The 56,700-nt window shown below is 56.8% G+C and carries 53 protein-coding genes (2 of these 53 only partly in view); 28 read left to right on the top strand and 25 right to left on the bottom strand.

The window, feature by feature from the left end:
• On the bottom strand, positions 1-492 hold the start of the coding sequence (locus tag DNI29_RS18545) for a VWA domain-containing protein (RefSeq protein ID WP_238388142.1). It extends 1,584 nt beyond the left edge of the window; 492 of the gene's 2,076 nt are visible here — the first part of the coding sequence; its start codon is at positions 490-492; its stop codon lies off the left edge, out of view.
• Positions 493-659: 167 nt separating this feature from the next.
• On the opposite strand from DNI29_RS18545, the gene DNI29_RS18540 reads away from it, so the two are divergent.
• Entirely contained in the window at positions 660-1,205 is a 546-nt protein-coding gene (locus tag DNI29_RS18540; RefSeq protein WP_110979623.1) for a hypothetical protein, read from the top strand.
• An 11-nt stretch (positions 1,206-1,216) separates the two neighbouring features.
• Here DNI29_RS18540 and DNI29_RS18535 read toward each other — a convergent pair whose 3' ends face one another.
• From DNI29_RS18535 to DNI29_RS18520, 4 genes are all read right to left on the bottom strand, one after another.
• Positions 1,217-1,888, bottom strand: a complete 672-nt coding sequence (locus DNI29_RS18535; RefSeq protein WP_110979622.1) for a YiiX family permuted papain-like enzyme — start codon at positions 1,886-1,888, stop codon at positions 1,217-1,219.
• 174 nt (positions 1,889-2,062) lie between these two features.
• Positions 2,063-3,247 (bottom strand): MFS transporter, encoded by a 1,185-nt coding sequence (locus DNI29_RS18530; RefSeq protein ID WP_110979621.1) that lies wholly within the window; start codon positions 3,245-3,247, stop codon positions 2,063-2,065.
• Positions 3,248-3,360: 113 nt separating this feature from the next.
• A complete protein-coding gene (fabG, locus tag DNI29_RS18525) occupies positions 3,361-4,110 on the bottom strand; it encodes a 3-oxoacyl-[acyl-carrier-protein] reductase (RefSeq protein ID WP_110979620.1) in 750 nt (249 codons plus the stop codon).
• A 97-nt stretch (positions 4,111-4,207) separates the two neighbouring features.
• Complete coding sequence (locus DNI29_RS18520) at positions 4,208-4,609, bottom strand: hypothetical protein (RefSeq protein WP_110979619.1); 402 nt, start codon at positions 4,607-4,609, stop codon at positions 4,208-4,210.
• Between the two features lie 158 nt (positions 4,610-4,767).
• On the opposite strand from DNI29_RS18520, the gene DNI29_RS18515 reads away from it, so the two are divergent.
• Complete coding sequence (locus DNI29_RS18515; RefSeq protein ID WP_110979618.1) at positions 4,768-6,009, top strand: NAD(P)/FAD-dependent oxidoreductase; 1,242 nt, start codon at positions 4,768-4,770, stop codon at positions 6,007-6,009.
• Between the two features lie 180 nt (positions 6,010-6,189).
• Here DNI29_RS18515 and DNI29_RS18510 read toward each other — a convergent pair whose 3' ends face one another.
• Positions 6,190-6,933, bottom strand: a complete 744-nt coding sequence (locus DNI29_RS18510; RefSeq protein ID WP_110979617.1) for a tetratricopeptide repeat protein — start codon at positions 6,931-6,933, stop codon at positions 6,190-6,192.
• Between the two features lie 236 nt (positions 6,934-7,169).
• Here DNI29_RS18510 and lpdA point away from each other — a divergent pair, with 236 nt between their 5' ends.
• Complete coding sequence (gene lpdA, locus DNI29_RS18505) at positions 7,170-8,564, top strand: dihydrolipoyl dehydrogenase (RefSeq protein ID WP_110979616.1); 1,395 nt, start codon at positions 7,170-7,172, stop codon at positions 8,562-8,564.
• Between the two features lie 325 nt (positions 8,565-8,889).
• Positions 8,890-9,186: a hypothetical protein gene (locus DNI29_RS18500; RefSeq protein ID WP_110979615.1), complete on the top strand. Its 297-nt coding sequence runs from the start codon at positions 8,890-8,892 to the stop codon at positions 9,184-9,186.
• A gap of 116 nt (positions 9,187-9,302) precedes the next feature.
• On the opposite strand, the gene DNI29_RS18495 is transcribed toward DNI29_RS18500, so the two are convergent.
• The 4 genes from DNI29_RS18495 to argB all read right to left on the bottom strand — a co-directional run bounded on the left by DNI29_RS18495 (position 9,303) and on the right by argB (position 13,801).
• The gene (locus tag DNI29_RS18495) at positions 9,303-9,839 is read right to left on the bottom strand and encodes a TetR/AcrR family transcriptional regulator (protein WP_110979614.1); all 537 of its coding nucleotides are present in this window, start codon (positions 9,837-9,839) and stop codon (positions 9,303-9,305) included.
• Between the two features lie 643 nt (positions 9,840-10,482).
• Entirely contained in the window at positions 10,483-11,790 is a 1,308-nt protein-coding gene (gene argH / locus DNI29_RS18490; RefSeq protein ID WP_110979613.1) for an argininosuccinate lyase, read from the bottom strand.
• 170 nt (positions 11,791-11,960) lie between these two features.
• Positions 11,961-13,031: a M20 family metallo-hydrolase gene (locus DNI29_RS18485; protein WP_110979612.1), complete on the bottom strand. Its 1,071-nt coding sequence runs from the start codon at positions 13,029-13,031 to the stop codon at positions 11,961-11,963.
• A complete protein-coding gene (gene argB / locus DNI29_RS18480) occupies positions 13,019-13,801 on the bottom strand; it encodes an acetylglutamate kinase (RefSeq protein WP_110979764.1) in 783 nt (260 codons plus the stop codon). The genes DNI29_RS18485 and argB overlap by 13 nt, the downstream gene beginning before the upstream one ends.
• A 612-nt stretch (positions 13,802-14,413) precedes the next feature.
• On the opposite strand from argB, the gene DNI29_RS18475 reads away from it, so the two are divergent.
• The 12 genes from DNI29_RS18475 to DNI29_RS18425 all read left to right on the top strand — a co-directional run bounded on the left by DNI29_RS18475 (position 14,414) and on the right by DNI29_RS18425 (position 26,605).
• The gene (locus DNI29_RS18475) at positions 14,414-14,995 is read left to right on the top strand and encodes a GNAT family N-acetyltransferase (protein ID WP_110979611.1); all 582 of its coding nucleotides are present in this window, start codon (positions 14,414-14,416) and stop codon (positions 14,993-14,995) included.
• Positions 14,992-16,182 carry an argininosuccinate synthase gene (gene argG, locus DNI29_RS18470; protein ID WP_202910534.1) on the top strand — a complete coding sequence of 397 codons (1,191 nt, stop codon included), beginning with the start codon at positions 14,992-14,994 and terminating at the stop codon, positions 16,180-16,182. Before DNI29_RS18475 ends, argG begins: the two co-directional genes overlap by 4 nt.
• Positions 16,172-17,152 (top strand): N-acetyl-gamma-glutamyl-phosphate reductase, encoded by a 981-nt coding sequence (gene argC / locus DNI29_RS18465; protein WP_110979609.1) that lies wholly within the window; start codon positions 16,172-16,174, stop codon positions 17,150-17,152. The genes argG and argC overlap by 11 nt, the downstream gene beginning before the upstream one ends.
• 29 nt (positions 17,153-17,181) lie before the next feature.
• A complete protein-coding gene (locus DNI29_RS18460; RefSeq protein ID WP_110979608.1) occupies positions 17,182-17,586 on the top strand; it encodes a hypothetical protein in 405 nt (134 codons plus the stop codon).
• A 24-nt stretch (positions 17,587-17,610) separates the two neighbouring features.
• A complete protein-coding gene (locus DNI29_RS18455) occupies positions 17,611-18,750 on the top strand; it encodes an aspartate aminotransferase family protein (protein WP_110979607.1) in 1,140 nt (379 codons plus the stop codon).
• Between the two features lie 534 nt (positions 18,751-19,284).
• Positions 19,285-20,370 (top strand): glutamine-hydrolyzing carbamoyl-phosphate synthase small subunit, encoded by a 1,086-nt coding sequence (carA, locus tag DNI29_RS18450; protein WP_110979606.1) that lies wholly within the window; start codon positions 19,285-19,287, stop codon positions 20,368-20,370.
• 151 nt (positions 20,371-20,521) lie between these two features.
• Positions 20,522-20,890 (top strand): hypothetical protein, encoded by a 369-nt coding sequence (locus DNI29_RS18445; protein WP_110979605.1) that lies wholly within the window; start codon positions 20,522-20,524, stop codon positions 20,888-20,890.
• Between the two features lie 92 nt (positions 20,891-20,982).
• Entirely contained in the window at positions 20,983-21,273 is a 291-nt protein-coding gene (locus DNI29_RS18440) for a hypothetical protein (RefSeq protein ID WP_123823317.1), read from the top strand.
• Positions 21,274-21,370: 97 nt separating this feature from the next.
• Entirely contained in the window at positions 21,371-24,601 is a 3,231-nt protein-coding gene (gene carB / locus DNI29_RS18435; protein ID WP_110979603.1) for a carbamoyl-phosphate synthase (glutamine-hydrolyzing) large subunit, read from the top strand.
• A gap of 167 nt (positions 24,602-24,768) precedes the next feature.
• Positions 24,769-25,134 carry a hypothetical protein gene (locus DNI29_RS24235; RefSeq protein WP_123823316.1) on the top strand — a complete coding sequence of 122 codons (366 nt, stop codon included), beginning with the start codon at positions 24,769-24,771 and terminating at the stop codon, positions 25,132-25,134.
• A 53-nt stretch (positions 25,135-25,187) separates the two neighbouring features.
• Positions 25,188-26,132 carry an N-acetylornithine carbamoyltransferase gene (locus DNI29_RS18430; protein WP_110979602.1) on the top strand — a complete coding sequence of 315 codons (945 nt, stop codon included), beginning with the start codon at positions 25,188-25,190 and terminating at the stop codon, positions 26,130-26,132.
• Between the two features lie 149 nt (positions 26,133-26,281).
• Complete coding sequence (locus tag DNI29_RS18425; protein WP_110979601.1) at positions 26,282-26,605, top strand: hypothetical protein; 324 nt, start codon at positions 26,282-26,284, stop codon at positions 26,603-26,605.
• A gap of 57 nt (positions 26,606-26,662) precedes the next feature.
• On the opposite strand, the gene dinB is transcribed toward DNI29_RS18425, so the two are convergent.
• The 4 genes from dinB to DNI29_RS18405 form a co-directional block, all read right to left on the bottom strand.
• Complete coding sequence (gene dinB / locus DNI29_RS18420) at positions 26,663-27,742, bottom strand: DNA polymerase IV (RefSeq protein WP_110979600.1); 1,080 nt, start codon at positions 27,740-27,742, stop codon at positions 26,663-26,665.
• A gap of 185 nt (positions 27,743-27,927) precedes the next feature.
• A complete protein-coding gene (locus DNI29_RS18415; RefSeq protein ID WP_110979599.1) occupies positions 27,928-28,218 on the bottom strand; it encodes a hypothetical protein in 291 nt (96 codons plus the stop codon).
• A 120-nt stretch (positions 28,219-28,338) separates the two neighbouring features.
• Positions 28,339-29,988 (bottom strand): carboxylesterase/lipase family protein, encoded by a 1,650-nt coding sequence (locus DNI29_RS18410; RefSeq protein ID WP_202910523.1) that lies wholly within the window; start codon positions 29,986-29,988, stop codon positions 28,339-28,341.
• Between the two features lie 292 nt (positions 29,989-30,280).
• On the bottom strand, positions 30,281-31,210 hold the full coding sequence (locus DNI29_RS18405; protein ID WP_110979598.1) for a DMT family transporter: 930 nt from the start codon (positions 31,208-31,210) through the stop codon (positions 30,281-30,283).
• Between the two features lie 260 nt (positions 31,211-31,470).
• Here DNI29_RS18405 and DNI29_RS18400 point away from each other — a divergent pair, with 260 nt between their 5' ends.
• From DNI29_RS18400 to DNI29_RS18390, 3 genes are all read left to right on the top strand, one after another.
• Positions 31,471-32,718 carry a replication-associated recombination protein A gene (locus DNI29_RS18400; RefSeq protein WP_238388145.1) on the top strand — a complete coding sequence of 416 codons (1,248 nt, stop codon included), beginning with the start codon at positions 31,471-31,473 and terminating at the stop codon, positions 32,716-32,718.
• Positions 32,719-33,066: 348 nt separating this feature from the next.
• Positions 33,067-34,830 (top strand): signal peptide peptidase SppA, encoded by a 1,764-nt coding sequence (gene sppA, locus DNI29_RS18395; protein ID WP_110979596.1) that lies wholly within the window; start codon positions 33,067-33,069, stop codon positions 34,828-34,830.
• Between the two features lie 206 nt (positions 34,831-35,036).
• Positions 35,037-35,855 carry a purine-nucleoside phosphorylase gene (locus tag DNI29_RS18390; RefSeq protein ID WP_110979595.1) on the top strand — a complete coding sequence of 273 codons (819 nt, stop codon included), beginning with the start codon at positions 35,037-35,039 and terminating at the stop codon, positions 35,853-35,855.
• A gap of 77 nt (positions 35,856-35,932) precedes the next feature.
• Here DNI29_RS18390 and DNI29_RS24230 read toward each other — a convergent pair whose 3' ends face one another.
• The 5 genes from DNI29_RS24230 to DNI29_RS18365 all read right to left on the bottom strand — a co-directional run bounded on the left by DNI29_RS24230 (position 35,933) and on the right by DNI29_RS18365 (position 40,763).
• Positions 35,933-36,382: a hypothetical protein gene (locus DNI29_RS24230; protein ID WP_123823315.1), complete on the bottom strand. Its 450-nt coding sequence runs from the start codon at positions 36,380-36,382 to the stop codon at positions 35,933-35,935.
• Positions 36,383-36,492: 110 nt separating this feature from the next.
• Complete coding sequence (locus tag DNI29_RS18380; protein ID WP_110979593.1) at positions 36,493-37,365, bottom strand: DUF4249 domain-containing protein; 873 nt, start codon at positions 37,363-37,365, stop codon at positions 36,493-36,495.
• Positions 37,366-37,371: 6 nt separating this feature from the next.
• Positions 37,372-39,717 carry a TonB-dependent receptor gene (locus tag DNI29_RS18375; RefSeq protein ID WP_110979592.1) on the bottom strand — a complete coding sequence of 782 codons (2,346 nt, stop codon included), beginning with the start codon at positions 39,715-39,717 and terminating at the stop codon, positions 37,372-37,374.
• A gap of 93 nt (positions 39,718-39,810) precedes the next feature.
• Entirely contained in the window at positions 39,811-40,119 is a 309-nt protein-coding gene (gene trxA / locus DNI29_RS18370; RefSeq protein WP_110979591.1) for a thioredoxin, read from the bottom strand.
• Positions 40,120-40,283: 164 nt separating this feature from the next.
• Positions 40,284-40,763, bottom strand: coding sequence for a hypothetical protein (locus tag DNI29_RS18365; RefSeq protein ID WP_123823314.1), 480 nt, complete (start codon positions 40,761-40,763; stop codon positions 40,284-40,286).
• Between the two features lie 358 nt (positions 40,764-41,121).
• Between DNI29_RS18365 and DNI29_RS24975 the strand changes: the two genes are divergently transcribed.
• Positions 41,122-41,271: a hypothetical protein gene (locus DNI29_RS24975; protein WP_238388141.1), complete on the top strand. Its 150-nt coding sequence runs from the start codon at positions 41,122-41,124 to the stop codon at positions 41,269-41,271.
• A 47-nt stretch (positions 41,272-41,318) separates the two neighbouring features.
• Complete coding sequence (locus DNI29_RS18355; RefSeq protein WP_110979588.1) at positions 41,319-42,383, top strand: DUF6687 family protein; 1,065 nt, start codon at positions 41,319-41,321, stop codon at positions 42,381-42,383.
• A gap of 99 nt (positions 42,384-42,482) precedes the next feature.
• Here DNI29_RS18355 and DNI29_RS18350 read toward each other — a convergent pair whose 3' ends face one another.
• Entirely contained in the window at positions 42,483-45,914 is a 3,432-nt protein-coding gene (locus DNI29_RS18350) for an AAA family ATPase (protein ID WP_110979587.1), read from the bottom strand.
• Between the two features lie 361 nt (positions 45,915-46,275).
• Here DNI29_RS18350 and DNI29_RS18345 point away from each other — a divergent pair, with 361 nt between their 5' ends.
• Positions 46,276-46,578, top strand: a complete 303-nt coding sequence (locus DNI29_RS18345; RefSeq protein WP_110979586.1) for a hypothetical protein — start codon at positions 46,276-46,278, stop codon at positions 46,576-46,578.
• A 59-nt stretch (positions 46,579-46,637) separates the two neighbouring features.
• Here the strand turns inward: DNI29_RS18345 and DNI29_RS18340 are convergent, their stop codons facing one another.
• Both DNI29_RS18340 and DNI29_RS18335 read right to left on the bottom strand, forming a co-directional pair.
• On the bottom strand, positions 46,638-47,639 hold the full coding sequence (locus tag DNI29_RS18340; protein WP_110979585.1) for a glycoside hydrolase family 43 protein: 1,002 nt from the start codon (positions 47,637-47,639) through the stop codon (positions 46,638-46,640).
• A 216-nt stretch (positions 47,640-47,855) separates the two neighbouring features.
• A complete protein-coding gene (locus DNI29_RS18335) occupies positions 47,856-48,704 on the bottom strand; it encodes a phytanoyl-CoA dioxygenase family protein (RefSeq protein WP_202910522.1) in 849 nt (282 codons plus the stop codon).
• A 197-nt stretch (positions 48,705-48,901) separates the two neighbouring features.
• Between DNI29_RS18335 and DNI29_RS18330 the strand changes: the two genes are divergently transcribed.
• The 4 genes from DNI29_RS18330 to DNI29_RS18320 all read left to right on the top strand — a co-directional run bounded on the left by DNI29_RS18330 (position 48,902) and on the right by DNI29_RS18320 (position 53,147).
• A complete protein-coding gene (locus DNI29_RS18330; protein ID WP_110979583.1) occupies positions 48,902-49,453 on the top strand; it encodes a cupin domain-containing protein in 552 nt (183 codons plus the stop codon).
• Positions 49,454-49,534: 81 nt separating this feature from the next.
• A complete protein-coding gene (locus DNI29_RS18325) occupies positions 49,535-50,044 on the top strand; it encodes a nuclear transport factor 2 family protein (protein ID WP_110979582.1) in 510 nt (169 codons plus the stop codon).
• A gap of 108 nt (positions 50,045-50,152) precedes the next feature.
• Positions 50,153-50,455 (top strand): hypothetical protein, encoded by a 303-nt coding sequence (locus tag DNI29_RS24225; protein ID WP_238388140.1) that lies wholly within the window; start codon positions 50,153-50,155, stop codon positions 50,453-50,455.
• 388 nt (positions 50,456-50,843) lie between these two features.
• Entirely contained in the window at positions 50,844-53,147 is a 2,304-nt protein-coding gene (locus DNI29_RS18320; RefSeq protein WP_110979581.1) for a GH92 family glycosyl hydrolase, read from the top strand.
• 743 nt (positions 53,148-53,890) lie between these two features.
• On the opposite strand, the gene DNI29_RS18315 is transcribed toward DNI29_RS18320, so the two are convergent.
• Positions 53,891-54,124, bottom strand: a complete 234-nt coding sequence (locus DNI29_RS18315; protein ID WP_110979580.1) for a hypothetical protein — start codon at positions 54,122-54,124, stop codon at positions 53,891-53,893.
• 145 nt (positions 54,125-54,269) lie between these two features.
• On the opposite strand from DNI29_RS18315, the gene DNI29_RS18310 reads away from it, so the two are divergent.
• Positions 54,270-54,542, top strand: coding sequence for a hypothetical protein (locus tag DNI29_RS18310; protein WP_110979579.1), 273 nt, complete (start codon positions 54,270-54,272; stop codon positions 54,540-54,542).
• 102 nt (positions 54,543-54,644) lie between these two features.
• Here the strand turns inward: DNI29_RS18310 and DNI29_RS18305 are convergent, their stop codons facing one another.
• Positions 54,645-55,454 carry an alpha/beta fold hydrolase gene (locus DNI29_RS18305; protein ID WP_110979578.1) on the bottom strand — a complete coding sequence of 270 codons (810 nt, stop codon included), beginning with the start codon at positions 55,452-55,454 and terminating at the stop codon, positions 54,645-54,647.
• 440 nt (positions 55,455-55,894) lie between these two features.
• Between DNI29_RS18305 and DNI29_RS18300 the strand changes: the two genes are divergently transcribed.
• Positions 55,895-56,416: a DUF2306 domain-containing protein gene (locus DNI29_RS18300; RefSeq protein WP_110979577.1), complete on the top strand. Its 522-nt coding sequence runs from the start codon at positions 55,895-55,897 to the stop codon at positions 56,414-56,416.
• A 44-nt stretch (positions 56,417-56,460) separates the two neighbouring features.
• Here DNI29_RS18300 and DNI29_RS18295 read toward each other — a convergent pair whose 3' ends face one another.
• On the bottom strand, positions 56,461-56,700 hold the final stretch of the coding sequence (locus DNI29_RS18295; RefSeq protein ID WP_110979576.1) for a kojibiose hydrolase. Its footprint extends 1,797 nt past the window's final position; only the last 240 of its 2,037 coding nucleotides appear in the window; the start codon falls outside the window, past its right edge — the gene reads right to left on this strand; it ends in the stop codon at positions 56,461-56,463.

Raw genomic sequence — 56,700 nt, 5'->3', positions numbered from 1 at the left:
TACTACCCCATCCGACACCAGCACCACGCCCGCCAGATTCCGTTCCTGGTACCCCTCGCCGATGCCCGTGAGCAGCCCGTCGAGGTCCGTAGCTGGGGCCTGAAACCGCAGCGAATCGGGTCGGGCCGGACCGCTGCCCGCGGAAAGCGTGCGGGTTTCCACCTGAAAGCCCCGGCCGCGTAGGGTTTCGGCCAATTGCGCCAGCCCTTGGGTGGCCTGGGTCAGCACCGCGGGCGGCGTGAACAGTCCTACCGACTGCGAATTATCTACGGCCAGCACCACGGTAGGCGCTTCGGTGGTGGTAGTGGTGGTTTTGATGAAGGGGGAGAGAAGCAGAAAGCACAGAAAGCTCACTACCGCAAAGCGCACGAAGGCCAGCGCGTAGTTGAGGGTCCGGCTCCAGGGGGCCTTGGCGGAGTAGAGCAGGGCCGCGTAGCCCGCGCCTACCAGCAGGCACAGCAGTATAAACCAGGGAGAAGCAGATAGTAGCAAAGGCAGAACGATATAGCAACCGCACTAAAGAACCCCGGTTAGCCCCGCATAGTTGCGCAGGGTAGGGTTGGGGCAGGTAGCGAAGGTAGGGAGTTGCCGGAGAGAAACTGGCGGGATTAAGCGGATTGTAAAGCGTAGTATATTCCGACCAGAACTAACCACTTCTTATGCAGAAAATTATTCCGCTTCTATTCGGACTTCTATGCGCTGCCTTTGTTTTGCTCCCGCGTGTCTTTTCGGTTGAAGAAAATTCGTCTGTTTCTTCCCCACATTATCTTCCAAATCTGGGCATTGATACTCTAAAGCTTAAAGCGAACTATTCTGAATGTGGCGAATGGGGTGGACACCGTGAAATGATTAAAATTTATATGAGTAATAAAGCGAAAGGAACCGAGCGCGATTTTATGAAATGGTCGGGGCCATTTGCCGCAGAGTTCTGGCTCGACACAATTGGCTGCTCGTACCGGCCAGACAGGAGATATTTTTTAGTTGAACAAACGGAGCTAAGCATCGAGCAGGAAGCGCTTATTATGCATTATATGCAAGTATTAATACACCCGAGTTTAAAGTATCACTCCCCTATGCATGGTGGTAACCTCTACTCTGTCTCCTCATCTGATCCAGGGAAGTTAGATATTCGCTACTTCACATCAGAGAACGAATACAACAGATTCGAAATTCTGCGCCAGCAATTATTCAATTCTGATAAATAGTTGCTTACCACCTACCGCACTGTGACCAACTCCTTGCTTTCCAGCATCCGGACCGACGAAATAACCTTTTCGTCCAGTGGAATGCGCTTGCCGTAGCGCTCCTGCAGCTTGGCCTGCACAGCGGGGTGACTCAGGTCGAACTCGCGGAGGGTCTGAAGCTTCCCAATTTCGCGGCCAGTGGCTTGGCGGTACATTTTCCAGAGCAGCTCCGAGCAGTAAATCCGCTCATCGGACCAGCCGAAGTAGAGGTCGTAGTTGCGGCCGCGGTACTGCTCACCAGCCGCTTGCAGACGCCGTAATGCATCCGGAGTCAGAACGGTTTCCGCATCGCGCAGGCGCTTGACCACGAACTGCCCGTTTTTGCCGCGTGCCACCCAAGCTGCCAACGACGTTTCGCTGACCGGCTGCACGGCCTCGAACACGCGCCATTCCCCATTCCGTTGAAACAGAATACCACAGTGGCTGTACGGCGAGTGGGTTGCCAGCTGAATAGCCCGGCTTTGCGCCGACTGGGAAGTATTAAAAATCAGGTCGCCATTACGCAGGCGGGTAGAAATCTGCTCAGTAGCCTTGGCAGCAGTTTGCCGCTGCTGGTAGCGCACGTATCGGTGGCGCAAACGTGGATAAGCCACCAGCGAAACGGCAAGCAGCAACAGCAGCGGCAACAGAACCTTGAGCTTCATTCGGAACGGAAAACGGTGCGGCTAAGGTAAGTGTGTGGCGGGGCAGTAAGTGCTAGCAGATAAATGGTGTGGATAACAACGACTTCTAACACAACTAACACAATAAGAACAGTCATGTGTCGAGCTTGTCGAGACATGACTGTTCTTTATTTCTTACCGCCTACCCCAGCATTCTTACCCAACCACTACTATCGGCTCCGGTGTGGTGGCTTGGCTTCGGCGGCGGAATACCAGTGCCACGCAGAACAAGATGCCACCCGTCACCAGTGCAGCCCCTACCCAGTCGGGGGAGGTGTAGCCCAGGCCGGCGGCAATGGGCAGGCCACCCAGGTAGGCACCCAGCGCGTTGCCCGTGTTAAAGCCCGATTGGCTGAGCGACGAGGCCAGCATTTCTGAGCCCTTGGCCGAGCGGATCATCAGCATCTGGATGGGCGCGGCCGTGGAAAAAGCCAGGGCCCCCGTGAGCATGGTCATCAGCACCGTGGGGAGTTGGTAGGGCGCGGCTACGGGTACCAGCAGCAGGGAAGCCGTCATGGCTGCCAGCAGGAAGGTTGTGGCCCGTAGCGGCGACATCCGGTCGGTGAGCCAGCCGCCTAGCAAGTTGCCAAGGGCCATACCTACGCCGGCCAGTACCATCAGGAAGGCCACCGTGTTGGGGCCAAACCCACTTACTTCCGTGAACAACGGCACGATGTAGCTAAACCACGCGAAAAAGCCTCCGTTGCCCAGCACGGTTATCCCGATAATCAGCCAGGGCTCCAGCTTCGTGAAGGCGTGAAACTCCTGGCGCAGGTTGGTTTCCTTGGCCGCTAAATTGGGCATAAGGCGCAGCACGCTTACCACCGTGAGCAGGGCTACCACTACAATCAGCACAAACGGTATGCGCCAGCTGAAATGGTGGCCTAGGTAGGTGCCAATAGGTACCCCAATGATGTTGGCAAACGTAAGGCCCGCAAACATGATGGAAATGGCCTGGGCTTCTTTGCCCGGCGTAGCCAGGCGGCCCGCCACCACGGCGCCTACCCCAAAAAACGCCCCGTGCGGCAACCCGGAAACAAACCGCGTCAGCAGCATCAGGTGGTACGACGAGGCCAGCAATGACAGGCCGTTGCCCACGGCAAACAAGGCCATGAGTAAAGCCAGAATCTTACGCGGTGGCAGCTTACCGGTGAGGGCCACCAGCAGGGGAGCCCCTACCACTACCCCCAGTGCGTAGGCCGAGATAAAGTGGCCGGCATCGGGAATGCTGATGCGCATGGCGCGGGCAATGTCCGGCAGAATGCCCATCATGACGAACTCCGTCATGCCAATACCGAACCCGCCCAGCATGAGGGGTAGCAATACAATTTTCGATTTCATAGCAGGGGTAGGGTGTGTTGCGGCAGGCGCAACAAAAAACGTGTCGGGCTGGCAGGCCCGCTTTGCAAGCCCGTACAACCCGACACGTACTAATCTTGTTCAAAAAAGCTGCCCTAGGTCAGCATGCCGCCATCAACTTGCAGCACCTGGCCCGTGATGTAGGCCGATTCTTCGGAGGCCAGGAAGGCGGTGGCTTTGGCCACGTCCTCGGGCGAGCCGCCGCGCCGCAGCGGAATGGCTTTGCGCCATTCATCTACTTGCTTCTGGTCGAGGGCGTCGGTCATTTCCGTTTCGATGAAGCCGGGGGCAATGGCGTTGCAACGGATATTGCGCGAGCCTAGCTCCAGGGCCACCGACTTGGTGAAGCCGATAATGCCAGCTTTGGAAGCGGCGTAGTTGGCCTGGCCGGCGTTGCCCTTAATGCCCACTACCGAGGTCATGTTGATGATGCTGCCGGTTTTGGCGCGCATCATGGGCTTGGTAGCGGCTTTGGTGAGGTTGAATACCGATTTCAGGTTTACGGCCAGCACTTGGTCCCACTGCTGCTCGCTCATGCGCATGAGCAGGCCATCCTGGGTGATGCCGGCGTTGTTAACCAGAATATCCAGCTTGCCAAACTCGGCTACTACCTCATCCACCAGCTTTTCTGCTTCGGCGTAGATAGAAGCGTCGGACCGGAAGCCCTTTACCTTGGTGCCGAAAGCGGAAAGCTCCTGCTCCAGCTGCTGGCCTTTCTCCACGCTGGAGAGGTAAGTGAAGGCCACCTGCGCGCCCTGCTGGGCGAAATATACCGCAATAGCGCGGCCAATTCCTTTGGAAGCACCCGTGATGAGGGCCACTTTTCCGTCAAGCTGTTTCGTCATGTCAGCGAAGGTAGCAACGAAAGGCTAACCTGCTACCCCTTGGTTGGCGCCAAACCCTGAAGCCCGGGCCCTGGTGACCACGCCTTGGGGGTGGCTGCTACATCAGCTGCAGCCAGTTAGTGGCCAATTCCTGGCTGTCGAAGGCTAGCACAATGGGCCGGGTAGTAGGCTGTTGCTGCATAGAAAGGTCGGCGGAGAGGCGGCTGTACACGTTAGGCGAATACACCCAGGCAAAGTACTCCAGCCCCGCCTCGGCCAGCATCGGAAACCAGGTGGCCCCAACCCACTCCGAGGCGTCGCTCCACATGCTGGTCACCTCTGTATTATCATTGAGGACCTTGGTGCACCGCTCAAAGCGTAGGTGCTCAAGCAGGTGCAGGCAGCCCGTCTGCACCGATTCCAGGCTTTGATCCCCGGTCCAGTTGGCATACAGCCAGTCGTACTGGAAATCGTAAGAAATGGTGATAGTAGAATCTTGGTGTAAAAGTCGAAGAGCCATAGGCGAGGGAAAAAAAAGATTGCAAAGCTACATAAACCTAATGGTGCAATTGACTGTGGAGCTGCATATGGCACCAGTGCGAGTTTAGGCTCTGGAGATGGGGTTGCCATAGCGTGAGTAGCGCCCCAAAAGTTGCGGCTCGTATCTTCGCTACCCCTATGCCCGACACCGATATCTGCATTCTGGGTGCTGGCCCAGGCGGAGCCACGGCCGCCCTGCACCTAGCCAAGGCCGGCCACTGCTGCCTGTTGCTTGACCGCGCCACCTTCCCCCGCGACAAAGTGTGCGGCGATGCCCTCAGCGGCAAAGTGCTTAGCGAGCTGCGCCGGATAGGGGAGGAGTTGCCCGCCCGCCTCGCCGCCGAGCCCATCCAGCTGCCCAGCTGGGGCATTGATTTTTACGCGCCCAATGGCCGCCGCTTGGCCGTGCCGTTCAAGCCAAAATATAACCCCGTCACCGACCGCAGCGCCGGCCACATTAGCAAGCGCCTCCACTTCGATAACTTTCTGATTGAGGAAGTGCGGCAGCACCCGGAAATTGACTTTCGGGAAAACACCGAGGTAGCCCGCCACGAGCAGCTGCCCGATGGCCGTTGGCGCCTACTCGCGCCCGATGGCTCTGAAATAACTACTGCCCGTTTGCTGCTGGTAGCCAACGGGGCCCAGTCGGGCTTTGCGCGGCAGGTAGGGGGGCATGCGCTGGAGCCGGCCCACCATTGTGCTGGGCTGCGCGCCTACTACCGGGGCGTTACGGGGCTGCACCCCGATAACTTCATTGAGCTGCACTTCATTCAGGATTTTCTGCCCGGCTACCTGTGGGTGTTTCCGCTGCCCAACGGGGAAGCCAATGTGGGGGTGGGCATGCTTACGGAAGCCGTTTCCAAGAAGAAGGTGAAGCTGCGGGAGCGGCTGGACGAAATTCTGCAAACTCACCCGGCCCTGAAAGAGCGGTTTGCCACCGCCGAGCGACTGGGGCCGGTGCGCGGCTTCGGGCTGCCCCTGGGCTCCAAGCGCCGGCCGCTTTCGGGTCCGGGCTACCTGCTCCTCGGCGACGCAGGCTCCCTCATCGACCCGTTCTCGGGTGAGGGCATCAGCCACGCCATGGTATCGGGCCGCCACGCCGCCGACTGGGCTGGCCGGGCCATGGCCGCGCAAAACTTCTCGGCTAGCTTTTTAAATGGCTACGACCAGGCCGTGTACAAGCGCTTGTGGCAAGAGCTACGCCTAAGCCGGGCCATGCAGCGCCTGCTGAGCTACCCCTGGCTGTTCAATTTTGTAGCAAACCGTGCCGCCAACAACCCTACCCTGGCTGAAACCATCAGCAACATGTTCCTCGACCTGGACCTGCGGGAGCGGCTGCGCCAGCCTGGTTTCTACCTGAAACTGCTGCTGGGCAAGTAGTGATGCAAGCCCTACCCCAATAAAACGCCCAAAGCCCCAGCAGCGCGACACCAATCATTCAAGGAATTGTGTCGCCTCGCTGAGGCTTTGAAGCAAGAGAAGGGGGTAGGTGGCTACTGATATATTTTCTCGCCAAGGCTACCCTTCAGGGGCGTGTTGAACGTCAAACTCTCTGTTTCACTACTTGCCCGTGTAGCGACGCAGGCTTTTTTCGGCTGCTGGGTTCAGCATAGTAGCTTTTTCCAAGTCAGCTTTAGCCTCGTTGGGCTTATTAATGGAAGCATAGCTGATGCCCCGATACTCGTACGCGTCGGCGTAGTTGGGGTCCAGGCTGATGGCTTTGGCAAAGTCCGGAATGGCGCCCTTGAAGTTAAAGAGCTGCATTTTTGCCGCTCCTCGCCCGAAATAGGCTTCTTTATCCTGAGGATCGTACTTCAGTGCTTTCCCGAAATCAATGATGGCGGCGTTGTACTCCTTAAGCTTGAGACGGTTGAGGCCGCGGTTGTAATAAGCTTCAGCGTTGGTCGGCTTCAGGCGCAGAGCCGCATTATAATCCGTCACTGCCTCGCGGTAGTCTCGCAGATGGCTTTTGGCTTTGGCCCGCGCTAGCAGCGCGTCAAAGTCGCGGGGTTTGGCTTTGAGAGTCGCGTCAGCCGTCCGGATTTCGGCGCGGTAATCGGCGTTGGTTTTGCGGGTAGTGGCTTCCGCGGGCAAAGCAGGGGTAGGGTCTAGGGAGGCGGTAGCCGTAGCATCGGGGGTAGAGCCGGCGCGGCTAGCCGTATCAGCGGCCCGGGCCACATAAGTTTCTTGGGCGGCGTTGCGAGAAGCCGAGGTGGGCCGCTCTACTTCGGTGGTGCTGCGGGCGCAGTCGGTCAGAAAAAGCAGGGTAGCGCCGGCCAGCAGAGAAAGTATAGGTGCTTTCATGGAGAGTGCAGAGAGGAAATTAAAGGGCTGAATCAACCCAAAATCAGGCAATGGCACTTGTACGCGCTACCTTTCGGAAAGGCTGTAACCCGAAACAAAATTTTGTCGGTGAAAGGCCAGGGCCAGCTAGAGCGCGCAACGTGGCAGAGTAGCGCGGCGTCCCTATCTTTGCCGGGCCACCTGCCCGCCCGAAGCGGCGGATGGTCCTTCCTTCTAAACCTTCAACCGAACACAACATGGCATTGCAATACGACCTGGTCGTTATCGGCAGCGGCCCCGGCGGCTACGTCGCGGCTATCCGGGCTTCGCAGCTGGGCTTGAAAGTAGGCGTGGTGGAGCGCGAGTCGCTCGGCGGCATCTGCCTCAACTGGGGCTGCATTCCCACCAAGGCCCTGCTCAAAAGCGCCCAGGTATTTGAGTACCTCAACCACGCCGGCGACTACGGTCTGAAGGCGGATGGGGTAGGCTACGACTTTAATGCCGTAATCCAGCGCAGCCGCGGTGTGGCCGACGGCATGAGCAAGGGCATCAACTTCCTGTTCAAGAAAAATAAGATTGACGTAGTATCGGGCACCGGCAAGTTGCTGGCTCCCGGTAAGGTAGAAGTGACGAAAGCCGACGGCGGTAAAGAAGCCGTGGAGGCTAAGCACATCATCCTGGCTACCGGCGCCCGCTCGCGCGAGCTGCCCGCCCTACCCATCGATGGCAAGAAAATCATCGGCTACCGCCAGGCCATGGTGCTGCCCGAACTGCCCAAGCGTCTCGTAGTAGTAGGCTCCGGCGCCATCGGCGTCGAGTTTGCTTACTTCTACCGTACTATGGGCTCCGAGGTAACGGTAGTGGAATACCTGCCCCGCATCGTGCCCGTGGAGGACGAAGAAGTGTCACGCCAGATGGAGAAATCCTTCAAGAAAATTGGCGTAAACGTGCTGACCAGCGCCGAGGTAACCAAGGTAGATACCAGCGGTGAAGGCTGCAACGTGACGATTAAAACGGCTAAAGGTGACCAGCAGATTGCCTGCGACGTGGTACTGAGCGCCGCCGGGGTAGTAACCAACCTCGAAAACCTGGGTCTCGAAGAGCTGGGCATCAAAGTAGAGAAAGGCCGCGTTATCGTGGACGACTACTACCAGACCAACGTGCCCGGTATCTACGCCATCGGCGACATTGTGCCCGGTCCCGCGCTGGCGCACGTAGCGTCAGCTGAAGGCATTATCTGCGTGGAGAAAATTGCCGGCCACCATCCCGAGCCGCTCAACTACCAGAACATTCCTGGCTGCACTTACGCCTCGCCGGAAATTGCCTCCGTGGGCCTCACCGAAGCCGAAGCTAAAAAGCAGGGCTACGATGTGCTGGTGGGTAAATTCCCCTTCTCGGCCTCGGGCAAAGCCTCGGCTGGCGGCGTAAAGGAGGGCTTCGTGAAAGTTATCTTCGACAAGAAGTACGGCGAGTGGCTGGGCGCCCACATGATTGGCTCCAACGTAACCGAAATGATTGCTGAAGTGGTAGTGGCTCGCAAGCTCGAAACCACCGGCCACGAAATCATTAAGGCCGTGCACCCGCACCCCACCATGAGCGAAGCCGTGATGGAAGCCGCCGCTGCTGCCTACGGCGAGGTGATTCACTTGTAGGCTCAGTAACATTAGAACTGCTAAAAGAAAGCCCCGGCCAAGCTATTGACCGGGGCTTTCTTTCTTATTTGTAGATAGAATGAGGTACACTATACTTCTTTTCTGGTGCTTCTACAGCAGTCTTCTCACTGTAGCAGCGCAGGTTTCATCATTAGAGAAACGTCAGGTACTCGATGGCCGGATAGAACTACTGGTGCCCAGCAGCTTTGTTCCTATGGACTCGGAGATGCTGACGCTTAAATACCCCAATAGCCGGCCTCCGCAACACGTGTTTACCGATGAGCGAGGCGCAACAAACCTTGCCTTTTCTCTGACGCCTACTCCCATGACACAGGCTAACCTGCCGGCTATTGAGCAGTACCTGTACGCTACCATGCAAAAGGCGCAACCCCAGGCTACCTGGTACGGCCACGGCATGCGGCTAGTCAACAGCCGGCAGGTAGGCTATCTGGAGCTGCTCACCCCGGCCACAGACACGGAGGTGTACAACCTTATGTTCTTTACCGATCTGGACGGCCGTTTGCTGATCATGACCTTCAACTGCGTCAAGAAGGATGTGGCCCTGTGGAAAGACAAGGCCCAAGAGATTTTGCAATCCGTACGCGTGGTAAAAGCGCCTTAACTCCGAAAAAAGCGCTTATCAACCCGGTATCTGGTAAAAACCGATGCAAACCCAACGCCCCGGCGAACAGGCCTCAACTAAGGTCTGTTCGCCGGGGCGTTGGGTTATAACCACCCTTACTGCGCCTGATATTTCTGCTTGATGAAGTCCAGCATACCGCGGCCCTGGTCGTCGTCCTCGGTCTTGGTAGCCTCCTGTTTCCAGAGGGCTTCCACCAGCAGCAGCAGCAGCTCCGTTTCCTTGTCCGGGTCGGCGTAGCCTAATTTCTGGAACGCCTGCCGAAGCAAACCTGGTACTGGTTTCATAAACCGCTCGTGCTGCTGCCGGGCCATTTCCGAGTCGGCGAGGCGATACTGTAGCTTCCAGAAGTGCGGCTCGGCTTGTACCAGCTTGAAGGGTAGCTCAATCACGCTATGGATAAACGCCAACGGGTCTTGCTCCGCTAGTCCACCGCGGTTGTCCTCAATAATGCGCTTATACCCGTTGCGAATTACAAACTCCAGGAGCTGATCCTTGGAGCCAAAGTGCTTGAAAATAAGGGCTTCCGATACTCCCGCCGCCTTTGCAATCAGCTGAGTAGAAGTATTCTCGAAGCCTTTCTCCCCAAATAGCTGCAGGGCTACCTCTGCAATGTGCTGTTTGCGGTTGGTCATATCAGTTGTTCAGTTTTACGGCGTACGCCGCGCTAAGCTTCTTGCCTGAAACGGTAGAAACGCCGCAAGTTCGCGTCTTGAGCGTTAAAATCAGTTATTTTTTTACCATACAGTTCAGATTACTGTTGGCGGCTTTAATCTTTAAAACGGCTAAAAACAGAAGCCGGCCGACTTGGGTTTACCAAATCGGCCGGCTACGTGGGTTTCGATGACCAGCGAGCAGCAAAGCCGGGGGTAAAGCTGCGCGGTTCTCGAAGGTTACCGGATGGGGTGGGAGTACATCCGGGTAAACAGGGCGTGGGAATTATCTACCGATAGCTAGTGGGATTTGCTACCGGGTTGGTGATACAATAGTAGTGAAGAATTCTGAATAGTAGTAAGTATTAGCTCACTATTGATTGTAAGTAATCACTCACCATTGGTGTATTTTTATTGTAAATCGCTGTTAATCAGGCAATAATATAAATGTTCAAAATTTTGTCATTTTCTCAAATAGCTATTGCTTCGCAATTATTCAGCGAAATCGTTTGCGGGTAATCAACGAATAGAATGCTCAGAGCCTTCAAACTGAAGCGTACAACGCTGCAGTTCAAAGGCTCCGCTCAGAAAGTTGAAGAAACTAGAATCGGCTGCTGCGATTCACTTAGTGAGTGGCAGTAAGGGAGCTACCCGTCCTGAATTGATCAACCTTCGCCTGAATTTCTTCTAGGCCCAGGTTGTGCACGCTACCTAGGTGCGCAGTCTGGAACTCCTTGTGAGGTACATAGCTGCCATCTTCCACGGCCAAGCCTACCTGTTTATAAGCAGTGCGGAACGGCGTACCGCTCTGGATTAATTGGTTAATGTTTTCGACGGTAAACACGGCATCGTATTTCTCCTGATTCAGCAGGTTGGGCTTGATGCGCAGCTGGGGTAAGGCGAAGAGCACGATGTCGAGAATGTCCAGGAACTGGGTCATGGGCTCGAAGAGCAGTTCCTTCAGGATCTGGAAGTCGCGGTGGTAGCCACTGGGTAGGTTGCTGGTTGCGAGCATGAGCGTGTTAGGCAGGGCCTGCAGAGCATTGCAGCGGGCCCGAATCAGTTCAAACACGTCGGGGTTTTTCTTGTGGGGCATGATGCTGGAGCCCGTGGTAAAGGCTGCCGGCAGCTCCACAAAGGCAAGGTCCTGCGAATTGTATAGCACTAGGTCGTAGGCCATCTTGGCAAGGGTAGCGGCCATGCCAGCCAGAGCGAATGCCACGGTTTTCTCAGTTTTGCCGCGCAGCATTTGGGCGCCCACGCTGCTTACAGCAAGGTTGCTGAACCCCATTTCCTGAGTGGTCTGGAGCCGGTCAATGGGAAATGAGCTGCCGAAGCCGGCTCCTGACCCCAGCGGATTTTGATCAGCCACGGTGTGGGCGGCTTCGAACAGGGCCAAATCCATTAGCAAGTGTTCAGCATACGCAGAAAACCACAGGCCGAAGGAGCTAGGCATGGCCGCCTGGAAGTGCGTGTAGCCGGGCATCAGATCGTCCTTGTGGGCTTCGGCTTTCTGCAGGAGCACCTGCATCAGCTCCAGCGTTTTGGCGGCGGCCCGCTCGGTATAGTTTTTCAGAAATAGCTGAATAGCTGTGAGCACTTGGTCGTTGCGGGAGCGGGCCGTGTGGATTTTCTTGCCCGCGTCGCCAAACTTCTCCGTGAGGTAGTACTCGATTTTCGAGTGCACATCTTCGAACTCCTCCTCGATAGTGAAAGTGCCGTCTTCGATTTGCGCAGTCAGCTCTGCAAGGCCTTGCTGCAGCTGTTGATTTTCCTCTTCGGAAAGCAATCCAGCCTTTGCTAGCATGTTGGCTTGGGCCTTTGAGGCCTGCACGTCGAACTGCGCGAGGTACATATCCAGCTCCCGGTCGCGGCCCACAGTAAACTGTTCAATCTTCTTATCAACGGCAATGCCCTTATCCCAGATTTTCATGCGTGGTTGGTTAAGCTAAGTCTAGTTTCTCGCCTCAGCTGAGGAGGTGTTAGGGGTGGTTTAGGTGGCCTGGAATGACGACCAGAGCTAATTTTTTAGAGAAGGTACTAACGATGGTCAACCACCCTTAATACCTTCTCAATTGAGGAGCAGGGCCAGCGTTTGACTCGCTAGAGCTCCAGTCCATCGAGCAAAGCTACGTAGCCCTTTACGCCCGCCCGGATTTCGCTGAGCAGAATGTACTCATCAGGCGTGTGGGAGCGGGCCGAGTCGCCGGGACCTACTTTCACCGTTGTAAACGGCATCATCGACTGATCCGAAAGCGTGACGGAACCAAACGTGCGGCGTCCTAGGCTTATTCCGCGCTGCACTAGCGGGTGGCTTAGGTCGATGCGTGAGGAGTTGAGGTGGGTGGAGCGCGGCGTAACGTCGGAGGTGACATGCTGGCGCACCAACTCCACTACCTCTTGGTTGGAGTACAACTCATTGGTGCGCACATCGACCACGAAGTTGCAACGGTCGGGCACTACGTTGTGCTGGGAGCCAGCCTGAATCTGCGTCACGGTCATTTTCACAGGGCCCAGGAGCGGCGAAACCTTGGGGAAGCGGAACTCTTCAAACCACCGTATATCGGCTACAGCTTTATAGAGGGCATTCTCGCCTTCCTCGCGGGCGGCATGGCCAGTGCGGCCGTGGGCCACGCAGTCGAGTACCACCAGGCCCTTTTCGGCCACGGCGAGGTCCATCTGGGTAGGCTCCCCTACGATTCCCAGGTTAATGGGGGGTAGGAGGGGTAGTACATTCCGAATACCATTTACCCCCGATACTTCCTCTTCGGCCGTAATAGCGCAAATCAGGTTATAGGCTAGGTCGGTGCGCTCATGGAAATACAGGAACGTAGCCAGCAGGCTCACCGCCGAAGCTCCGGCATCGTTGCTGCCCAGGCCGATCAGTTTGTCGCCTTCTACTACCGCGCCCAGTGGGTCATAGGTCCAAGTGTTGCCAGCCTTCACCGTATCGTGGTGGGAGTTGAGCAGGATGGTGGGCTTGCTGGCATCAAAGTGCTTTGATATAGCCCATACATTGTTTTTATCCCGCCGCGGGTGGGCGCCATGGAAGGCCAGAAACCGGAAGATCAGTTCTGCCGTCTGGTCTTCTTCCCGCGAGAGAGAGGGAGTTTGAATCAGCTCCTGCAGCAACTCAATGGCATCCTCAGTCAGTCGGCCTATTAACTCCGACATAGCACAGTTTTCACGAGTTCGTTGATTTTAAGCGCGTTTTCAATCACTACGCGCTCCACGCCAGCTTCCAGGGCCGCAAAGGCATTATCGAGCTTAGGCACCATACCGGCGGCAATAACGCCTTCGGCTTTCAACAGCTGGTATTGAGCCGGCACAATCTGCGGAATAACCGACTGCTCATCGTTAATGTCAGAGAGTACACCGTCTTTCTCAAAGCAGAAATGCAGCTCCACCTCGTAGTGCGCGGCTAGGGCCCGGGCCAAGGTGCTGGCAATAGTGTCAGCGTTGGTGTTGAGTAGCTGCCCATGGCCGTCGTGCGTAATGGCGCAGAATACTGGTGTAATGCCGGCCTGCAGCAACTGGCTTAGCAGCGTGGTGTTGATGCTGTCCTCGGGCAAGTCACCCACGAAACCGTAATCAATCTCCTTTACCGGACGTTTGACCGCCCGGATTGCGTTACCATCGGCCCCCGACAGGCCTAGCGCATTTACACCGGCTGCTTGTAGCAGTGCTACCACTTGCTTGTTGGTTTTGCCGGCATAGAACATCGTTACAATGTTGAGGGTAGGGGCATCGGTGATGCGCCGGCCCTGCACCATCTGGGGTTCGATGCCGAGGTCTTGGAGCATCTGGCTGGCCCCTTTGCCGCCTCCGTGCACCAATATCTTTTGACCGGGAATGCGAGCTAACTCCGTCAGGAAGTGGCCTAGCTGAGCTTCATCATCGATGATGCCGCCACCAATTTTAAATATTTTTAGGCCTTCACGCATAGGAGTAGGAATGGGAAAAATGGCGCGTACGGCCACCGAATGCCAAAACACGCTTGCCGTTGAGCTTACTGCTAACGGAAACCCACATATAGTGGTAACTATTTTTTAAAGTTGGGCCGGCAAAGTTTCCAAAAAAAAACATCTAGTTTTGCAACGATTTAGCGGTCCTATTCATTTTAAACCGCAGAAACACCCCACGCCGCCCCGCGGCCGTTGTCAATGACTCTTCTCTCTTCTATTGCGCTTCTGCGACGACCAAACCTGGTTGTGCGAACAATGCCAGCTTAAGAGCTGGCATGCAATATATCGTCTGGTTTTTAGGATAAAATCCGGCGAGAGGGCCACCCAGTAAGCGCCCTACTGAAGAAAGTTTCTCAGAGTAACGAATTGACACGAGTGTAGGCCCTAGTGCACCCTTGCCCAACTGAACAATTAAGTGCCCCAGCACCGGGGCAATTCAGCGGGCGCTTGCTTTTCGAGCTTCTTTTCTGGCTATCAGCTAACGTGCTGATGGCAGCGTTGCCACAGCTATGTGCTTCGTTTTAAGCTCCTCTTTTACCGTCTTTTCAAGTCTGTTGCCGTACATAAGGGGCAACTAACTGAGCTTCGACCATGATTTTACGAGTCGCCGATGCTGCTGATGCGCAGTACGTGGACACCCTTTGTCAATGGTATGCCGAATCTGCCAAAGCGCGGGGCGTCGGTATTGCCAAGCGCGACCCTAACTATCTAATAAAGAAGATGGAGAAGGGCGACGCCATCATTGCCTTTATTGATGGGCAGCTAGCCGGCTTCTGTTACATCGAGACCTTCGAAGACAACAAGTTTGTAGTCAACTCGGGGCTGATTGTAAACACGGAACTGCGAAAAGAAGGCCTCGGCCGCGCTATCAAACACCGCGTGTTTGAGCTTTCCCGCACAAAGTATCCGGCGGCTAAGATCTTCGGTATCACTACCTCAGCGGCCGTGATGAAGATCAATAATGAGCTGGGCTACCGCCCGGTCACCTTCCCCGAACTGACCCAGAGCGACGATTTCTGGAAAGGCTGCTCTAGCTGCAAAAACTACGGCATCCTGATGGAAAATGAGCGCAAAATGTGCCTGTGCACCGGCATGGTCTACGACAAGCTCGACGACCAGTACAGCCAGCGCGCCCAGGAGACGATTGAGATTCTTACACCCCAAGGCCAATAATGAAAAAGGTAGTTTTAGCCTACAGCGGCGGCTTGGATACGTCCTACTGCGTTGTATATCTGACCCGCGAGCTGGGTCTGGAAGTTCACACTGTCATCGTCAACTCCGGCGGCTTTTCCGAGGAAGAGCTGGCTGCCATCGAGAAGCGAGCCTACGAGTTGGGCTCGACTAAGCACGAGGTGATTGACGTGACCCAGCGTTTCTACCAGGACTGCCTGCGCTACCTCATTTTTGGCAACATCCTCAAGAACGACACCTACCCGTTGAGCGTCAGCGCGGAGCGCATGTTCCAGTCGCTGGCCCTAGCCGAGTACGCCCGGGAGCACAAGGCCGACTACATTGCCCACGGCAGCACCGGCGCCGGCAACGACCAAGTGCGTTTCGACGTGGCTTTTTCGGTTATCGCGCCCAACACGGAAATCATCACCCCCATCCGCGACCTGAAACTGTCGCGCCAGGCGGAGATTGACTTCCTGAACCAGCACGGCTTCGAGATGAGCTGGGAAAAAGCCAAATACTCCATCAACAAGGGTATTTGGGGCACTAGTGTAGGCGGCGTAGAAACCCTGACTTCGCACCAGGCGCTGCCCGAGTCGGCGTACCCCACGCAACTTACGGCCAACGAGCCTACTACCGTTGAAATTACTTTTGCTAAGGGTGAGCCGGTAGCGCTGAATGGCAAATCGATGAACCCGGTAGAGCTAATCCAGGCTCTGAACGACCTAGCTGGCACCTACGCCATTGGCCGCGACACCCACGTGGGCGACACTATTCTGGGCATCAAAGGTCGCGTAGGCTTCGAGGCTCCCGCTCCGCTGATTCTGCTGAAGGCTCACCACTTGCTGGAGAAGCACACCTCCAGCCGTTGGCAGCTGCTGCACAAGGACTACATCGCCAACTGGTACGGCACCCTGCTACACGAAGCCCAGTACCTCGACCCGGTGATGCGCGACATGGAGGCTTTCCTCACGTCGTCGCAGGAGCGCGTTTCGGGCAAGGTGTTCGTGACCCTGAAGCCTTACCAGTTCGAGTTGCAGGGCATTGAGTCGAAGTACGATATGATGCGTTCCAAAGTGGCCACCTACGGCGAGGAAAACGACGCCTGGGACGGCCGCGATGCCAAGGGCTTCATCAAGATCTTCAGCAACCAGCTACGGATTCACAGCTCGTTCAACGATGAAAATTAAGGTTGGCATCGTAGGCGGCGCTGGCTATACAGCTGGTGAGCTCATCCGCATTCTGCTGCACCACGAGTACGCGGAGCTGGGGGCCATCGTCAGCTCCTCCAACGCTGGCAACCCTATTTACCAGGTCCACGACGACTTGGTGGGCGAGACTGATCTGGTGTTTGTCTCGGAGCTGGCGGGTGATGAAGACGTAGTCTTTCTGTGTCTAGGCCACGGCAACTCCAAAGCCTGGCTAACGAAGCATGAGCTACCTGAAACCACCCACATCATCGACTTGAGCAACGACTTCCGACTCGAGGTTGACGCTGAGTTTGGGGGTAGGGAGTTTGTGTACGGGTTGCCGGAGCTGAACAAAAGCCGCATCCAGCAGGCCCAGAGCATTGCCAACCCTGGCTGCTTTGCCACGGCCATTCAGCTGGCCTTGCTACCCCTGGCCCAAGCCGGAAAGCTCACGGACGACGTGCACGTATCGGCCATTACGGGCAGCACGGGCGCGGGGCAGAGCTTGTCGGAGACGGTGCACTTCTCGTGGCGCACGAATAACGTGTCCATCTACAAGCCCTTTACGCACCAGCATCTCGGCGAAATCGGGGAGAGCCTGGCGCAACTGCAGCCGCAGCTGGAAAGCGCCATGCACTTCATTCCGTACCGCGGCAACTTCTCCCGGGGCATCTTCGCCAGCGTCTACACGCCCTCGGACCTGACCCAGGAGGAAGCGCGGGAGCTGTACCAGAAGTTCTACGCCGATGCGCCGTTCACCACGCTGTCGGACAAGGAAATTCACTTAAAGCAGGTAGTTAACACCAATAAATGCCTGCTGCACGTGCAGAAATTTGGCAAGCAGCTGCTCATTACTTCAGTTATCGACAACCTCGTGAAAGGTGCTTCCGGACAAGCCGTGCAAAACATGAACCTGCTCTTTGGCTTGCCAGAAACGACTGGCCTAGGATTGAAAGCGGCGCTGTTTTAACCACGTAGATCAATCATACTAGTACGAAGATGTTGAAAGAAATAGGCCGCTACTACGAATTACCCTTAGCTAGTTACGCCATTCAGCAGATCGTGTATAGTGGGCTGATCAAACTGATTTTTGCTGACGCAGACGAACGTATATCTCTTGACCTCCACGGAGAATTTGAGGTACTAACGTCTGGTCATGTCACCAAATTCTCGCCGCGCCAAAAGGAAGCTCTATTGCTTTTCTATGATTGGTTTCATGCTGATATCAAGATAGAAGAAGCTAAGGCTGACAAACAAGGTCAACTGTTTCTGCTACTTAGCAACAAGCAGGAATTGATAGTAAGAGATGGGCCATTTGAGAATTGGCACTTCACTATTCTCAACAAACGCTACCCGAAACAGAATTTGTTTGTCCATGGTGGCGTGGGTACCACCTACTACTAACTGCGAATTCAATACCGTCACGACATGGAGCTTTTCAATGTATATCCGCTCGTCAACATCACGCCGGTAAAGGCGTTGGGAGCGAAACTTTGGGACGATAAAGGCCAGGAGTACCTGGATTTCTACGGTGGGCATGCTGTTATCAGCATCGGCCACAGCCACCCGCACTACGTGCAGCGCCTCACTGAGCAGCTGCAGAACATTGGCTTCTACTCCAATTCGGTGCAGATTCCGATTCAGCAGCAGCTAGCTCAGAAGCTAGGCAAGGTGTCGGGCTACGAGGACTACTCGCTGTTCCTGTGCAACTCCGGTGCCGAGGCCAACGAGAATGCCTTGAAGCTGGCGTCCTTCCACACTGGCAAAAAGCGTGTACTCGCCTTTAAAGGCGCCTTCCATGGCCGTACCTCCGGGGCAGTTGCCGCTACCGATAACCCCAAAATTGTAGCTCCCTTCAACGCCGACCACGCCATTTCCTTCGTGGAGTACGATCTGGCCGCGGTAGAGCAGGTGCTGCAAGGCGGCGACGTCTGCGCGGCCATCATTGAGCCCATTCAGGGGGTAGGCGGTATCATCATGCCCTCCGATGAGTTCCTGACTGGCCTAGCCGCACTGTGCAAGCAGTACGGCGCCCTACTGATTGCCGACGAGGTGCAGAGCGGCTACGGCCGCAGCGGCAAGTTCTTTGCCCACCAGCACGCCGGCATCCGCCCCGATGTTATTTCGGTAGCGAAAGGCATGGGCAACGGCTTCCCCATCGGCGGCATCCTGATTGCGCCGGAGCTGAAGGCCTCCTATGGTCTGCTGGGCACTACCTTCGGGGGCAACCACCTGGCCTGCGCCGCTGCCTTGGCCGTGCTGGAGGTTATTGAGCAGGAAGACCTGCTGAACCATGCCACCGAGCTAGGCCACTACCTCCGCTCGGAGCTCGAAGCCAACGCTGGTGCCGAGGAAATTCGGGGCCGGGGCCTAATGGTGGGTATCAAGTACGATTTTCCCATCAAGGACGTGCGCGACAAGCTGCTCTCTGACTTCCACATCTTCGTGGGCAATGCTTCCGACCCCACGGTACTGCGCTTGCTACCCCCATTGAACATCACTAAGGCCGAAGTTGACCGGTTCCTGCAGGCGCTCTACACACTTATTCCGGTCGAGGTAAAAAAGTAAGCGACTTGTAACCTAACTTGCAGCCCCAATGAGTAGCACGATGAAGTTCACGAGCCAGGCTCCCCTTCTGATTAGCTGCACGCTGCCATTGGTGACTATTGCGCAGCAACCGGCTGGTTCTTTCCGTGAAAGAACGGCCTCCCACATTTCCTTTCAGCAGTCGTGCTCGCCAGACTTCCCGATGCCTGACATCTGGGAGCGGCTGGGTGCGGGACCGATTGATATATCTTCTTTCGCTCCCGTTTGGCTTAAGTCATCGTTCGGCTGGAATAGACCTCTAATTTTTGGTTCTGTTCCAGCCGAAATTGTATCCGGGCGGCTGCCCAAGCCGGCGAAGGCTACGCTGCGCACCCGCAAGACACTCAACAGAGGCGCCGAAGTACCGCATTGCCTCTCACTAGTAAGGCACCGATCAGCATTGATCGGGCAGAGGGCTACCCCTGCCATTGCCTCACAGCTCAACAAGAGAAGCAGCGGGCTTGACTACCGCAGAAAATCAATAACAGAGTAAACCCTTTTTCGCAAAAAAACAGAGTGGAAAACGCTAAATCGGTAAAACTCGTCCTGGAAGATGGCACCGAAATTCAGGGCCAATCTTTCGGCGCCTTCACCTCTGCCGCGGGCGAGGTGGTGTTCAGCACGGCCATGACCGGCTACCCCGAAAACCTAACGGACCCTTCCTTCGCCGGCCAGATTCTGGTGCTGACCTACCCCATGGTGGGCAACTACGGCGTACCCGGCGAGGAACTGTACGAATCGATTTCCAAGATTTTCGAGTCGGACAAGATTCACATTGCCGGTCTGGTAGTGAATTACTACTCGGAGGAGCACAGCCACTGGAACGCCGCCAAGAGCCTTGGCGACTGGCTGGCGGAATACAACATCCCCGGCATCTTCGGGGTGGATACGCGCATGCTCACCAAAATTCTGCGGGAGAAGGGCGCCATGCTGGGCAAAATTGTGGCCGAGGAAGATGTAGAGCTGCACGACCCCAACCAGGATAACTTGGTAGCCCAGGTAAGCCCCACCGAGGTGAAGCACTACGGCAACGGCCAGCACAAAATCGTGCTGGTAGACTGCGGCACCAAAACCAACATCATCCGTTGCTTCCTCCAGCGCGACGTGGAACTCATCCGCGTGCCCTGGGACTACGACTTCACCAAGCTCGACTACGACGGCCTGTTCCTCAGCAACGGCCCCGGCGACCCAAAGATGTGTACGCCCACTATCCAACACCTCCAAACCGCATTAGGCCAGGACAAGCCCATCTTCGGCATCTGCTTGGGTTCCCAGCTCATGGGCCTGGCCGCGGGCGGCGACACCTTCAAGCTGAAGTACGGCCACCGCAGCCATAACCAGCCGGTGTTGCTCTCGGGCACCAAGCGCAGCTACATCACCAGCCAGAACCACGGCTTCGCGGTGGACACCAACACGCTGCCCGCTGAGTGGGAAATGTTATTCGAAAACCTGAACGACGGCACCTGCGAAGGCATCAAGCACAAGAGCAAGCCGTTCTTCTCCACCCAGTTTCACCCCGAAGCCGCCGGGGGGCCTGAGGATACGGAGTACCTGTTTGATGACTTCCTGAAAGCCGTAGCTGAGCACAAAGCCGCGAAATAAACTGGCCGAGAATGTCACTCCTCATCATGCTGAGCTTATCGATGCATCTCAACTGCTTCGTTGCAATAGACCTAGGTCAGTTGAGATACATCGACAAGCTCAGCATGATGGTCGCTATCTTCAGCCCGGTCATTTTTAATGCACGAGCACTATGCAAGAAAAAAGCGGAGGTACGCGGAACTGGGTGTATGTAGCGCTGGGAATTGCGGCGTTTGCGGCGTATTACCTCATCAAGAGTATTAAGGCAGAAGACGTGGTCAGACTGGCTATGGGCAAGCAATCGGAGTTCGTTATTTCGGCGCTGAATGGCACCAAAATATCACCTCGGATTTTAAGCCGCACCGGGAAGATTGTCTCGAAGAAGTTTGACGCCGGGAAGCCAGGCCCGAAGCAAGATTCCCTCACCTTCCGGCTCGTGCTAAAGGGTGAGAAAGCCACCGCTACTATCAAGACTAAAGTTATGAGGCAGCCATCTGGCGAATGGAAGATGCTGAAGAGCGACACCATTTTCACTGAGTAAACCGCACTCCTCCCATGCCATCGAAAAGTAGAAGTTTTCCGACCTGGGGGTATGTGTTGTTGGGTGTTCTGGCTTTCGCGGGGTTCTACTTCGTGAAAAACCTAGGCCAGCGCACGATTCTGAAAGCAGTGCTGGGAGAGCCGGCTGACCTGATTGCCCAGGCGATGAGTTCGGCCCGATTTTCCTCCAGAATAACCAGCAGAACCGGGCGGATAAGCTCTAAGAACTTCAAGGTGGAGAACCTGAGTGCAAAAAAAGACTCGCTCGTCTTCCGCTTCTTATTAGATGGTGAGCGGGCCAACGCTACCATCAAACTCTGGATGACCAGACGGGCATCCGGCAACTGGGAAATCGTGAAAAGCGACACCCTATTTTCTAAGTAACACCTACTCTACCCACATAAACCACCGGCTGTAGCCGGCCTAGCACGACTGCCTTTTAACATGACCGCACCAGCGGCCTGTTACTCTAACCCTTAGAATGGAAAAACCACAGAAAGTTCTCATCCTCGGTTCCGGCGCGCTGAAAATTGGCGAGGCCGGTGAGTTCGATTACTCCGGCTCCCAGGCCCTCAAGGCGCTGAAAGAGGAAGGCATCCGCACCATCCTCATCAACCCCAACATCGCTACCGTGCAGACGTCGGATAACATTGCCGACGACGTGTATTTCCTGCCTGTGACGCCTTACTTCGTGGAGGAAGTCATCAAGAAGGAGCAGCCCGATGGTATTCTGGTAGCGTTTGGTGGCCAGACGGCCCTGAACTGCGCCGTGGCCCTGTTCCGTGCTGGCGTGTTTGAGAAGTACAACGTGAAGGTGCTGGGCACGCCCGTGCAAAGCATCATCGACACCGAGGACCGGGATATTTTTAAGGAGAAGCTCGACCAGATTGGGGTGCTTTCGGCCCGCAGCGTGGCCGTAACGACCATGGAAGATGCGGTGGCCGCGGCCGAGAAAATCGGTTTCCCCATCATCGTGCGGGCGGCGTTTGCGCTGGGTGGCCTAGGTAGTGGTTTCGCCAATAACATGGACGAACTGCGGGCCCTGGTCCAGAAATCCTTCACGACTTCTGACCAGATACTGGTGGAAGAGTCGCTGAAGGGCTGGAAGGAAGTAGAGTACGAAGTGGTGCGCGACCAGTACGACAACTGCATCACGGTCTGCAACATGGAGAACTTCGACCCCATCGGCATCCACACCGGGGAGAGCATCGTGGTAGCTCCGTCGCAGACCTTGAGCAACCGCGAGTACCACAAGCTGCGCAGCATCGGCATCAAAACCATTCGCCACCTCGGCATTGTAGGCGAGTGTAACATTCAGTACGCCCTCGACCCCGTGTCGGAGGACTACCGCGTGATTGAGGTGAATGCCCGTTTGTCGCGCTCCTCGGCGCTGGCTTCTAAGGCTACGGGCTATCCGCTGGCCTTTGTAGCAGCCAAGCTGAGCCTGGGCTACTCTTTGTCGGAGCTGAAAAACAGCGTAACGCAGACTACTTCGGCCTTCTTCGAGCCGGCCCTGGACTACGTAGTAGTAAAGCTGCCGCGCTGGGACCTGGGCAAATTTGAGGGTGTGAACCGGCAGATTGGCTCGGCTATGAAGAGCGTGGGCGAGGTGATGGCCATTGGCAAATCCTTCGAGGAAGCTATTCAGAAGGGCCTACGCATGCTGGACACCGGCAAACGCGGCTTCGTGGCCAACAAGCCCGAGGAGGTGGACAATGCGACCATAGACAAGCTGCTGAGCGAGCCGAACGAGGAGCGCATCTTCGCCATTAACCTGGCGTTTGAGGCTGGCTATACCCTGAATCAAGTGCACGATCTGACCAAGATTGACCACTGGTTCCTGCAGCGTCTGTACACCATTTTCGAGCTGAGTAACCAGCTAGCTGCTAAGCGCGGTAGCGGCGTCGATGCTCTGGAAACTGGCCTACTGCGCGAGGTCAAAAAAGCCGGTTTTTCGGACCAGCAAATTGCGGTGAAGCTGCTGGGCCAAGGCGACGTGAAAGCCGACGAGCTGCTGGTGCGTGCCCGCCGCAAGGCCCTGGGCGTACTACCCGTCATCAAGCAGATTGACACGCTGGCGGCTGAATTCCCCGCCAAAACCAACTACCTCTACAGCACCTACCACGGCACCGAGAACGACCTGCAGCCGGAAACTGATAAGTCCATTATGGTGCTGGGCTCGGGCGTTTACCGCATCGGTAGCTCCGTGGAGTTCGACTGGTGCGGCGTGAATGCCGTGCAGACGGCCGCCGAAGAGGGTTACAAAACCATCATCATCAACTACAACCCCGAAACCGTTTCTACCGACTACGACGTGTCGGACCGGCTGTACTTCGAGGAGTTGAGCTTCGAGCGGGTGATGGACATTCTGGAGTTTGAGCAACCGGAGGGCGTAATTCTCTCTACTGGTGGCCAGATTCCAAACAACCTCGCTACCCGTCTGGCCGATGCCAAGGCCCCCATTTTAGGTACGGCTCCGGCTCGCATCGATGAAGCTGAGAACCGCCACAAGTTCTCCAGCATCATGGACGAGCTAGGCATTGCCCAGCCCCGCTGGAAGGAGCTGACGTCGCTGGACGCCATGTTTGAGTTTGTGGGGGAGGTAGGCTACCCCGTGCTGATTCGTCCAAGCTACGTGCTGTCGGGAGCTTCTATGAACGTGGTTTCCAACGCGTTTGAGATGGAGGCCTTCCTGAAAGCTGCCGTGGAGGTAAGCGCCGAGTATCCGGTAGTGGTATCGGAGTTTATGCAGGATGCCAAGGAAATTGAGCTGGACGCGGTGGCCGACAAGGGCGAAATCGTGAGCTATGCCATTTCCGAGCACGTGGAGTTTGCCGGCGTACACTCCGGCGACGCTACCATGTACTACCCGCCCCAGAAGGTGTACGTGCGCACGATCCGGAAGCTGAAAACCATTGCCGAGAAGATTGCCAAGCGCTACGAAATCAGTGGGCCGTTCAACATCCAGTTCCTGGATAAAAACGGTGAAATCCGGGTGATTGAGTGCAACATCCGCGCCTCGCGCAGCTACCCCTTCGTGTCGAAAGTATCGGGCAATAACCTGATTAAAAAGGCCACGCAGGTGTTACTGGGCAAGAAAGTGGCCCGCGACGAAAGCGAGCGGGTGTACGACCTGCCCTTCGTGGGCGTGAAAGCCCCGCAGTTCTCGTTCACCCGCCTGCCCGGCGCCGACCCCGTGCTGCGCGTAGACATGGTGAGCACCGGCGAGGTAGGCTGCCTGGGCGACACGGCTGAGGAAGCGCTGCTCAAGTCGATGCTGAGCGTGGGCTACAAGATTCCGCAGCAGTCGGTGCTGATTTCCGGGGGGCCGATCAAGTCGAAAGTGGCATTGCTCGCGGCCGTAGAGTTGCTGGTGAAGAAGGGCTACACCATCTACGCCACGCAGGGTACGCACCGCTTCTTCGCCGAAAACGGCATTCCCAGCAGCCTGCTGTTCTGGCCCGACGATTACCAGGAGCCCAACGTGCTAACCTACCTCAAGGAGAAGAAGATCGACCTGGTCATCAACATCCCGAAGAACCTGTCGAAGGGCGAGCTGGACAACGACTACAAAATCCGCCGTACCGCCATCGACTTCGGCATCCCGCTGCTCACTAACGCCCGCTTGGCCAAAGCCTTCATCCAGGCCTTCTGCAAGCTGGAAATGAAGGACCTGAAGATCAAGAGCTGGAACGAGTATAAGGCGATGTAACGTCAGAGCGAGGGAAAAGAACGTCATGCTGCGCTTGCCGAAGCATCTATACCGTGTGGTTGCCATAGGCCTAGGCCAGTTGAGTTAGCCGGAGGTAGAGATGCTTCAATTCTGCTCAGCATGACGTTCTAGCTCTGTTTTTAATAGAGTCATTATTGGTATTTTATATGAGACTATTTGCCTGTTACTGCTTAGTAGCAGCTTTTCTTGTGACTGAGCCAACAGTTCAGGTCTATAAAGGAGGCCGTTGGGGCTATTCAGAAATTTTACTTGCCCTGCACTCAGACTCGACCTTTACTTATTCTTCCTGGTACCATCATAGCAAGGGTATATTGAAAGACAAAGGCACTTGGCAGCGGCGTGGTAAGTACTTAGTCTTGGATTCAAATCGCAAAAAGCAAGGCTTTTTCCATAATGAGCCTTTCGCAATGAAAGGCGACACGCTTAAGCTTTACTCTAAGGCGGACTCTATTAAAGCTTATGATTTCTACAGAAGATATCACACCCTTCTTCTTCAACATTCTTCAAAGTAGTTCTGCCAGGCCTTGCAACGAAACGCAAGGTGAAACCTCGTGCTACATAACTCATGAACAACTTCACCTCTTTCGCCGATGCAGGCGACTATAAAGCCTTACTTAAGCAAGCCCTAGAAATCAAGGCGAATCCGTACGGTTACCAGCACATAGGCAAGAACAAGACCGTGGGGCTGATCTTCTTCAACCCTAGCCTACGTACCCGGCTTAGCTCGGTGAAGGCGGCCTACAACCTGGGCGCGCAAGCGTGGGTACTCAACGCCGGCGCCGATTCCTGGACACTGGAAATGGCCGATGGCGCGGTGATGAACGGCGGCACCCAGGAGCACATTAAGGAGGCCATTGCTGTGATGAGCCAGTACTGCGACGTGCTGGGCGTGCGCACCTTCCCCACGCTCAAGGACCGCGAGGCCGACTACGGTGAGGAAGTCTTCAACAAGATTTTGAAGTACGCTACTGTGCCGGTTATTAGCCTGGAAAGCGCTACACTTCACCCACTCCAGTCGTTTGCCGACCTGATTACGGTGGCCGAAACCAAGAAAAAGGAGCGCGTGAAAGTGGTGCTGACCTGGGCTCCGCACGTGCGCGCCCTACCCCAGTGCGTACCCAATTCCTTCGCCGACTGGTTTTCGGAAGTGGACTGGGTAGACTTCGTGATAACCCACCCCGAGGGCTACGAGCTGGACCCCAAGTTCACAAAAGGTGCCCGCATTGAGTACGACCAGAAGAAGGCCCTGGAAGGTGCCGACTTCGTGCAGGCCAAGAACTGGAGCAGCTACAAAGAGTACGGTCAGGTTATCAGCAATGACCCCAGCTGGATGCTCACGCCGGAGCACATAGCTGGCACCAACGATGCCAAGTTCCTGCACTGCCTACCCGTGCGCCGCAACGTAGAGGTATCAGATGCCATCCTGGATTCTCCAAATTCGCTGGTAATTCAGGAGGCTGGCAACCGTGTATTTTCCATGCAAACAGTGTTGCACGAGCTGTTGAAGTAAAAACTTTTTCGCGGCTCAACAGTACGTGAGGGCAGAAATTAGGACAAAATCGGGGGCAATTACAACATTCCCGGGCGAGCTTCGTTAAAGGCTGTCAGAAGCCGGCCGCGCGGTTGGCTTTCAAGTTTCACTCTCTCCTTTCACCTGCTATGAAAAAGCTCCTTGCTATTGCCGCAGTATTTGCCGCTGGCGTAACGGCTGCTAACGCGCAGACCAACTCCAGCACCACTACAACTACCACGACCCAGCCTGCTCAGAGCACCACGATTCAGACGCAGCCTACCCAGCCTGTACAGGGTACTACCTCGGGTTCGATGATCAACCAGAGCACGACTACCCCGGCTTCTACCACTACTACCGTAGAAACCCAGTCGAGCACTACGGGTACCGTGAGCCCCACGACTACTACGCCTTCAGATGTAAAAATGAAGGACAAAAAGAAAAAGTCGAAAGTAAAAGCTGACCCCCAATAAGGTCACTGGCTTTCCACTGAAACCGCCCCGCCTGTACAAGTCGGGGCGGTTTTGCGTTTATAGCAGTAGGGCTAGCTGCTTACCTACAACTTCTTCCGGCGCTTCGAGGTTGGAAAGCGAGACGCCCAGCAGCCGGATGCCCTTGCTGACAGGCTGAATTCCGGTTAGCAGCTCGTGGCTGAGTTGGGCAAAAGCTTCGGGGGTAGGAACCAAGCCGAACAATGTACGGCTGCGGGTAATCTGCTGAAAATCGGTGTACTTGACCTTGAGGGTAATGGTACGCCCCCGCAGGCCCGTACGCTGGCAGTGCTGCCACACTGAGTCGAGGCAGGGCTGTAGGCCGTCTATTAGCTCTTCGGGCGTCAGCAAGTCATGCTCGAAGGTGGTTTCGGAGCCGATAGATTTACGCAAACGGTCAGCCACCACCGGGCGGTGGTCCTGGGCGCGGGCAATGAGGTAGTAGTGCGAGCCAGCCTTGCCGAAATGCTGACGCAGAAAGGCCTCCGACTGCTGCCGTAAATCGAGGCCGCTGAAGATGCCCAGGTTGTTGAGCCGCGCCGCCGTGGCCGGCCCGATGCCGTGAAATTCGCCTACCCCCAGCTTCTCTACGAAGGCCATGCCCTGGTCGGGCCGGATTACAAACTGGCCGTTGGGCTTGCGGTAGTCGGAGGCGAGCTTGGCCAGAAACTTATTGTAGGAAATGCCCGCCGAGGCTGTGAGTTGAGTCTGGCGCAGAATCTCGGCCCGAATCTCGCGGGCTACCTGCGTGGCCAACGCAATACCTTTCAGGTTTTCGGTTACGTCGAGGTAGGCTTCATCGAGGGAGAGCGGCTCAATCAGAGGCGTGTATTCCGCAAAAATGGCCCGAATCTGCCGCGAAACTTCTTTGTAGACCTCAAACCGGGGCTTCACAAAAATCAGGTCGGGGCACTTGCGCACCGCTGTGGTGGAGGGCATAGCCGAGCGCACGCCAAACTTACGGGCCTCGTAGGAGGCGGCCGCTACCACACCCCGCTGCCGGGCCCCACCCACGGCCACAGGCTTGCCGCGCAGCGCCGGATTATCGCGCTGCTCCACCGAGGCATAGAAGGCATCCATGTCAAGGTGAATGATTTTACGGGTTTCTGGGGCGTCCAACGGGGAGGGTTTGCGCTGAGAAGAGGGGTAGGGGAATGCTACCCCTGCAAAGTTCAGCGTTGGCCCTGAGACAAAGAATTATATAGTGAAAGACGAATACAAATCCTCTGTAAACGCAACACCGGAGCCAGGCATGAGCCCGACTCCGGTGTGATGGAACAGCTTTAAAAACAGCCCGCCTGAGGTTACCCGTTATTGCAGGGCTCGTGCACATCGCCCTGCACCGTGAAGTTGGTGCCAGTATCAGGGGCAGGCAGGTCGGTGGCTTTCACGTCGCGGACGTGGCCGTTTTCAGTGGTAGGGGTGCGGTTGCTCGAGCTGCTGGAGGTAGCCACCGACGCGGCGCCGCCAGAGGTGCCGGCATCGGCGAGGGGCTGCGTGGGGTTCGAGTTGCTTTTTTTCTGCCAGAAGTAAAAGGCCGCCGTGCTGCCGGCTACCAGGGCCCCGATCCAAACGGGTGATGCTTTCATTTTCATAGTGCGAAGGTTATAGCGAGGAAAAAGTGCTGGGCAAAGTGCGGGTGTCATTCACCACCACGACTTCTGATTACCTACGCCGTAAGTGTTCAGGTGTTGTGAGAAGCAGGCGCTAAGCCGTTATTTACTAGCCTGCTGATCTAGAAAAAGGTAGCGCGCCCGGTGCTGCTCCGGCTCCGCTTTCGTCGTGACATTGATGCGCAGCAGCTGCGAGGCTTGGCCAGGGGTAGTAACGGGCCAGGTGGGCAAGCCCTTGCCGTTGGGGTTGCCGGTTTTGATGAAGTTGGCGAAGTAGCTCTGCATCGTTTCGGATACCTTGTAATCGTCGGGTGTCCAGGCAAAGACTTTGTTACCCGGCAGGTTGCCCAGGGCGTACTCAATTTCAGCCGAGTGCACCGCGCCCTTAGCGGGCGGGGCGGGGGCTGCGTTTGGAGCTTGCTTTACTACCCCGCCCGCCAGCCCGGTGGTGGCATTGCCCATTTCGGGTACCATGGCGGGGCGGGGGCGGGCGTAGATGTAGCGGTACACCGGCTTCCCGCTAGTCTGGGCGTGGGCATCGGCCCATTTCCAGGTGCTGTAGCTGATAAACCGGTCGCCGGCCAGGTCGGTGGCGGCTTGTTCGGCCTGTTCGGGGGTAGCGGCGGGGTAGTGCTTCATGACTTCTTCGGCCCGCTCACCGTAGAGCTTCTGCACGGCTTGGCGGAAGATTTCGGGGGTAGGGGATAGGGGGCCTAGCAGGGCCTGGTAACCCATTTCCTGTGAGTTCCAGCCCACCAGCAGCGGCACGCGGGCCTGCTGCCCAGCCGCGAAAATGGCCGCAGGTTTCTGGGGGAAGAAGTAGCCATCGAGGGTAGGGGCGAAGCGGGGAGTGCCAGGTTTGCCGGCGGCCTCCAGCAACTGCTGAGCCGGCAAGGCCCGCAGTGCGGCCAAGGAAGTTGCCCCCAGGCTGGTGGCAAACGCAACGCCCGCTTGTTCGCCTTCCGCCAGCGGAACAGGGCCGAAACCGGTATTCAGCATAGAGCCACTTTCTCCAATGGCGCGGGCAAACAGGTTTTTCGATAGGGGCGAAGCCATCTGGGCGCTGACCGACATTGAACCCGCCGACTCGCCGGCTACGGTTACCTGCTTCGGGTCGCCGCCGAAGGCCGCAATGTTTTGCTGCACCCAGCGCAGGGCAGCCGTTTGGTCCTGGAAGCCATAGTTGCCCGAAGCCTTGTTCGGCGACTCCTTTGTGAGCTCAGGGTGGGAGAGGAAGCCGAACACGCCCAGGCGGTAATTCACCGTGACGGCCACAATGCCGCGGCGGGCCATACTTTCGCCGTCGTAGCGCGGCTCCGAGCCGTCGCCGGCAATAAAGCCGCCTCCGTAGAAATACACCAGCACCGGCAGCTTCTCCTTACTGGATTTAGCTGGCGTCCAGACGTTCAGGTAGAGGCAGTCTTCGCTCACACCGTTGGAGCGAAAGTTCATGTCGCCGAATACTGGCAGCTGCATGGCGCGCGGCCCGAACGCTTTGGCCGGGCGTACTTCGGTCCAGTTCTGCACGGGCTGGGGCGCTTTCCAGCGCAGCTCACCCACGGGTGGCGCGGCAAACGGCACTCCTTTAAAGGTGCGGATGCCGTTAGCTGTAACCAAGCCTTCCAACACTCCATTGGCGGTTTTTACCTGGGGCCCAGCCTGAGAGTTGGTAGTAGTGGATGCGGAGGTTTGAGCCACGGCAGGGGGTAGGGCGGATACGGTCAGGAGGGAAAGAAGCAGCAGCGTTTTCATAGAACAGGTAAGCAAGGATGGCAGAAATGGTGGGGCCGACAGGCTCAAGATGCTCAATACTACAGAACCTGGGGCAAACTCTAGCGGCTGTTGCGAGCCTTTCATGAATTCCTAGGGGTAGCAACTTCTATAGTGACGGCCTTGGGGAATGCCAGAAAGCTTATGCTACCCCATCACCCCCAAGAAGCTGTATGTCCCTGTTGTCGTTGTCCTTCTCAGCTTGATGCGCAGAATGACAGTTTGTGTTTACTCTCCGGAAGGCATAGGGCCAAGTGGCGTTAGGGGCAGTTGCCTAATCCTGAATTGCCTCCAGCGGCGCGGGGACGGCAGTAGGCTGAGGCTTGCGGCTCACCAGAAACACGCCGGCAAAAATTAGCAGGGCTTGCAGGGCTTTGGCGAGCGTGAGCGTATCCTTGCCCGCCGCCACTGCAATGAGTACGGCCAGGGCCGGCTGCAGATAGATGTAAGCGCCCAGCAAGGAAGGCGAAGCGTATTTGAGGGCCCAGTTGTTGAGCAGATAGGCCAGGATGGTCAGGCAGATGACCATGTAGGCAATAGCCACCCAAATACCCGTTGGAAAGCTGGCATAGTCGGCGGCTTGTACCTGCTGCCAGCCGGCAGGCACGGCCAGCACGGCACCCACCAGAAAAATGCGGGCCAGCACTGTAAACGGGTGGTACTTGCGCATGAGTGGCATCACCAGCACTAAGTACACCCCAAAGGCCGTGGCATTGAGCAAGATGTAGAGGTTGCCCAAAAACCCATCTTGCCCGCCTGCTGCCACCGGCCCCCGGCTCAGAATGATACTAGCTGCACCTACCCCCGCCAGCCCTATGCCTAGCAGCCGGGGTAGCGTCAGCTTTTCGCCCAACAGTGCTGCCGAGGCCAGTACCGTTACCACTGGCGCAATCGTCTGGATGAGGGAGGCGTTAATGGGCGAAGTCAGGTTCAGGCCTGAGAAAAACAGCAGCTGGTTAAGGCCGATGCCTAGCACCCCGCAGGCCACTGCCCGCAGCTGGTCGGCGCGGCCCTGAATCCGGTCGTGGGGCGCTACCAGGCGGCTGAGGACACCGAAGAAAACGGTAGCGCCCACCACGCGCAGCAGCACCAGCCCAAAGGGCCCCATGTAACGTGGCATCACATCTTTGGAAATGCTGTAGTTGGCGGCGTAAATCAGAGCCACCACAAACAGGGCCGCGTGTACTTTCAACGAGTTTTTCATCCGGCCGCGAAGGTAGCAGTCCGCAGCGCCACCGCAGCGCAAAACCGCTGAGTGCCGTAGTTACCTTTGTTAGCCCACCTCATGCCCGGCAGCATTTTCTAACCGTCCCTACTGCGGGGTGGGGTATCATCCGTAGTTCCGTGCTGCGCCCTTTCATCTGAGCTTTCTTTCCTATGGCCACCGGCTCCCTTTTCGATTCTGACCCTACCCCCTCCGCCCAGCCGAACCTGCCCCGCCCCGGCGCCCCGCTGGCCGAGCGCATGCGGCCCCGCACCCTGCAGGAGTATGCCGGGCAGCAGCACCTCATCGGGCCTGAGGGCGTATTGCGCCGCTACCTCAATGCTGGCCGCCTACCCTCGCTTATTCTCTGGGGCCCGCCGGGGGTAGGAAAAACCACGCTGGCTAACCTGCTGGCCCAGGAGTTGGGGTTGCCCTTTGCGGCGCTATCGGCCATCAATGCCGGCGTGAAAGATGTGCGCGAGGTGATTGAGCGGGCCCGCAAGCAGCGCGGCACCGTGCTGTTTATTGATGAAATTCACCGCTTCAGCAAAAGCCAGCAGGATGCGCTGCTGGGGGCCGTGGAGCAGGGCGTCGTCACGCTGATTGGGGCAACCACCGAAAACCCCTCGTTTGAGGTTATCCCGGCCGTTTTAAGTCGGGCTCAGGTGTACGTGCTGGAGCCCTTGGGGAAAGATGTGCTGACCAGCCTCGTAGACAAAGCCTTGGCCGAAGACGAAATCCTAAAGCAGAAAAAGGTGCGCGTGCAGGACTACAACGCCCTGCTCACCATTTCGGGCGGCGATGCGCGCAAGCTGCTGAACCTGCTGGAAATAGTAGTAGAAGCCAGCCGCCCCACCCCCGAAACCGGCGAAATCGTCATCACCGACGAGGCCGTGCAGCAGCTGGCCCAGCAGCACCTCGCCCGCTACGACAAGGGCGGCGAAATGCACTACGATGTCATTTCGGCCTTTATCAAAAGCATCCGCGGCTCTGACCCTAACGCGGCGCTATACTACCTGGCCGTGATGCTGGAAGGCGGCGAAGATGTGAAGTTTATTGCCCGCCGCCTGCTCATTCTGGCCTCCGAAGACGTGGGCCTGGCCAACCCCAATGCCCTCATGCTGGCCCAAAGCTGCTTCCAGGCCGTAACGGTCATCGGCATGCCGGAGTCGGATATTATTCTGAGCCAGACGGTGGTGTACCTCGCTACCTCGCCCAAGAGCAACGCCAGCTACAAAGCCATTCGGGAGGCGCGGGCCCTGGTGCGCCAGCAGGGCGTGCAGCCCGTGCCCATTGCCTTGCGCAACGCGCCCACCAAGCTCATGGAGGAGCTCGGCTACGGCAACCAATACATGTACTCGCACGACTATGAGGGCAACTTCGCCTACCAGGAGTTCCTGCCCGAAGCCTTAAGTGGCCGCGTATTCTACCACCCCGGCCACAACCCCGCCGAGGCCAAAGCCCAGGAGCGCCTACGGCAATTGTGGGGCGAGAAGTATGGGTATTAGAGTAGGAGTATAGGGTAGGAGGGTGTGAGTTGAGGTAACACGTAATAAGGTTGTCATCCTGAGCGCAGCGAAGGACCTCTCTAGAGGGTAATCTTACTACCAGCAACGAAGCTATAGAGGTCCTTCGCTGCGCTCAGGATGACAATTTTCGCTACCTCTTATCCGCATTTATACTCCCAAGGTCTCTTGAAAACTCCTGCCTTCATACTCTCTTACCCACATACCCTCACACCCCAATCCTCGCCCGTTCCCGCCCCAAAACTGCCTGTTGGTTGATTAGCCAGAACGGGGGAGGAAAAGCCGATACTTTTGTTTCAGGACCGAACCTGACTTATTCTTTTCTTCACGATGAGACAATTTTTTAAGTACGTGCTGGCGACTCTCACCGGCCTCGTGCTGTTTGCCCTGGTAGGGGTAGTGCTGCTGGTGGCCCTCATTGCCGCCGCGGCTTCTTCCGACAAGGAAGTAACCGTAGCCAGCAACTCGGTGCTGGAGCTGAAGCTCGACAAGCCGATTGGGGAGCGGGAGTTCAACAACCCATTCTCGGGCTTTACGGGCGGGCAGAGCAGTTCCATCGGCCTCGATGAGCTGAAAGCCGCCATTCGCCGGGCGAAAGAGGATGGCGACATCAAGGGCATTTTCCTGAACCTGGAGCTGGTGCAGGGCGGCATGGCTTCCATGGAGGAAATCCGCAACGCACTGCTGGACTTCAAGAAGTCGGGCAAGTTTGTGGTGTCGTACACCGATGCGCAGTCGGAGAAAAGCTACTACCTCGCTTCCGTGGCTGATAAGATTTACCTGAACCCTCAGGGCACGCTGGAGTTCAACGGCCTCAGCTCTGAGACGATGTACTACAAAAACCTGTTTGATAAGCTGGGCGTGCAGGCCCAGATTTTCCGGGTGGGTTCGTTCAAGAGCGCCGTGGAGCCCTACTTCCGCACCAACATGTCGGATTCGGCCCGCCTGCAAACTTCGTCGTTCCTGAACTCCATGAACAACGCTATGCTGGCCGAGGTAGCCGCCGCCCGCAAAATTGCGCCGGCCCGCCTCAAGGTAATTTCCGACTCCATGCTGGTGCACAACGCCGACGACGCCAAGCGCCTCGGGCTGGTGACTGACCTGGGCTATTACGACCAAGCTACCGACTACATGAAGGGCAAGCTGGGGGTAGAGAAAGACGACAAACTAAGCCTCATTGAGCTATCGGACTACGAAAAAGCTGATGATGAGGACGAGGAAGGTAGCACCAGCGGCAACCGCATTGCCGTGGTGTACGCCGAGGGCGACATCGTGACGGGCAAGGGCGGCAACGAAAGCATCGGGAGCACCCGCTTCGCCGAAGCTATCCGCAAAGCCCGCTTGGATAAGAAAGTGAAAGCCGTAGTGCTGCGCATCAACTCGCCCGGCGGCTCCTCGCTGGCTTCCGACATCATCTACCGTGAGGTGATGCTGACCAAGAAAGTGAAGCCCGTTATTGCCAGCATGTCGGACGTAGCGGCTTCGGGCGGCTACTTCATTGCCATGGGCTGCGACACGATTGTGGCGCACCCGACCACCATTACGGGCAGCATTGGCGTGTTTGGTGTGCTGCCGAATATTGAGCCCTTCCTGCGCGACAAAATTGGCGTAACGACGGACCGCGTGACTACCGGCAAGTTCTCCGACTTCCCCACCATCACCCGCGCCCTCACGCCCTTCGAGCAAAGCCAGTTCCAGGCCGAAATCAACCGCATCTACGCCGACTTTACCACCAAAGCCGCTCAGGGTCGCCGCATGCCGGTAGAGCGCCTGCGCCGTCTGGCCTCGGGTCGGGTGTGGTCGGGCACGGAAGCCAAGGCCCGTGGCCTCGTGGACGTGCTGGGCTCCTACGACGATGCTCTGCGCATTGCCGCCCGCCGCGCCAACCTGAAGGAAGGCGACTACCGCATCCAGAAGCTGCCGCGCCAGAAGTCCTTCGCCGAAAACCTGTTCAGCTCGTTCTCCGAAGAAGCCAAACTGCGCATGGTGCGCGAAGAAATGGGCCCCATGTACCCCATGTACCAGCAGTACAAGAAGCTCTCAGAAATGAAAGGTGCCCAGATGCGCATGCCGTTCGAGGTAAACGTGCAGTAAGTGGGTCGATTTCTTGATACCTAGTAAAAGTCTGTCATCCTGAGCGGAGCGAAGGACCTTATCACGCCAACACGAGCCGTAACAACGACTTGTCCTGGCGCGGTAAGGTCCTTCGCTGTGCTCAGGATGACAGACTTTTTACAAACCTTGCGGTTAGCTACCCATCAGCAACTGATAACAGGCAACCAACAACTGACAACTCTACCATGCACGAACTCCACGAAGCCGCCGCCTACCTCCGCCAAACGCTCCAAGCCTTTCAGCCCGAAGCGGGCATCATTCTCGGCACGGGCCTGGGGGCTTTGGCCAAGGAAGTGGAGGTAGCCCACCGCTTCAGCTACGCCGATATTCCGCATTTCCCAGTTTCCACGGTAGAAAGCCACGCCGGTGAGTTGCTGGCGGGCACGCTGGCCGGGAAGCGGGTGCTGGTGATGCGCGGCCGCTTCCACTACTACGAGGGCTACAGCATGGAGCAGGTAGTGTTTCCGGTGCGGGTGATGAAGCTGCTTGGGATTCAGCGCCTATTCGTGAGCAACGCCAGCGGCGGCCTCAACCCCGACTACGACTACTCCGACCTGATGCTGCTGGAGGACCACATCAACCTACAGCCCACTAATCCGCTCATCGGCAAAAACCTCGACGAGCTGGGCCCCCGCTTCCCCGATATGATGGAGCCCTACGACCTGGGCCTGCTACAACTGGCTGAAGAAGCCGCTCAGGAGCTGGGCCTGGAGCAGTATCTGCGGCGCGGGGTGTACGCTTCCCTACCCGGCCCCATGCTCGAAACCCCTGCCGAGTACCGCTACCTGCGCACCATCGGGGCCGATGCCGTAGGCATGAGCACGGTGCCGGAGGTTATTGCCGCCGTGCACATGAACCTACCAGTGCTGGCCGTGTCCGTCATTACCGACTTATGCGCGCCGGGCAAGCTCAAGAAGGTGGACATTGCTGACATCCTACGCACCGCCGCCGTGGCCGAGCCTCGGCTTACGGCCCTGTTGCGGCGGGTACTGGAAAAGTTGTAAACCATGCCTGCCTGGTAAAAGAAAAAGGCCGCTACGTACTGTAGCGGCTTTTTTTGTGAGTTGGTAACCCGCAACTATTAGCGGGTAGATTTAAATAAGTAAGACTCTAGCTGCCCGGCTTTATCCAGCCGACCATAGAACAACGACTCGGCACTCACGCCCTCTACAGAATATTCCTGGGCGGCCCCTTTGTGGTCGGTGAGGTGCAGAATGCGGTTATCAGCGCCCATGAGCATCCAGGTGCCGTTATAGGCGGTGCCATCGGCTAGCAGGGTTTGCACATAGGTTCCGTCGGTGCGAAACTGGATGGAATACCGGTCTTTGATGGCGTTGGTGCGGGTGAGCTGTCCGCCGCTGTTCACCTCATTCAGATACCAGGTATCTACTTTGCTTAGCGCGGCTGGCGTAACTGGCTCCTTAGGTGGAGGGGCACACTTGCAGTCATGGCTTTCTAATAGATTGCAACTGCTTGTTATGACGCCGGTTACTAACGATAAGGTGAGCAATAGAGAAGAAATACCTTTCATAGGAAAAAGTAAGAAATAGTGAAAAATAGTTAGCACCTATCAGACATAGTCTGGTAGGTGCTAACAAGAGTAATAGATACCCTCGCCTAGTTGCATAGGGAATTAACTATTTACTTCAGAATAACTTGCCGCCGCTGGTAGCTTAGTACAGTAAATACACCAATGCCGCCCTCTACAGTACTTCTGACACCGGAGGGCTGGGCAAACGGGTTGCCATTAGCGCCACGCGCATCATCCACCGACTGCAGAAACTGATAGTAAGGTCGGTCGAGGTGGTAAAGCGTAACAATGAGCGTATCGTTGGGCTCAAACTCATAAGATGTACCCAGGGTAACCAATTGCCCGTTGGTCAGGCGGTCATCAGGGGTATATTCTACCTCGGCTTCTTCAGTAAGGCGGCCTTTGTGCACCTGAAAGCGGTAGAAGTCGGTAGCATTAGCGGGGTCCTGGAACTTGACGAGCACGTAGGCGCGCCGTTGGTCACCGGGCTTGTCGTCGAACTTCCACTCCACGGTATCAATCGGGACCAGAGCGGGCATGGTAGCCGTGCCAGTTATCCGGCGGCCTTTGGTATCGTAGGCTTCCAGTTGAAATACGTCGCCGGGCCGGGCTGTCAGGCGTCGGTTGCCGCTGTGGGTGTACCCTTTGCCAGTGCTCCGGTCGATGTTGGGGCCGTAGCGCAGCGTGTCGCGCCGGCCGTTCGGCTGGGTCAGCACTACCTGTACATCGGTGGGCACCTGCAGGGTAGGGGGAGCTAGGTAAGGCCCCGATTCCGAAACAGATAACCGCGGGATTCGGCCGTTTTCGAGGTAGGCTTCTACCACCAGTTGAGGGGGGTAGGCGGGCAACTCCACGTCAATATCTTTTTGCAGGCCGCAGCCGCTTAGTGAGCCGCCCACCAGCCCAAGGGCTATTGCCGCCCAATATACCGGTAGGTCGGTTTTCTTCGTCAGAAGCCGTGAAATCCAGGTAGTCCGCATCATCGGCGCTCAGAATTTGAAGTTATAGGTAACCGACGGAATTACCGGAAACAGCGAAACCTGCCGGGCACGGTAGCCGAGCACTTCGTCGGTATCCTCGTTTTCTATCTGGTCGAAGTACACGAAGTAGGGGTTGCGCCGGTTGTAAGCATTGTACACACTGAACGTCAGGTCCGATTCACCGCCCGAGCGAATGGGCTTCAGCTTGTACACTAGGCCCAGGTCGAGGCGGTTGTAAGGAGCCAGCCGGTAGGTGTTGCGTTCAGGGTAGATGGGCACGGCCGAGGGCTCGGCACCCGCCACATCTTGAAATGCAAAGCGGCCCAGAGGCAGGGTAGTGGCCGCCCCGGAAGTGAATACAAACGAGCCCGTGAGGTTGATGCGCTGGTTAAGCTGGTGCAACACTACCACCGTAAGGTTATGGCGCCGGTCGTAGGTAGGGTAGAAGGTATTACCGTTATTGATGCCGTTGGTGCCGCGCTGGGGCGGAAAGCGCCGCTTCGTCCAGGAAAGTGTGTAGCCTATCCAGCCAGTGGTACGGCCCTGCTTCTTCTCCAAGTACAGCTCGTTGCCGTAGGCCCAGCCCTTACCGAACAAGAACTCAGAGTCTAGGTCGGGGTTCACGAACAGTTGGGCCCCGTCCTTGAAATCAATCTGGCGCTGGGCCCACTTGTAGTACACCTCGTTTGTGAGCAGGTAGCGCCCGTCGCCGAGCAACCAGCTTACGCCGCCCGCTACCTGCTGGCTGCGCTGAGGCTTCACCGATTGCCGCGACGGATACCAGATATCCGTTGGGAGGGAGGCGCCCGTGTTTGTAACCAGGTGCACGTACTGGTACATCAGCGCGTAGCTGCCCTTTAAGGACACGTTGGGGGTAAGCGAATAGCGCACCGCGGCGCGCGGCTCCAGTCCGCCGTAAGCATCAGAGCCTGACTGGAAGCCGGATAGTCGCAGCCCATACTCCAGCTGCAGCTTATCGGAGGGTTTGTAAGTGTCGGAGGCGTAGAGGCCAGCTTCGGTGCCATAGTAAGTAACATCGGAGCCGATGTTGACGCTGCCATCCTGGGAGCCGGCCTGTAGGCTGCCTGTACCGAAACGGTGATGGGTAGCCGTAACCCCAAAGCGCAGCGCGTGCCGCTCGTTGGGCGTATAGTCCAGGTCAGAGCGCAGCGTCAGGTCCCGGATGTCAGAGGAGAGGTTGAAGCCGAACTGATCGAGCTTGTTGGCAATCTGGTACTTGTACTTAGTCAGCGAAGCCGTAGTGTTCAGAAACAAACGCGGGTTAAAAACGTGGTTCCAGCGCACTGAAGCCACCGTGTTGCCCCAACTGAAATCGAAATTAAAACCGTTCTGGGAGTTGAACCCAAACACGTCGTTGCCCAAGTAGCCAGTCAGGAACAGCTCGTCTTTGTCACCCAGCTTGTAGTTAGCCTTGGCGTTGAAGTCGTAGAAGTAGTAGTCCGGAATGGGGTTATAATCAGGGTCGTCGTTGTTGAGGCGGTTGATCTGACGAGTAAACACATCGAAGTAGGTGCGCCTACCCGACACGAGGAAAGCGCCTTTGCCCTTCTTGATAGGGCCTTCCAGCGTCAGGCGCGAGGAAATTAGCCCAATGCCGCCGCTGGTAGTAAACTTCTCGGGGTTGCCGGGGCGGAGCTTCACATCGACTACCGAGGAAAGCCTACCCCCGTATTGGGCCGGAAAGCCACCTTTGTACAAGTCCACCGACTGCACCGCATCGGAGTTAAATACCGAAAACAACCCGAATAAGTGACTCGGGTTGTACACCAGCGCATCATCGAGCAGTACTAGATTCTGGTCGGCAGAGCCTCCCCGGACAAACAGGCCCGAGGTACCTTCGCCGCCGTTCTGCACACCTGGCTTGAGCTGTAGGGTTTTCAGAATATCTACTTCCCCGAACAGGGCTGGCAGCAGCTTGGCCTCCCGGGCTGTCAGGCGGTCCACGCTCATCTGGGTGGTTTGCAGCTTCTGCTCCAAAGAGCCCGAGCCTTCAATAACCACCTCGCCCAACGTATTGCCCGCTTCGGCTAGCTGAAAGGAAAGGCGCTGGTCGCGGGTGAGGTTTAGTTCGCGGGTTTGGGTAGCGTAACCGATAAAGGAAACAGTTACCTGATGGCGACCGGCCGGCAGCGTAAGCGCATAGGAGCCATCATCGGCGGTGGTGGCGCCAATGCCTAGGGCGGGTACGGCCACCGTTGCGCCGGGCAGCCCTTCCGAAGCGCCCACACCGCGCACAACACCAGAAAGCACGTAGCGCACCTGCGCCTGCACCACCTGTGGGACCAGCACACCTAGTCCCATCAGGATACTTAAAATCGTAAGCCGTACTGTCATTCGAGTCAGGGGTACAAGGGAGTCCAAAAGTACGGACACTCTCCCAACGCCCGAAGCAGCCCGGAAGTTTGTCGTTGAGCTCAGCCCGGCAGGTTATCCGGTCACGCCTTGTACCACCTGCCCCAGCTGAGCCGCCGATACTACGCCCGCTTGCCGCCACACTGGCTGGCCTTTATGGAACAGAATCAGGGTAGGAATGCTCTGCACCCGAAACTGCTGGGCCACGGCTTGGTTGCGGTCTACATCAATCTTAATGACTTTCACCTTGCCCTGATGCTGTGCCGCTACCTGTTCCAGAATAGGGGCCATGGTTTTGCAAGGGCCACACCAGTCGGCGTAAAAGTCAACGAGCACTGGCATGCCCGGGCTGCTGATAAGTTCGGAAAACGATTTTTTCGGCATGATGTAAAGATGATAAAAGCAGGCGGGCACTGTGCCGCCTACCTGCCTTGTACGCATCAAAAGCCCCAGAGGTAGCCTGTTTTTAGAGCAGGCGGGACACAAAAAAGCCCGGTGCTGCAACACCGGGCTTTCGCTTGTAAGTGAGTGGGTGAAAAAGGAGGGAATCAGTTCTTGCCTAGCAAGGTAACATCATTTGAGACTTCAGAAAAGCTAAAACGCCCACCAACCACTTTTTTTCCTGAAACCTGGCATTCCCATGTATAGCGGCCGGGGCGCGCTGCAGCTGCTTCACCGCTGGTAGTTTTGAAATAATCGGCCTCGGAGGGCTCAGAAGGGAAGATAACATCGATACCATTCTGCCCCTTAGTAATAAGCTTAGACAGAGAATATTCTTTGCCCGTTTCCTGGTTGATAACCACAAACTTAGCGGTGTACTCGCCCAGCTGGCCAAATTTGTCTACTACCCCCAGCTTCACATAGGCATCAGTCGAAACCAGCCACGTTTGCGCCTTGGATGTGGTAGGCGAAAAGATTACCAGTGCTAGTAGCAAACCTGCTACCCGCAACACACGAGACAAAGAAAAAGCAGGAGTAGAAACGCGCATAGAAACAGAATGAAGAAGTGAAAAATTAGTAAGTGTCAAAGTCAAGAAACCTATTCAACCTCATCATCTGTGCCTTGGTGGTTGCACGCAGCCGAGGTGCAATCAAATATAGCCGTTAATTGAAAGTACAAACAAAATTTTGGCCTGTTTTTTATCAAAATAGCAAGAATGAATCCGAAACACTGTTAGTGTGTTTAATTAGAGGATAGAAGAAAAGAAAGAAGAAATGCGAAGAAAAAAGCATGAATGGACGCTGCCGGGGCTGTTACCAACAGCATTGCGTTGTGGGCTATGCGAGCGAGAAGTGCAGCATACCTCGCGACATCATTTAGTACCCCGCGAAGAAGGCGGCCGCTACGGACCCGTGGTAGATTTGTGTCAACCTTGCCATAGTACCGTGCATTTGCTGTTCACGAACCGCGAGCTAGCCCGGCGCTACAATACTGTAGAAAGCCTGCGCAGTGCCGAGGAGCTTCAGAAATATCTGCACTGGGTGCGGCGCAACCGGGTAGAGCGCATCAGCAACCGGCGGGCACGGCGGGGGTAGGAAGGCAGCCGCTACCTTTGGGCTGACCCAGCCCTATTTCCGCCAACATGAACAAATATTTCGTGCCGTTCCGGCAGTTGCGGCAGCAGCCCACTATTGTAGTAGATAGCACCGGTCAGGGAGCTGCGCTTACGTTGGCCCATTGGCGCGGTGCCGCTACCCCGGAGCCCTTGCGCGATGATACCAGCGCTGGTTCCGTGCTGCGGGCTTTGCGCCAGGCTGCTACCCCTGGCTTAGAGGCCAAGGCTGTTACCACCAATCATTTTGATGTGGATGGGTTTGTGGGAGTATGGGCCCTGCTTAATCCGGAGCTGGCCCTGCAGCACGAACACCTGTTGCGCTTAGTAGCTACCCTGGGCGACTTTCGCGAAATAAATTGGGCCGACGCCTTAGCCGACCACGCCCTGCAGTTGGTATGTTGGCTGAACGCCGAAGAGAAAGCGCGCTTCTACGAGCCTTTCGGAGCACCAGCCCGTCGGCGGCGTGAAGATGAAGCCTCTGCCGAGAAGTTTGAATGGTTTCTGCCACGCTTCGCCGAGGTACTGCTTGATCCGGAAACCGGCCGGGCAGCCTGGGAGCCAGAATACCAGCGCGTAAAGCAGGGCGTAGCCCTGATGCAAAGCCCCGCCACCATGTTGCGCCGCTACCCCGAGGTAGGATTGGTAGTGGTACGCACGCCCCGGCCTGTCTCTTATTACGCCCTGTTTGGCCCCACGGCTGGCGCCGATATGGTATTGAGCATCTACGACGGACAGCGGTACGAATTCGAATACAAGTACACCACCTGGATTGATCTGGAAAGCCGCCCCACGCTGCCGCGCCTACCCCTCTTGGAACTGGCCACCCAGCTCAACGACCAGGAGCTTGCACCCCACCGCTGGACCTTCGATGGCATTACCGATACTGGCCCCCTGCTGCGCCTAAGCGGTAAAACCCTCACCAAAGCCCAGCGCTACGCCGATCCTGATCAACGGCCTATTCATGCTTCTTCTATTCCGGCGGAGCAACTGGAAGCGGAGATAGTAGCCTTTTTCCGCCGCCGCTACGCCGGTATTCAGCCTCGGCGCTACTGGAGCTGGGCCGAGATTCGGGAGGTAGGAGAGGGTAGGTAGTATCATTGCGGGCAGAAGGACGGAAACTGGGTTGAACAATCTAGGATAGTAAATCCGGCTTCCGCTCTTCCGCCCGCAATGACGGTGTGCTATCAGCAACTACACTTCCTGCCCAAAGCCTAGCACCTGCAGAGAGCTTACGCCACCGGCGCCCTTCCGCACGCTAATCTGGGTAGTGACGCGCTCCTTTAGTGCCTCAACGTGCGAGATGATGCCGATAGTTTTGCCCGTGCCCTGCAGCATTTCGAGGGCTGACAGCGCCACGTCCAGTGTGTCGGGGTCGAGGGTGCCGAAGCCTTCATCGATGAAGAGGGTATCAATCTGGGTGCGGCGGCCGGCCAGCTCCGAGAGGCCCAGGGCCAACGCCAGGCTGACGAGGAAACTCTCCCCGCCCGACAGCGAGTTCATGGTGCGCACCGCGGCGGCCTGGTACTCATCCTGAATCAGGAGGTCGAGGTGCTGCTCAGGGTTTCGCAGGATGCGGTACCGGTCGGTGAAGCGGTGCAGGTGGCGGTTGGCCAGATCCACCAGGCGCGCCAGGGTGAGGCCCTGGGCAAACTCACTAAACTTCTTGCCATCGGCAGAGCCAATCAATTCGGCCAGCTGCCGCCAGCGGCGAGCTTCCTGCTGTTGCTTTTCCAACTCGGCTGCCAGAACAGCGTGGCGCTCCTGTCCGGCCCGGTGGTTGCTCAGGCGCTCTTGCCGCTGCCCCAACTGCTGATTAAGGGAGGCGAGCTGTTGGTTGGTAGAGGACAACTGTTGGTCGATGCTTTCCAGGGGCTCTGTCGTCAGCTTGCGGGCTTCTTCCTGCTCCAAGTGCTGAGTTGTTTCCTGCAGTGATTGCGCGACTAGGGCTGTTTCCTGCTCGTGGCGGCGCAGTTGGTTTTGCAAGGTTTGCAGCTCGGCAGGGGGTAGGAGCAAGGCCGGCAGCGCGGCAGGGTCGGGGGCTAGGCCGGCGGTAGTGAGAGCCGTAGTTAAGGTAGTGTAGCGTTCCTCCCGGGTTTGCTGCTGCTGCTCGGCATCGTGCTCGTGCTGGCGCAAGCGGGTGGCAGCCACGGTGAGAGCGGTGTCGTGTTGCTGGAACTGCTGGTCGGCCAGCTGGCGGCGCTGGTCGGCGGCGCGAACTGCTTCTTCCAGCGCCTGCCGGGCACGCGCTACGTCAGCATCCGGCAGTAGCTCTTGGCGGCGCTGCTGCAACTGCTGTAACTCTGTGTGCGCCGTGTGTAGCTCTGCCTTGCGCTGACTTAGCCACTGCTGCAGCTCGTCGCGGCGCTGTTTGGCGGCGTTGGCCCGCTCCTGGTTTACTTCCAGCTCCCGTTCCAGCTTTTCGGCTTCCTGCAGTTTCTGGCGGTAGGTAGCGCCGGCCTGCTCCAGGCGGCGCACCAGCTCGGGACCATTTTCGCCAGAAAACTCCAGCCCGAACGACTTCAACAGGCTGCTGATAATTTCCTTGATTTTTGGGGCTTGTTCCTGGGCATCCTGAAGGCGCAGCTCCAGCTCCTTGAGCTCGGCTTGCAGTTGCTGCTGCTGCTGACGGGCATTGCGTTGGTCGGCTTCGGCCTGGGTTTGGGCCAGACGGGCTTGCTGCTGCTGCTGCTCCAAGGTGCGTAGCTCCTGCACCAGCCCGCGCACGATGCCGGGCACGGTTGTTTCTTCTTCCTCCGTCAGCCAGCGCAATACGGCATCGGCGGAGGTAGTCGGTAGCGTGTCGGTGTCAAGCAGCCCGCTGATGCTCACTAGCCGGTTGATGCGGCCCTTCAGAGCTACCGTTTGCTGGGTAAGCGCCTGTTCCCGCTCCCGGTCGCGGAGCAGTGAGTCTTCGCTGACGCCTAGCACCCCTGCTGCGTAAGGGTGCTCCAGGGCACCACACAGGGGGCAGGGTTCCCCGGCGTGCAGGTGCTGGCGGGCGTCATCGTGGGTCAAAATCAACTGGTGGGCGTGCATCAGCCGCCGCAAATCCTGCAGGCTTTTTTCCAGGGCTTCTTCCTCGTGGTGCAGACGCGCAACGTGGTGGCTAAGCTGGTGGCGCCAGTCGAGGCGGGCGGCAGTGGCAGCAGTTTGCTGTTCGGTAGCCGTAGCTAGTTGGCTCTGAGCCGTGCGCAGCAACTCGGCGCTGGCTTGTTCGGTAGCGGTGGCCGAGTTCAACTGCTGCTGCCGTTGTTTAAGCGTTCGGCCCAACTCGGCCAGCTCCGTCTGGATGTACTGCCAATCCTGGAGGTAGCCGCTAAGGGGGGGCAGCGCCTCGGCCACGGTGCTGAGCACGGTGCGCGGCAAAAGCCACTCTCGCAGCTCGCGCACCTGCTGGCGCTGCTCTTTGCTTTGGCTGTCGGCGTGGGTGGCCTCCTGGTTTTGCTGCTTCCACAGCTGGTTTTGCTCCTGGTATTCTTGTTTTCCCTGCTCCAGGCGCTGCTGCTTTTCCCCAATCTGATGATCTAGCAGCTCGGCTTCCCGCAATTTGGGGTCCTGCTGGTCCTTAGTGGTGGCAGCCTGCTCGTAGGTGTGCTGGGCGCTGGTTCGGGTGGCGTCGGCCGCAGCGCGGCGCTCCTGCAGCTGGGGCAGTTGCCCGCGTAGCTGTTCTACTTCCCGGCGCAGGCGCGCCAGTTGCTCGTCGGTTTGGCGCAGGAGGGCGTAGTCGGTGGCAAAGGGAGCCGCCTGCTGGTGCAGAGCCAAGCGCTGCCGTAGGGGAGCCAGGGTTTCGGCCTGGGCCATGAGCTGCTGCTGGCGCTGCTGGGTGCCTTCCACCTTCTGGCGCAGCTCCCGCCGACGCAGGTGCCACTGCCGGGCCTCGCGTAGCTGCTCCTGAGCCGCCGTAGCGGTGCTCAGCTGCGTAATAAACTGCTGTACTTCTTCCTCCAGAAAGGCTACCTCCTCTGGGGAAAGCAACGTCACGCCAGCCAAGCCGGCCCGCAGCTGATCTGCTTTCTGCCCTTCCTGCTTGGCCTGCTCAAAGGCCGCCCGCGAAATGTCGGAGTATTTGCGAGTGTCGGTAATTTTCTCCAGCAACTGAGCCCGCTCGCCGGCTGGGGCCTTCAGGAAACGGGTGAAGTCGCCCTGGGCCAGCAGTACGGAGCGCAGAAACTGCTTGTATTCCAGGCCGCTTAGTTCGGCTATACGAGCCGGTACCTTAGATTTATAGGTTTCCAGGAAAGGCCAGGTCTCCTCACCGTCATCGGCTACTTTCCGCTCGCTCAGCTCCATTTTGGGGTCCTGAAGCTTGCCGCCGGGCTGTTTGCGGGCGCGGTATTGGCCCCACTTGCTGCGGTACTGCTGGCCGTTGACTTCAAACTCCACCTCGGCCCAGCTTTCACCGGTGCCGTGGCTCATCACGTGCTCGGGGCCGCTGGTTTCGTGGCGTGGCACCTGACCGTAGAGGGCCAGGGTAATAGCATCGAGAATGGTGGTTTTGCCCGCGCCGGTGGGACCGGTAATGGCAAACAAGCCCGCATCGGAGAGCGGAGTCTGGCTAAAATCAACGGTGTGCTCCCCGCGCAGGGAGTTGAGATTGTAAAAGCGGACGCGGAGAATTTTCATGTACTACAAATGGGCCGGTAGCAGAAGCAACCCCGAAATAGGCGGGGCCATGGCAACTACAAAGGTAACCTAGAAGCCCGCCAATACATTCCGGGTGCTGCCGGGCAATAAGGCGCCAAATTGTGGAGCGCTTTTAAAGGTGATAGGGCCGTGGCAGCACTTTTACCAGCTTCGGGCTGTATCTCGGGCTGGATGCCACAGCCAGTTAATTACGTGGGGGTGGCTAACACATGTGGCTGTCTACGATGACATAAATATTAGCTTAATAATATGTAAGTTATTGATAAATAATTGATTGCTCGACAGTAACTAATGAGTGGTTAGGCAGGTACAGCAGAGGGTACCTTATCAGACTACGACTATGCGTGTACTCAAGAATGCACTTGCTGGTGGCTTACTGCTGCTACTACCGGCCATCATTGGCTGCTCTGTTTTCAACTCAGGCTCTGGTAGCACCAGTGCCGGTACTACCTCCGGCTCCATGATATCCGGCGACCAGCAGCAGATAGAGTCTCTGCGAAGCGAAATTCAGGAGCAGGAGCGCGTAACTGAGGAAGCCAAGCTCCGGGCTAAAAGTGAGGAGGAGCGGCTACAGGCCAAAAAGCACCAGCTAAAAGCCGCCCAGCGGGAAATGAAAGCCGATCAGGTGCGCTCAGGTGGTTGAGCCCGGTATAAGGGGTAGGGGCCACGGTGCCGGTCATCTACAGCCAAAGGCCTTGTTAATTACAGCGGCTCGCCAAAATCTGGCGAGCCGTCTTCGTGCCAGGTGAAGGGCTTGGCCCGAATCTGGCGGGCCCACCCGGCCTGGCTGCTGCGGGCAGCGTGGTAAATGATGTAATCCTGCCCCTTAATCTGCACAAACGAGGCATGGCCGGGGCCAAAAATGGTATCGGTTTTCGAAAAGACTGGCTGGGGCTCCTTGCGCCAAGAGGCGGGGTTCAAGGCGTCGCCGCCTAGGTAGGTGAGCTGGCCCAGGCAGTAGTCGTCGGTCCAGCTGCCGCTGGCGGAGTAGATGATGAAGATGCGGCCATTGCGCACTAGGGCCTGCGGCCCCTCATTCACGTAGGGGTAGCCCTGCTTTTCCCACGGGTGTTCGGGCCGCGAAATGCACACCCGATCCGAAGCAATGGTATAGGGGTTGCTCATCCGGGCAATGTAGAGGTTCTGGCTAGTGTTGGTGAAGCCCTCCCAACCCGACCAGATAAAGTATAGCTGCCCGTCGGGCATGGGCAGTACCGAGCCATCAATAGCCCACCGGTCCGTCGGAATTTCCAGCTTGCCCTTGAACTCGTAGCTGCCCTGGGCGTCGGGGCTGGTGGCTTGCAGGGTATAGAGGCGCTCTTCGCCGTTGCGGGCGTTATAGAGCGCGAAGTAGATGTACCAATTGCCATCAATCAGCTGCAACTCCGGGGCCCATATTTCCACGAAATCTGGGGTAGGGCCCTCCGTGCCAGGCCACACCGACACTAGCTCCGCCATGGCCATTTCCGGGAGACTGGAAAATCGGGCTACCAGTATTTCCCGCTTCCGCCGATCCACGGTGCAGTAGTACAGTTGGTCTTCGTGGGCAATAACCCAGGGGTCTTCGCCATCGGGCACCAGTACATGGGTTTGGTCACCGCTGGGGGGTAGGGCGCGGGCCCGGCGGGTCAGTTCATTGATTTCGTCTACCGTCATGGGCGCCAGCTGCGCCTCCTGGTAGATGTGGTCGTTGGGGGTGTGCATAAGAGAAGGTAGGAGGCGCAGCTCTGTTTTGTGAAAGAACGGTCATTCCGAGCTGGTCGAGGAATCTTGCGTGCTGATGTCTGATTACCATTACAACGTCAGCACGCAGAATTCCTCGACCAGCTCGGAATGACGGCCTGGAGTCTGGAAAAGCCCGATCAGGCGGAGGGGCAGCCGAAGCCTATTCGGGATGATGCGTGCGCTTGCAACCGCTTCCTACGCCTCGCCCATCATCAAGCCCTCAATGGTATGAGCCTGCACAATGGGCTCCAGGGTATCTACCAGGCGGCAGGTGAGGTGCTGCTTCAGACTTTCGGGGAGGGTAGCATAGTAGGCGCGGGTGATTTGCAGGTCGTGGCGCTCGGCGTTGTTGGCGGTGGGCGCGTCCACGCCGAGCACCAGCGCGGGCCGGGGCTTGTCGGAGTGGTTGGCCGTGCCGCGGTGAATGGTCAGGGCCGAGCGGGCCGAAATGTCGCCCATCTGAGGCATTTTGCGCTGGGCGCGGGCCTCGTAGCGGGGACTGTTGCTTTTGGGCGGAAACATACCGTGCTCAAAGTCCTCGGGCAAATCCCACTGCGTGCCGGGCGCCACCTCGAATGGCCCCATATCCTCGGTTACGTCGATGGTGGTCAGGTTGAACGCCAGGGAATTCAGCCGGCGGCCGATGATGGTGTCGTCGGGGGCGGGAAAGTCGCGGTGCCAGGGCTGGTTCATAGCGCCGGGGTTGGGCACATCAAAGCCAATTTCCACGATTTTGTACTCTGGCCCCAGCATAGCCTCGCACACCGCCACTACCCACGGGTGCGTGGCCAACTCCACGAAACCCCGAATGTTCTCGGGGTGAATTTCTACGTAGTGGCGCTTGGGGCCGCGGCCCAGGGCCCCACCGGGGCGCTGCAGGGCCTCGGCATACAAGCGCGTAATGTCCTCATGAAGCTGCTGGGCCCACGCGCGACTAAACGCACCTTTCAGGCCAATAATACCGTCGCCGTAGAGGCCGCCCATAATCTGGGCTACATCGTAGCGAGGCTGGGCTGGGGTCATTGATTCAGCTGTTTCCATCATATTCCGGGGTTTAGCTTAGGCGGCACTATTGATTTAAGCCAGCAATGGCTCGGGGTATTTGCGTTCAAACGGATTTCATGGGTTGGAGGTGGCAACAGAGGAGCTCTCCGAAACCTCTATCCGTCAGTACATAAGCATCTATTTATTAGTATATTCAGGAAAGACCTTGCCGTTGGTTTTCCTACCCCTTACCTGCTATGCAACGCCGCCGCTTCCTTCAGGCTTCCCTCGCCGCCCTACCCTTAGTTGCCGTGCCAACCCCAGATGAGCGCAACACCAAAGGATTTAAAGCCAGTGCCGGTGAGGGTCGTTTCCACGGGCACCTCCGCCTGAAAGGCGTCAACCAGAATGTGCTGGACGTGAAGGTGTCGGGCAAGGATACCAACGGCGACTTGGCCATCTTCGAGCAAACCAGCCTCTCGCAGGGGCGGGGCACGCCGCTGCATGTGCACCTGGGCCAGGATGAAATCTTCTATGTCCTCGAAGGCGAGTATGCCTTTCAGGTAGGAGAAGATAAGTACCGACTCAAAACCGGCGACTCTATTTTCCTACCCCGCTATGTGCCGCATGCCTGGACCCAGGTGAGCCCACGCGGCCATATGCTGGTAACCATGCAGCCCGCCGGCAAGCTAGAGGAGTTTTTTGTGGCTATGGCTTCTCTTAAAGCTGAGCCCACCCAACAGCAAGTGGCCCAGCTATTCGCCGCCCACGAAATGAAAGTCGTGGGGCCACCGCTGCAAGTGGACTGAGCAAGCAAGGGGGCAGGAAATAAGACGGAGCACCCTCTATATTTAGGCGGCTCATCAACAACAGTGCTTTTCCTACCCCTTATGCTAACCCGAACGGCAACGTATGTCACAGCAGTAGCCGCGTTGTTAGTGGGGCTCTGCACTTCGGCCTGCACCGCCACCAAACCCGCCGCTCTTGCTGTCCTGCCGCCTCCGCCCATATCGCCGGAGCTGTACCGCACCATTGCCCGCCTAGATAGTGCCATGTTCGTGGCCTTCAACCGCCACGATGCCGCCCAGCTGCAAACCTTCTTCGCCGAGGACCTGGAGTTTTACCACGACAAAGGCGGCCTGGCCAACTTCGAGCAAACCATGCAGGGCTTCCGCAACCTGTTCGAGCAGAACAAAACCACCGGCCTAAACCGCCAACTCGTGCCCGGCACCCTGGAAGTGTACCCTATCAGCGGCTACGGCGCCGTGGAAACCTACCAGCACCGCTTCTGCCACGTCGAGAACGGCAAAGACGACTGCGGCACCTTCAAGAATATGATGGTGTGGCGCCTAAAAGACGGGCAGTGGAAAGTAACGCGGGTAGTGAGTTACGGGCATTAGAATAGTAATTGACCCTACTGGTAGAAGATATGCTAGGATTTTTTAATTAATGGTTTGGTAATGAGTACGCTTCAGCTTTCTCCAAGGGCTCGGAAATATCTTCAAACATTGAAGCAAGATAAATCTTGGCTGATTACCACAGAAGTGCTTAGTCGGTACTTACTTAAACAGGGCGTAAAGCCGACTTCAGCGCTGCTGTCCTTTCAGGAGAACTATTCTGGTTTAATTTTAACTATTCAGAATAATAAGGGAGCTACTTTTAAAGCTAACCTTTTTTCAAGTTTAGATATAGTTTTTAACAGAGACGAAGATGTGTCTAAAGTAGGAGGTCGATATATTTTTGAATGCGGAGAACATTCTACAGCACAATTTAATTTTTATATCACAGATAAAGGTGAGGTGTGTACGTAGGAGGACGATAATAATTTGAATATCCTGTATTCGTCATTGATAAGTTTGTAGAAAGTTATGCCATTCGTAATGAGTTGGCTGCGTGGAATGAATGCCCTTATATTACGAACTGCTCAATAATGAATTACTTGAAGAGTATGTGAGCCCGGCTTATCAGCTAATACATGAGTGTAGCGATAAGTATAATAAGTGGTGGACTAATGGAGATTCAATTATCTGTAGAGGTGTTTGGCTAGATAGACCGGATTATTATCTCCATCTATACGCTAAATCAGCATATCTCTGCAAGGAATTGATAGGGGACTTGCAAGGCATAGGAGTAGTGAAGAATGTATAGAAATTAGAAAGACTAGCTACCTTCCCAGCTTCAACTCCTTTCCCGAAGCTGATGAAACTTCCGTTCCTCGCTGCACTTCTTCTTACAACTTTTCCTACCCTCGCCCAAACTCCGAAGCCCGCTGAAAACCTGGTGCAGTACGCTCACCCCATTGTGGGCACGCAGCGCATGGGGCACACGTTTCCGGGAGCAACGGTGCCGTTTGGCATGGTGCAGCTCTCGCCCGATACCGATACCATCAGCTACGAGCTGAACGGCAAGTACAACCCCAAGGTGTACGAGTACTGCGCCGGCTACCAATACGAGGACAAAACCATCGTCGGGTTTTCGCACACCCACTTCAGCGGCACCGGCCACTCCGACCTCGGCGACTTCCTCATCATGCCCACTACGGGGCCGCTGCAGCTCAACCCCGGCACTGCCGATAAGCCCCAGAGTGGCTTCCGCTCCGCGTTTTCGCATAAGAATGAGGTAGCCGAACCGGCGTACTACCGCGTGAAGCTCGATGACCACAACATCCTGGCCGAGCTGACGGCGACCAACCGGGTAGGGATGCACCAGTACACCTTCCCGAAGGCCGATGAGGCCCACATCATCCTCGACCTCACGGCCGGCATCTACAACTACCCTGATAAGAACGTTTGGACCTTCGTGCGGGTAGAAAATGATTCGCTGGTGACCGGCTACCGCCAAACCCACGGCTGGGCCCGCACCCGCACCGAGTATTTTGCTCTACAATTCTCCAAGCCCTTCCGCCAGTATGGGGCCCGCAACTACGCCAAAAAGCAGGCCTACCGCGGGTTCTGGGGGCGTTTCGACCAGGCCCACAACTTCCCGGAGCAAGCTGGCGAGCAGCTGCGCATGTACTTCGATTTCAAGACGGAAGCCGGGGAGAAGATCAAGCTGAAAATGGCCTTGTCCTCGGTGAGTACCGAAGGGGCGTTGCGCAACCTGCGGGCCGAGCTGCCGGGCTGGAACTTCGAGCAAGTGAAGCGCCAGGGGCAGGAGCAATGGCAGCAGGAGCTAAGCAAGGTGACCATCCAAAGCCCGAAACGGGTAGACAAGGACAACTTCTACACGGCTCTCTACCACGCCTTCCTGAGCCCTACCACCTACCAGGATGTAGACGGGCAGTACCGTGGCCTCGACCAGAATATTCATAAGGCGGAAGGCTTCACGAACTACACTACCTTCTCGCTCTGGGATACCTACCGGGCCCTGCACCCGCTGTTCAACGTAGTACAGCCCAAGCGCAACGCCGACATGATTCAGTCGATGCTGGCGCATTATCAGCAGAGCGCCGAGCACATGCTGCCGGTGTGGAGCCACTACGCCAACGAGAACTGGTGCATGATTGGCTACCACTCGGTGCCCGTTATTGCCGATGCTATTATCAAAGGCAATGCCCCCTTCGATGCCAATAAGGCCCTGGACGCCTGCGTGACCACCGCCCGCCAGCAGTGGTACGACGGCATTGGGGACTACCTGCGCCTGGGCTACGTGCCCGAAGACAAAAGTGGTTCCTCCGTCTCGAAAACCCTGGAATACGCCTACGATGACTGGTGCATTGCCCAGGCCGCCAAAAAGCTGGGCCGCCCGGACATTGAGCAGGAGTTCAGCAAACGCGCCCAGAACTGGCAGAACGTGTATGACCAGCGCATTGGCTTCATGCGCCCGCGCCTCTCGGATGGCTCGTTCCGCAAAGAATTCGACGTGCTTAGCACCCACAACCAGGGCTTTATTGAGGGCAACGCCTGGAACTACAGCCTCTACGTGCCTCAGGACCCTAGCGCGCTCATCGCCAAAATGGGCGGCAACGTCCGCTTCGTGCCCCACCTGGACTCTCTGTTCACCATGCACCTGCCCGATAAGTTCTTCGCCGAAACCGAGGACATCACCCGCGACGGTATCATTGGGAACTACGTGCACGGTAATGAGCCCGCCCACCACGCCGCCTACCTCTACAACTGGACCAATCAGCCCTGGAAAACCCAGGCCCGCGTGCGCATGATTCTGCCCAAGATGTACCGCCCCACGCCCGATGGCCTCGGCGGCAACGACGACTGCGGGCAGATGTCGGCCTGGTACATCTTCTCGGCCCTGGGCTTCTACCCCGTAGCGCCCGGCTCCCCCGAGTACGCCCTGGGCAGCCCCGCCATCCACGGCGCCACCCTACGCCTCGAAAACGGCAAAACCTTCCGCATCACCGTCAAAAACCAGAGCGACAAAAACGTGTATGTAAAAGAAGCCCGCCTAAACGGTCAGAAACTCACGCGCCCCTTCCTGAATCATCAGGATATTCTGAACGGCGGAGAACTGGTATTTACGATGGCAGGAAAGCCGTCGGAGGGTTAAATTTTTACTACTTAGCGAATGAATAGTTAGGTGAAAAAATAATAATGTGTAGCATGTATATGATAAGAAAGCAATGTAATATTTATAAGCTAATTGCTTTAGGATCGGTGTTTACTTCATTACTCTGTAGCTGCCAAACTTACGTATCATGGTATCAAGAAAGATGGTATAACACTGTCAAAGGAAATATATTATTACAGTGCAGACTACATGCAGATTCCGTTGTAACTGTTTTTTGGCGAGATAGCACAATTCGAGATGAGAAATGATATTTCAAAAAAAGAGTTTTTTTACAACGACGCTATCAATACCAAAATCTTGTTTTTGAGTCATATCACGCTCAAAAAAATGATTTTGAGTTAAGAAGAGAAGTTTGTGAAAATGGGGCATTTGCTTTTGAAGGAATATTTGTAGACGGTGAACCGTATGGTATATCTACTTGGTGGGCCTGCAATAATCAGCTTCGAATGCAAGGTGTTCGATACAAGGGAGAACGTGTTGGTGAATGGCTGATTCGAGAAGAAAATGTACCTGGAACAGAAATCAAGGATTACGGGCATTTTGAATTAATTACATCTATGCCAGTCTTTGTAGAGTAGTTCTTGGGAAGAATGCTTGATGGTTGCTACGAAGTACGTTATGCTAAACTTACGTCGGTTAAGTGTGTGCCACTAGCAAACAAAAGCCCCACCACTAACCAAAACTGGTCAGCGGTGGGGCTTTCGTTTGTTCAGGCCAGCAACCTACAGGTTCGGGTTGAAGGTGGTGGCGGCTCTGTTCTTGTTCCTGTTGCGATTGTAGAGGTAGGCAGCGCCGGCTGCCAGCAACGCGCCACCTAGCAGCTTGTTGTTTCTGCCGGAGCGAATGGGAGTATTGTAGGCGCCGGTGGAAGAGTTTACGGCGCTTCTGCCGCCAAACAGGCCCGAAATGAGGCCACCTAGTGTACCGCTTGGGCGGTCGGAACCAAAGATGCTCATGATTGACAAAGGGAATGGTGAATGACAGTATAACGCAGGGGCCAGCAACAGGGTTGGCAGTATCCAACGGTTCAGCTTCAACGTACACATGCCGAGTAGCCGCTACCTCCTGAGCGGCTCTCCGCAACCCTAGATACTACCCCTCATGGACCCTCGAAACACCCCCAAGCAGCCCAACCCGGCAGAACCTACCTTGCCCACAAAAGGCACTCCTGATACCCAAAGCGCTGATGTGGATGGCACCAACCTGCCGCGCCCCGAAAGCGCCCCTTCGGAAACTGAAGAGGATACGTCCTCCACGGAAAACGAAACCACCAGTGATACGCCCACTGATGCTACGGCATCAACTGCCGCATCTGATACCGGCGGCGACACTGACCCCGGCGCTAGCAACACCAGCAACGACGAACCGCTGTAAGGCTTGCTCAACAGAGGCAGCTATAACTGAACAAGCCCGGCGGATCATCCGTCGGGCTTGTTGCATGGTAGTGTGGCAAGGATGCCGGGTTGGTACTGGGACCTAAGCGCTTATACGGCTAGTGCGCAAGTAGCGCTCCATGGAGGCAATAGTAGCCACGGAGGCGTTGAGGTGGGGGTAGTGGCCGGTGGTGTTCAGAATATCGAGGGTACTACCAGCTAGGTTGGCGTGCAAATAGCGGCCTACCTCGGTGGGGGCCACAGAGTCTTCAGCACACTGTATAATCAGTGATGGAACCTGGAGTTGGTTTAACTGGGCGCGATAATCAGAGAGGAAGGTCGCGCGGGCAAACTGACGGGCAATGGCCGGGTCAACCCGGGTAAAGCTAGCTAATACCTCATCCACTAATTCCGGCCGCATGTCGCCACCTACTAGCGTGGGTACTACCGTATGCGACCAGGCCCGATAGTCTTGGTCTAGAAAGCCGAGCAATTCCTCCAGGTCAGCGGGCTCGAAGCCACCCAGGTAGTCGCCGTCGTTGATGTAGCATGGAGAAGCGGCCAGCAAGATTAGCCGCTCAAATAGCTCGGGGGCCCGGATGGCGGCCAGCACCCCAATCATGCCGCTAACTGAGTGACCCACATACACCACTTTGGGCCGCTGTAGAGCCCGCAGCAGATCCACTAAATCATCGGCGTAGCCTTCCAGCGTGGAGTAGCGTGTGAAGTCGTAGGCCGTTTTATCGGAGGAGCCAGCGCCTACCAGATCAAAAAGGACTACCTGGTGCCGGGCAGCAAAGGCCGGTGCCACGTACTGCCAAGCGTGTTGATCGGTGCCAAAGCCGTGGGAGAAAACGATGGGCTGGCTCCCGGATCCATAAAAGGAGACATGATGACGATGAAGAATATTCATAGCACTTAACAAGAGGTAGAGGCGCGTCGCCCCCATAGCAATTCAGCGGCCGGTTTTTTGGTAATGTGCTATAAGCTCAAGATAATACACAACCAAAGCAAGCTCATCCCAATAAAGTAGTTATTTCCCATTGTGGGGCTTACCTACTTACCCCCGCTCATCGTCTGAGTGGTTGGCCCGCGGGTAGGGGGTAGGGTGTTGCCACTGGTCCGCAAGCCCAGAATAGGCTACGTGGGTTTCGGGCTGCCAAAGGGGGTAGGGATAGAAGACCCCATAACCGACCTTTTGCCCGTTGCCTGGCAGGTCTGCTGCCCCACTACCCCTCAGCTCTAAAAACGATATACTGACGAGTACGTACTGTTCAGATAGGCACCGCTGACCGACCCGACTTTGCCTAGTACCCAATTAGGCCCGTCAGCAGCCCGAAAAGTACGCACGACATGCACAGTATTGTTTACAGTTCCTGGGGCCTGGTGCACCTGCTAGCAGCTTTGGCCTCCTTGGCTCTGGGTACTGCGGTGCTGGTACGGCCTAAAAGCGGACGGCTGCATAAGCGCTTGGGCTATGGCTACATTGGTGCCGTGGTGGTCATGCTGGTTACCTGCTTTGGTATCTATCGGCAGTTTCATGGGTTTGGCATCTTTCACGTAGCGGCTGTGCTCAGTGCCCTTACCTTGGGGGCCGGTATGGTGCCGGTACTGCGGCGGAAACCGGCTCGCTCTTGGCAGCAGTTGCACGCTGGGTTTATGTATTTATCGGTGCTGGAGCTATATGTGGCGCTGGTGGCAGAGGTGCTGGTGCGGGTGCCGGGACTGTCGTTTTGGGAAGTGGCGGCCATGTCTACGGCTACGGTGGCGCTGCCGGGTGCAGCTTGGCTGGTGCGGGTTTGGCCACGCTGGCAGGGTAGGGCGGTGCTGGCAGCGGTACCCCAGGCTCTGGCTACCCAAGGCAGGAAGGGGTAGGGTAGGGGTGAAAGGCACGCCATCTACTAGCGCAATTCGCTGCCTCAACGCCCCACGGAATAAGTTTTTTTCTGGGTCCCTACGCCGGTAATCTTTACCGATTGCCAACCTGTGGGCAAAGTAGTTTTGCGCTGCGTGATGCCAGTGGGCGTAATATCGAGCCCGCCAAAGCCCATGAGCACGGCTTGCAGCACGCCGCCCGCGCCGGTAGCAAAGTAGGGGTTGGTGCCGCCTTTGGTTTCGGCAATGACGCGGAAGGGCGGGAGCAGATTGGGCTGGTAGGC

It is taken from the genome of Hymenobacter sediminis (assembly GCF_003231285.1).
Taxonomy (GTDB): Bacteria; Bacteroidota; Bacteroidia; order Cytophagales; family Hymenobacteraceae; genus Hymenobacter; species Hymenobacter sediminis.
Note: the sequence above shows the minus strand (reverse complement) of the source record. Positions and strands in the feature narration are given on the sequence as shown.

Bases quoted from the DNA above. Each gene is read 5' to 3' on its own strand.
- DNI29_RS18540 (WP_110979623.1), top strand. From the start codon at position 660: ATGCAGAAAATTATTCCGCTTCTATTCGGACTTCTATGCGCTGCCTTT.
- DNI29_RS18535 (WP_110979622.1), bottom strand. From the start codon at position 1,888: ATGAAGCTCAAGGTTCTGTTGCCGCTGCTGTTGCTGCTTGCCGTTTCG.
- DNI29_RS18530 (WP_110979621.1), bottom strand. From the start codon at position 3,247: ATGAAATCGAAAATTGTATTGCTACCCCTCATGCTGGGCGGGTTCGGT.
- fabG (WP_110979620.1), bottom strand. From the start codon at position 4,110: ATGACGAAACAGCTTGACGGAAAAGTGGCCCTCATCACGGGTGCTTCC.
- DNI29_RS18520 (WP_110979619.1), bottom strand. From the start codon at position 4,609: ATGGCTCTTCGACTTTTACACCAAGATTCTACTATCACCATTTCTTAC.
- DNI29_RS18515 (WP_110979618.1), top strand. From the start codon at position 4,768: ATGCCCGACACCGATATCTGCATTCTGGGTGCTGGCCCAGGCGGAGCC.
- DNI29_RS18510 (WP_110979617.1), bottom strand. From the start codon at position 6,933: ATGAAAGCACCTATACTTTCTCTGCTGGCCGGCGCTACCCTGCTTTTT.
- lpdA (WP_110979616.1), top strand. From the start codon at position 7,170: ATGGCATTGCAATACGACCTGGTCGTTATCGGCAGCGGCCCCGGCGGC.
- DNI29_RS18500 (WP_110979615.1), top strand. From the start codon at position 8,890: ATGACACAGGCTAACCTGCCGGCTATTGAGCAGTACCTGTACGCTACC.
- DNI29_RS18495 (WP_110979614.1), bottom strand. From the start codon at position 9,839: ATGACCAACCGCAAACAGCACATTGCAGAGGTAGCCCTGCAGCTATTT.
- argH (WP_110979613.1), bottom strand. From the start codon at position 11,790: ATGAAAATCTGGGATAAGGGCATTGCCGTTGATAAGAAGATTGAACAG.
- DNI29_RS18485 (WP_110979612.1), bottom strand. From the start codon at position 13,031: ATGTCGGAGTTAATAGGCCGACTGACTGAGGATGCCATTGAGTTGCTG.
- argB (WP_110979764.1), bottom strand. From the start codon at position 13,801: ATGCGTGAAGGCCTAAAAATATTTAAAATTGGTGGCGGCATCATCGAT.
- DNI29_RS18475 (WP_110979611.1), top strand. From the start codon at position 14,414: ATGATTTTACGAGTCGCCGATGCTGCTGATGCGCAGTACGTGGACACC.
- argC (WP_110979609.1), top strand. From the start codon at position 16,172: ATGAAAATTAAGGTTGGCATCGTAGGCGGCGCTGGCTATACAGCTGGT.
- DNI29_RS18460 (WP_110979608.1), top strand. From the start codon at position 17,182: ATGTTGAAAGAAATAGGCCGCTACTACGAATTACCCTTAGCTAGTTAC.
- DNI29_RS18455 (WP_110979607.1), top strand. From the start codon at position 17,611: ATGGAGCTTTTCAATGTATATCCGCTCGTCAACATCACGCCGGTAAAG.
- DNI29_RS18445 (WP_110979605.1), top strand. From the start codon at position 20,522: ATGCAAGAAAAAAGCGGAGGTACGCGGAACTGGGTGTATGTAGCGCTG.
- carB (WP_110979603.1), top strand. From the start codon at position 21,371: ATGGAAAAACCACAGAAAGTTCTCATCCTCGGTTCCGGCGCGCTGAAA.
- DNI29_RS24235 (WP_123823316.1), top strand. From the start codon at position 24,769: ATGAGACTATTTGCCTGTTACTGCTTAGTAGCAGCTTTTCTTGTGACT.
- DNI29_RS18430 (WP_110979602.1), top strand. From the start codon at position 25,188: ATGAACAACTTCACCTCTTTCGCCGATGCAGGCGACTATAAAGCCTTA.
- DNI29_RS18425 (WP_110979601.1), top strand. From the start codon at position 26,282: ATGAAAAAGCTCCTTGCTATTGCCGCAGTATTTGCCGCTGGCGTAACG.
- DNI29_RS18415 (WP_110979599.1), bottom strand. From the start codon at position 28,218: ATGAAAATGAAAGCATCACCCGTTTGGATCGGGGCCCTGGTAGCCGGC.
- DNI29_RS18410 (WP_202910523.1), bottom strand. From the start codon at position 29,988: ATGAAAACGCTGCTGCTTCTTTCCCTCCTGACCGTATCCGCCCTACCC.
- DNI29_RS18405 (WP_110979598.1), bottom strand. From the start codon at position 31,210: ATGAAAAACTCGTTGAAAGTACACGCGGCCCTGTTTGTGGTGGCTCTG.
- DNI29_RS18400 (WP_238388145.1), top strand. From the start codon at position 31,471: ATGCGGCCCCGCACCCTGCAGGAGTATGCCGGGCAGCAGCACCTCATC.
- sppA (WP_110979596.1), top strand. From the start codon at position 33,067: ATGAGACAATTTTTTAAGTACGTGCTGGCGACTCTCACCGGCCTCGTG.
- DNI29_RS18390 (WP_110979595.1), top strand. From the start codon at position 35,037: ATGCACGAACTCCACGAAGCCGCCGCCTACCTCCGCCAAACGCTCCAA.
- DNI29_RS24230 (WP_123823315.1), bottom strand. From the start codon at position 36,382: ATGAAAGGTATTTCTTCTCTATTGCTCACCTTATCGTTAGTAACCGGC.
- DNI29_RS18380 (WP_110979593.1), bottom strand. From the start codon at position 37,365: ATGATGCGGACTACCTGGATTTCACGGCTTCTGACGAAGAAAACCGAC.
- DNI29_RS18375 (WP_110979592.1), bottom strand. From the start codon at position 39,717: ATGACAGTACGGCTTACGATTTTAAGTATCCTGATGGGACTAGGTGTG.
- trxA (WP_110979591.1), bottom strand. From the start codon at position 40,119: ATGCCGAAAAAATCGTTTTCCGAACTTATCAGCAGCCCGGGCATGCCA.
- DNI29_RS18355 (WP_110979588.1), top strand. From the start codon at position 41,319: ATGAACAAATATTTCGTGCCGTTCCGGCAGTTGCGGCAGCAGCCCACT.
- DNI29_RS18350 (WP_110979587.1), bottom strand. From the start codon at position 45,914: ATGAAAATTCTCCGCGTCCGCTTTTACAATCTCAACTCCCTGCGCGGG.
- DNI29_RS18345 (WP_110979586.1), top strand. From the start codon at position 46,276: ATGCGTGTACTCAAGAATGCACTTGCTGGTGGCTTACTGCTGCTACTA.
- DNI29_RS18340 (WP_110979585.1), bottom strand. From the start codon at position 47,639: ATGCACACCCCCAACGACCACATCTACCAGGAGGCGCAGCTGGCGCCC.
- DNI29_RS18335 (WP_202910522.1), bottom strand. From the start codon at position 48,704: ATGATGGAAACAGCTGAATCAATGACCCCAGCCCAGCCTCGCTACGAT.
- DNI29_RS18330 (WP_110979583.1), top strand. From the start codon at position 48,902: ATGCAACGCCGCCGCTTCCTTCAGGCTTCCCTCGCCGCCCTACCCTTA.
- DNI29_RS18325 (WP_110979582.1), top strand. From the start codon at position 49,535: ATGCTAACCCGAACGGCAACGTATGTCACAGCAGTAGCCGCGTTGTTA.
- DNI29_RS18320 (WP_110979581.1), top strand. From the start codon at position 50,844: ATGAAACTTCCGTTCCTCGCTGCACTTCTTCTTACAACTTTTCCTACC.
- DNI29_RS18315 (WP_110979580.1), bottom strand. From the start codon at position 54,124: ATGAGCATCTTTGGTTCCGACCGCCCAAGCGGTACACTAGGTGGCCTC.
- DNI29_RS18310 (WP_110979579.1), top strand. From the start codon at position 54,270: ATGGACCCTCGAAACACCCCCAAGCAGCCCAACCCGGCAGAACCTACC.
- DNI29_RS18305 (WP_110979578.1), bottom strand. From the start codon at position 55,454: ATGAATATTCTTCATCGTCATCATGTCTCCTTTTATGGATCCGGGAGC.
- DNI29_RS18300 (WP_110979577.1), top strand. From the start codon at position 55,895: ATGCACAGTATTGTTTACAGTTCCTGGGGCCTGGTGCACCTGCTAGCA.